The following is a 57282-nucleotide window of genomic DNA, read 5'->3' as shown; positions in this document are numbered from 1 at the left end:
CGAGCCGGGCGTAGTGGCACGTCCGCTGGCCGGCCGCACACCCATGCTCACCACCTATCTGCTGCGTCTGGACGGCGAGCCTTCGCAGCCGCTGGCTCGTTTCATCGAGAGAGTCAGCACTGTCGAATCGTCCGGTGGACAGAAGCCTTCCACACCACCCCAATCTGATCCTTCGGAGGAACCAGAGACATGAACAAGAGCATGCTGTTGATACTCGCCGTCGTGCTGGCCTCCTGCGGCAAGCCCGAGCCAACCGAAACAGTGGAGTCGCTGGTAGCCAATCCCGAAAGACTCAAGGAGCTGCGCGCGCAGTGCAAAACGGATCGTGCCAAGCTAGGCGACGAACTATGCAATCGCGTGGCTGAAGCGACGAACCGCCGCTTCCTGGGGGATGGCAAGACGCCCTACAACCCGCCGAAGGAAGCCCCCAAGTTCTGATTGCCACGGACTCGCACGAAATTTCGCCTTCCTAACGAGATACGTTGCAACACGCCGTTGCTCGCGGAATTTTTCCTCGATTCGCCGCGACGCGAAATCTTGCTTTTTTCTCGACATTTCTTCCGATAACGGTCTTTGACCGCCCCTGACATGACTCCGATCCTCACGTGTGCGGCACGCCTTTGTGCTGCGTGTCAACGAGGAGAAAGCGGAGGCCAGGATGCAAGGTCAAGGCGTGCTGTTCGGGCAAGTCGGCGTCGTGTTCGGCATCGTGATTGCCGGCGTGTGGACCGCCACGCAGTGGACAGCCGCCGCCCTGGGCTATCAGCTACGCCTTGGCTCGCCCTGGTTCGATTTCTTCGGCACGCCGGTCTATCACCCTTGGCGGTTGTTCGAGTGGTGGTTCTCCTACGATGCCTATGCGCCGCGCATTTTCGACACTGGTGGCGCGATCGCGGGCGGCAGCGGCCTGGTCGCCGTCGTGGTCGCCATCGCTATGTCGGTGTGGCGCTCGCGACAGTCGAAGCTGGTCACGACTTACGGCTCTGCACGTTGGGCCGAAGTTGCCGACATTCGCAAAGCCGGCCTCGACAAGCCGGCCGGTGTCTTCCTCGGCCTGCATCGCGGCCAATACCTACGACATGAAGGCCCGGAACACGTCCTGACTTTCGCGCCGACACGCTCCGGCAAGGGTGTCGGCCTGGTGGTGCCGACGCTGTTGAGCTGGCCGGCGTCAGCCGTCATTCACGACATCAAGGGCGAGAACTGGCACATCACGGCCGGCTGGCGCTCGCGCTTCTCGCACTGCCTGTTGTTCAACCCGACCGATCCGAAATCGGCCGCGTACAACCCGCTGCTGGAAGTCCGGCGCGGCGCGCATGAGGTGCGCGATGTGCAGAACATCGCGGACATCCTCGTCGATCCCGAAGGCGCACTCGAACGCCGCAACCATTGGGAGAAGACTTCGCACGCGCTGCTGGTCGGCGCCATCCTGCATGTGCTCTACGCCGGCGAGGACAAGACGCTGCGCGGCGTCGCCAACTTCCTCTCCGACCCGGCTTGCCCGTTCGAGCTGACGCTGCATCGAATGATGACGACGCGCCACCTGGGCGACGTGCCGCATCCCGTTGTCGCATCCGCCGCGCGCGAGGTATTGAACAAGTCGGACAATGAGCGGTCGGGCGTGCTGTCCACCGCCATGTCGTTCCTGGGCCTGTACCGCGATCCCACGGTAGCCGAAGTCACCTCTCGCTGCGACTGGCGTATCGCCGATCTGATCGCCGCCGACCATCCCGTTTCGCTGTACCTGGTCGTGCCGCCTTCGGACATCAGCCGCACCAAGCCGCTGGTGCGCCTGATCCTCAACCAGATCGGCCGACGCCTGACCGAATCGCTCGACGGCAGCGACGGCATCGCACGTCGCCACAAGTTGCTGCTGATGCTCGACGAGTTCCCGGCGCTGGGTCGGCTCGACTTTTTCGAGACGGCGCTGGCGTTCATGGCCGGCTACGGCATCCGCAGCTTCCTCATCGCGCAGTCGCTCAACCAGATCGACAAAGCCTACGGCCAGAACCATTCGATCCTCGACAACTGCCATGTGCGCGTGACGTTCGCCACCAACGACGAACGCACCGCCAAGCGCATCTCCGAAACGCTCGGCACGGCGACCGAGCTGCGCGCACAGCGCAACTATGCCGGCCATCGGCTCGCGCCGTGGTTGGGGCACCTGATGGTGTCGCGCCAAGAGACGGCGCGCCCGCTGCTGACGCCCGGCGAAGTGATGCAGCTTCCACCGGACGATGCCGTGGTGATGGTGTCCAGCGTCGCGCCGATCAGGGCCAAGAAGCTCCGCTACTACGCCGACGCCAACTTCAAGCGCCGCGTGCTGCCGCCGCCCGCGCTCGCGGTCGGGCGCTACGTCGATGCGCCGCCGGTTCGTCCTGACGACTGGAGCGGGCTGGCTATCCCTGTTGTTCCGGTTGCTCCCTCAGCCGTCGGCCTGGCCGGCGGCGACGCCGGCACCACGGACGACGGCGGCCCGCGCCGTCAGCCGGAGCTGTCCGAGGTCGCCGAATACCGCCCCGAACAGGAACTGGTGGCCAACGACTTGGCGCTGCTCGATGACGACGACGCGCCGTTGCCGCTTCCTCGCCAGCTCGACCCGGCCATGCAGCGCACGGCCCGGCTGGCTTCCCTCGACCAACACGACGGGATCGAGCTATGAGCCAGTACCGCCTCAACCTGTTCATTCCGCACGAGCACGCAAAGCGCCTCGACGAGCTGGCCGCCAAGAAAGGCGTGTCCAAGTCATCCATCGTCGCGGCAGCGCTGGCGTCCTGGCTGTCGCCCGACGCGGGCGACCAGCGCGAGGCCGCCATCGCCAAACGGCTCGATCGGCTGACGCGCCAGTTCGAGCGGCTGGAGCGCGACCAGAACATCGAGATCGAGACGCTGGCGCTGTTCGTGCGCTACTTCCTGACCGTCAGTACGCCGGTTCCCGAAGCCCATCAGGAGGCCGCACGCGCGCAAGGCAAAGCGCGGTTCGAGCAGTTCGTCGAGCAGCTCGGCCGCCACCTGATGCGCGGACGCAGCCTTGTGCGTGAAGTGGTGGAGGAACTGAACCCCGATGTGGCACGGCAGGATGGCGCGGCGGAGCTGGGCGAGGACCAGGAGCGCGACTCATGAGCGCGCAGCCGCAGTCCTTCGCCACTACGTCGCTCGACCGGCGCATCCGCATGTTGCGCACGGCGATGGGGCCGCTGATCGCCGCAGCGCTCGAAGACCCTGACGTGGTGGAAATCATGCTCAATCCAGACCACACGCTCTGGATCGATCGCCTGTCGTCGGGCCGTGCACCAATGGGCGCGGAGCTGTCCGAGGAAGACGGCGAGCGCATCATCCGTCTGGTCGCGGCGCATGTTGGCGCAGAGGTGCATCGCGGCCAGCCGCTGCTCACCGCCGAACTGCCGGAAACGGGCGAACGCTTCGAGGGCATCCTGCCGCCTGCGGCGCCGGGGCCGGCCTTCGCACTGCGCAAGCGCGCGGTTGGCGTGATCCCGCTGGATCGCTACGTCACCGACGGGATGATGACCGCCGAGCAGGCCGAGTTCCTGCGCCGCGCAGTGCGCGAGCGGCAGAACATCCTGATCGCCGGCGGCACCAGCACCGGCAAGACAACGCTCGCCAATGCCTTGCTCGCGGAAATCGCCGCAACGGGCGACCGCGTGTTGGTGCTCGAAGACACCATCGAACTGCAATGCACTGTGCGCGATCACGTGCCGCTGCGCACCCGCGCCGGCGTCGTGTCGATGACCGAGCTGGTGCGCGCCACGATGCGCCTGCGTCCCGATCGCGTGATCGTCGGCGAGGTGCGCGGCGGCGAGGCCCTGGATCTCATCAAGGTGTGGGGCACAGGCCATCCGGGCGGCATCGCCACCATCCACGCCGGTTCCGCGCTCGGCGCACTGCTGCGCCTGGAGCAATTGATTCTCGAAGTCGCCGTGAATCCGCCGCGGGCGCTGGTCGCCGAGGCGGTCAATGTCGTCATCCACATCGCCGGCCGCGGCCGGCGCCGTCGTATCGAAAGCATCGCCCGCGTCGTCGGCTTCGACGGCGTGGGCTACCGCTTGGCGGATGCGCTGGAGGCGCCGCTTCCAGAACTGCCGCTGTCTTCCTCATCTCTCAACCCCTCTGGAGAACTGCCATGACGCAGATGCACGCCCCTGCTTTCCGCTTTTCCGTAAATCCGGCTTCGTACCTCGCGCGCCTGCGTCGCCTCGCCGGCCCGGCGCATCACGGCCTGCTGCTGGCCGCCATCTCGCTGATGACGGCGGGCACGGCGAAGGCCGCCGGTTCCTCGATGCCCTGGGAGGCACCGCTGCAATCCATCCTCGAATCCATCCAGGGGCCGGTTGCGCGCATCGTCGCGGTCATCATCATCATCGCCACGGGCCTGGCCCTCGCATTCGGCGACACCAGCGGCGGCTTCCGCAAGCTGATCCAGATCGTCTTCGGTCTGTCGATCGCCTTCGCCGCATCCTCGTTCTTCCTGTCGTTCTTCAGCTTCTCCGGCGGGGCCGTCGTATGAGCACGGCCAGCGACTTGCCGGGCTTCGAGGTGCCGCTGCATCGCTCGCTGACCGAGCCAATCCTGCTGGGCGGCGCACCGCGCACCGTGGCGATCGCCAACGGCACGCTGGCCGCCGCCGTGGGCCTGGGCCTGCAACTCTGGATTCCCGGCGTCGTGCTCTGGATCGTCGGTCATTCGCTGGCGGTGTGGGGCGCGCGCGTCGATCCGCAGTTCATGCAGGTGTTCGCCAAGCACCTCAAGCACAAGCCACTGCTGGACGTGTGACGGAGGACGCCACGATGCTCAACCTCGCCGAATACCGCCAGCGTCCGGCTTTGCTCGCCGATTGGCTGCCGTGGGCCGGGCTGGTCGCGCCCGGCGTCGTGCTGAACAAGGATGGCAGCTTTCAGCGCACTGCACGTTTTCGCGGGCCTGACCTCGATAGCGCGACACAAGGCGAGCTGGTCGCCACGACCGCGCGCTTGAACAATGCACTGCGCCGTCTCGGTGTCGGCTGGGCGCTGTTCGTCGAAGCCGAGCGCCGGCCGGCAGCGGACTATCCGCATTCGGATTTCCCCGAGCCGCTGTCGTGGCTGGTGGACGAGGAACGGCGCGCAACCTTCGAGGAATCCGGCAACCACTTCGAGAGCGGCTATCACCTCACGCTGCAATACCTGCCGCCGGAGGAATCTCGGGCTCGTGCCGCCAAGCTGCTGTACGAGAACACGCCAAGCGCAGGTGTGGATTGGCGCGAACGCCTGACTGCATTCGTCGCGGAAACCGGGCGCATCTTCGACCTGCTCGATGGCGTGATGCCCGAAATCGACTGGCTCGACGACGCCGAAACACTGACTTACCTGCACGCGACTGTCTCGACGCGGCGCTACCGCATCGGCGTGCCGGACGTGCCGTTCCACCTCGACGCATTGCTGGCGGACGCGCCGCTGATCGGCGGCCTCGCGCCGATGCTTGGAGATGCGCACCTGCGCGTCGTGACGGTGCGCGGCTTTCCGACCTCGACCTGGCCGGGGATTCTGGACGACCTCAACCGGCTTGGCTTCGCGTATCGCTGGAGCACGCGCTTTCTCTGCATGGATAAGGCAGAGGCCGAGAAGGAGCTGGTCCGCCTGCGACGCCAGTGGTTCGCCAAGCGCAAGAACGTCCTGGCGCTGCTGCGCGAAACGATCTTCCAGCAAGAGAGCCCGCTGGTCGATACCGACGCGAGCAACAAGGCGGCCGACGCCGATGCGGCCCTGCAGGAGCTGGGCAGCGATCAAGTCGCCTTCGGCTACGTCACGGCGACCGTGACGGTGCTCGATGCCGATGCCGACACGGCCGACGAGAAACTGCGCATGGTGGAGCGCGTGATTCAGGGTCGGGGCTTCGTGACCATTCCCGAAACCCTCAATTCCGTGGAGGCGTGGCTGTCGTCGGTGCCGGGCAATACCTACGCCAACGTGCGCCAGCCCATCGTCTCGACGCTGAACCTCGCGCACCTGATGCCGGTATCAGCGGTGTGGGCTGGACCGGAGAAGAACGACCACCTTGACGGCCCGCCGCTGATCGTCACCCGCACCGAAGGCGCCACGCCGTTTCGGCTGGTGACACACATCGGCGACGTGGGCCACATGCTGGTCGCCGGCCCGACCGGCATGGGCAAGTCCGTCCTGCTCGCCACGCTGGCGATGCAATTCCGCCGCTATCCCGGCTCCCGCATCTTCGCCTTCGACATGGGACGCTCGATGCGGGCGACCGCGCTGGGCCTGGGCGGCGAATACTATGACCTGGGTGCCGATGGCGCGATCGCGTTCCAACCGCTCGCGCGCATCGACCAAGAGAGCTACCGCACCTGGGCCGCCGAATGGGTTGAAGGTCGCCTGCAACATGAAGGCGTCGCCATCGGCCCCGACGAGAAGGCGGCCATTTGGTCGGCGCTCGGCAGCCTTGCCGGCGCGCCGGTCGAACAGCGCACGCTCACGGGCCTGTCGGTACTGTTGCAGTCGAACGCGCTGCGCCAGGCGCTTGCGCCGTATGTGCTCGGCGGTGCGCACGGCAAGCTGCTCGACGCCGATCACGACCGGCTGGGCGCGGCCGACGTGCAGTGCTTCGAGATGGAAGAACTGATGCACAGCAAGGCCGCAGTGCTGGCCGTGCTGGGCTATCTGTTCGCGCGCTTCGAGGAGCGTTTCGACGGCGCACCGACGCTGCTGATCCTCGACGAGTCCTGGCTGTTCCTGGATGACCCGGTGTTTGCAGCGCGCATCCGCCAGTGGCTCAAGACGCTGCGCAAGAAGAACGTCAGCGTCATCTTCGCCACGCAGTCGCTCGCCGACATCAAGGATTCCAGCATCGCGCCCGCGATCATCGAGAGTTGCGCCAGCCGCATCTTCCTCCCGAACCCGCAGGCCACCGAGCCGCAGATTCGCACGATCTACGAAGGCTTCGGCCTCAACAACCGCCAGATCGAGATCGTCGCCACCGCGCAGCCCAAGCGCGACTACTACTACCAATCCCGCGCAGGCAATCGCCTGTTCGACCTCGACCTGGGGCCGGTCGCGCTCGCGTTCGCGGGCGCTTCGACACCCCAAGACCAGCGCGCCATCGACCGCGTGCTGAACGACGCCGGAGCACCGGGCTTCGCCGGCGCCTGGCTGCGCCACCGCGGCCTCGATTGGGCGGCCAACCTGCTGCCGTCCGCGCCATCCGCCGTGTCCTTCCTCGCTTCACAACCACAGGAAATTTCGCCATGAAGATTCGCCTTCTCGCCCTCGCTGTCGCTGCGTTCGTCGGCGTCATGCCTGCTGCGCACGCGCAATGGGCCGTCATCGACGCGACCAACCTCGTGCAGAACACGATGACCGCCGCGCGCACGCTGGAGCAGATCAACAACCAGGTCAGGCAACTCCAGAATCAAGCGCAGTCGCTGATAAATCAAGCGCGCAACCTGGAGAGTCTGCCGTTCAACGTGGTCAGCCAGTTGCGCACGAACCTGGCGACCACCCAGCAGCTCATCGCCCAGGCGCAAGGGTTGGCGTTCCAGGTGCAGAGCATGGATCAACAGTTCGCGCGCCTGTACCCGGAGCAGTACGCCGCCACCGTCAGCGGCAACCAGATGTACCAGGACGCGCATCAGCGTTGGCAGAACACGCTCGAAGGCTTGCAGACCTCGATGCGGATGCAGGCGCAGGTGTCGCAGAACGTAATCGCAGACGAAAGCACGCTGACCGATCTGGTCGGCCAGAGCCAGTCGGCCACGGGCGCCTTGCAGGCCATGCAAGCGACGAATCAGCTTCTCGCCTTGCAGGCCAAGCAGTCCATCCAGACGCAGCAGCTTCAGCTTACGCAGGGGCGCGCCACGTCGCTGGAACTGGCACGCCAGGCCGCCGCCGTCGAGCGCGGCCGCGAGGTGACGCGGCGCTTCCTCGGCACCGGCACGGCGTATACACCGCAGCCCGTGACCTTCTACGGCAACTGACGGGCACAGCCATGAAACGCGCGTCCGTCCTGTTCGCCATCACGTGCCTGCTAGCTGGCTGCGACCGGCCACACGCGCTGTCGGTCGATGCACTGGCCACCGACCCAACACGGCTGCACACGCTGCTTGCGCAGTGCCGGCGTGGCGAGCATGACGGCGCGTTCTGCGCGCAGGTCGCACAAGCCGACCTGCGCCGCTTCCTCTCCGGGCGCGCCGGGCCCGATGAATACCAAACGCTGGCCGACCTGCCGCCGATCCCGGCCAGCTTCGACGGGCCAGACGCGCCGTTGGAGGCAGAGCCATGAACGACGTCTCAATCATCGACCATTTCCTCAACGTCTTTTCCAACTACATCGACTCCGGCTTCGGCCTGCTGCGTGGCGAGGTTGCGTTCCTGACCGCGACGTTGGTGGCGATCGACATGACGCTTGCCGGGCTGTATTGGGCGCTCGGTCACGCCACTGGGCAGGGCGAAGACGTGATGGCGAAGCTCATCCGCAAGGTGCTCTACGTCGGCGCCTTCGCCTACATCATCGGCAACTTCAACATGCTGGCCGGCATCGTGTTCCGCTCGTTCGCCGGCCTGGGCCTGACGGCCACTGGCTCGGCCGTGAGCATGGAGACGTTCCTGCAACCGGGGCATCTCGCCAAGACCGGCATCGACGCGGCGGCGCCGATCCTCGACCAGATCAGCGAGATGGCCGGCTTCCCCGAGGTGTTCATCAACATCACGCCCATCGTCGTGATGTTCCTCGCGTGGTTCACCGTCATCGTCTGCTTCTTCGTGCTGGCGGTGCAGCTTTTCATCACGCTGATCGAGTTCAAGCTGACCACGCTCGCCGGCTTCGTGCTGGTGCCGTTCGCCCTCTGGAACAAGACCGCGTTCCTCGCGGAAAAGGTGCTCGGCAACGTGGTGTCGTCGGGCATCAAGGTATTGGTGCTGGCGGTCATTGTCGGCATTGGCACGGGCTTGTTCGCCGAGTTCCAGGTTACGCCCGACGAACCTTCTATCGACCACGCGCTGGTCGTGATGTTGGCCTCGCTCGCCATGCTGGCGCTCGGCATCTTCGGGCCGGGCATCGCCACAGGGTTGATTTCTGGCGGCCCACAACTCGGCGCTGGTGCGATGGCTGGTGCGGCCTTGGGCGCGGCGGGAACCGCCGTCGCCATCGGTGCGGCGGCCACTGGCGTTGGTGGTGCGGTCGCGGCCGGGGCGCGCATGGCACCCGCCGCCGCTGGCGCGATTGGTAGCGGCGCGCGTGCCGCCGCCTCAACTGCCAGCAGCGCGCGGTCGGCGTTCCAGGCCGGTTCCGCTGCTGCGGGAGGCGGCTTAAAGGGCGCCGCCGCAGGTGTAGGCAACGTCGCAAAGACTGGCGCACAGGCTGCCGGGCAGAAAGTCGCCGCCGGCGCACGCGCATTCGGCGAGCGAGTTGCCGGTGCATTCCGTGGCGAGGGTGGCACGGCTGCTGGCGGGTCTGCCGAAGCGAGCGCATCCGAAACCGGCCCGTCCTCGGCTGCTGCCGATCAAAAGCAACCTGCTTGGGCCAAGCGCCTGCATCGTCGCCAGCAAATCGCCCATGCCGCGACCACCGCCGCGCACACGCTGCGCGGCGGAGACGGCGGTGGCTCGGCGCAAGGCCCAAGCCTGGGCGATTCCGATTCTTGAGGAGAACGACCTATGCGATTCAAGCGACCGCAGGTGCGCTATGCCGATACGCCGCAGCCTGCCACTCCGTATCAATCCGCCGCGCAGGCGTGGGACGAGCGCATCGGCTCGGCCCGTGTGCAGGCGAAGAACTGGCGGCTGATGGCCTTCGGCTGCCTCGTGCTTGCGCTGCTGATGGCCGGCGGTCTGGTGTGGCGTTCGGCGCAATCCATCGTGACGCCCTATGTAGTGGAGGTGGACAAGTCCGGTCAGGTGCGCGCGGTCGGCGAAGCCGCCACGCCGTACCGGCCGGCCGATGCGCAGATCGCCTACCACCTCGCGCACTTCATCACGCTGGTTCGCTCGCTGTCCATCGACCCGATCGTGGTGCGGCAGAACTGGCTCGACGCCTACGACTACACCACCGACCGAGGCGCGGCCGTGCTCAACGACTACGCGCGCACCAATGACCCGTTTGCGCGCGTCGGCAAGGAGTCGGTGACGGTGCAGATCACCAGCGTCGTTCGTGCCAGCGACTCGTCGTTCAATGTGCGCTGGACCGAGCAGCGATTCGTCAACGGCGCGCCGGCCGGTGCCGAACGCTGGAACGCCGTGGTCTCCATCGTCCTGCAAACCCCGCGCACCGAGCAACGCCTGCGCAAGAACCCGCTGGGTATCTACGTCAACGGCCTGTCGTGGAGCCGTGAACTCGATGCGTCCGAAGGAGCCAAGCCATGAACCAGTCTTTCCGCTTTCACGCTTTCGTGCTGACCTTGGCGGCCCTGTCGGGCTGCGCCTCGCAGGGCAAGCCACCACCGCGCATTTCTCTCGACGAGCCGGTGCAGGCACAACCGCTGCCCGAACCGCCGAAGCCTGTTGAAGTGGTGGCGGTGCCGAAGGTGTTGCCGATGCCGGCGCAGATGAAGCCGCTGCCGGAAGTGGATGAGGCCAAGCCAGCGCCGGAACCTGCCGACGAAACCTTGCGCGTATCGCGTGCGAACGCCGAAGCGCGCATGGCACCCACGCGCGAGGGCTATGTCAATGCGATCCAGGTCTGGCCCTTCACCGATGGCGCGCTGTACCAGGTCTATGCGGCGCCGGGGCGCGTCACGGTGATTTCGCTCCAACCCGGCGAGGAGTTGGTGACGGTCGCCGCCGGCGACACGGTACGCTGGATTGTCGGCGACACGTCCAGCGGCGCCGGCAACTCGCTGCGTGTCAGCGTGTTGGTCAAGCCGATCCGCTCGGGCCTCAAGACGAATCTGGTCATCACCACCAGCCGACGCACCTACCTGATCGAGCTGACATCGACTGACAAGGCGTGGATGGCGTCAGTGTCATGGGAGTATCCGAAAGACCAGATGCTTGCCTTGCAGCGTCAGGATCAGGCCGCGCAAGCGGCAGCGCCGGTCGATACTGGCCTATCGCTGGAGAAGATCCGCTTTCGCTACGCGGTCAGCGGCAGCAATCCGCCTTGGAAGCCGCTGCGCGCTTTCGATGACGGCGAGAAGGTCTATATCCAGTTCCCTCCTGGCATCGCGCAAGGCGAGCTGCCTCCGCTGTTCGTCATCGGCGCGCAGGGTGATGGGCAACTGGTGAACTACCGCTTCCGCGCCCCGTACTACATCGTGGACCGGCTGTTCGGCGCAGCCGAACTGCGCCTGGGCGGCGACAAGGGCGACGTGGTGCGCATCGAGCGCACGGACGGTACGAAGGGGAAATGACCATGAGCCAGGACGACACCCCGGACGTGCCCATTCCCGACGCTGCGCCAAAGGTCGCGCCTGAGAACGTGGCGCTGCGTGCGCAGCCGCGCCCGGTAACGCGGCTCAATCGTCGCACGCTGGCGCTGCTGACCGGCGGCCTCGGCGTCGCCGTGCTGGGCGCAACCATGTGGTCGTTGCAGCCGGCGCATCGGCGCGGCGGCAACGAGCCGGCCGAGCTTTACAACGTCGATCGCGTCTCGCGCTCCGAAGGACTGGACCAGCTTCCCGCCGATTACTCCAAGCTACCGCCCAAGGTGCCAGAGCTGGGGCCGCCGTTGCCCGGCGACTTGGGGCCGGCAATCGTGAAGTCACAACCGGCGGTGGCCAGCTACACGCCGCCCGGCCAAGACCCCAGCGCGGCCGAGCGTGACGCACGGCGCAAGGAGGCGGAAGCGGCTGCGGGATCGACAGTGTTCTTCCGCTCCAGCAACCAGCACGCCGCAACCGCGTCGGCGCAGGTGGCTGCTGCCGGTCCGACATCTGGCTTGGCGGGCTTCGATCCGCAGGCTGCGGGGCCGGCCTCGACAGCGGCGCAGCCTACTGACCCAACTGCCGTGCAGAACCGGCAAGACCAGAAAGAGGCGTTCCAGAAAGCCGGAACCACGGAAACCCGTAATTCCGGCAACCTGCAAATGCCGACCTCGCCGTATGAGGTGATGGCGGGGACAGTGATCGCGGCGGCGCTGGTGACAGGCATCAAGTCGGACTTGCCGGGCGACGTGATAGGCACAGTGACGGAGCCGGTGTACGACACCGCGACCGGCCGCTATCTACTGATCCCGCAGGGGTCGCGCATCTTTGGCAAATACAACAGCCAGGTCGCCTACGGGCAAAGCCGCGTGCAGGTGGTGTGGAATCGCATCATCCTTCCGGACACGTCTTCCCTGACGCTGGACAACCTTGCTGGCACCGACCCGGCCGGCTACGCCGGCCTGGAGGATGGCGTCGATTGGCATTGGGATCGCATCGTTGCCGGCGCGGCGCTGACGACGCTGCTGGGCGTCGGCGCCGAGCTGGCCGCGCCGGAGAACCGCAACGGTGATCGCGTCATCATCGCCGGACGCGACAGCTTGCAGGACAGCGTGAACCAGGCCGGCCAGGAGATGACCCGGCGCAACCTCAACATCCAGCCTACCTTGACCGAGCGGCCGGGCCTGCCGGTGCGCATCATCGTCAACCGCGACCTGGTGCTGCGGCCGTACCAGCCGCTGTTCTTCAACCGGGGGACTTCTCGATGAGCACGACCAAGAAGCTGCGGCTGGGGCCGCTGCCCAAAACCGAAAGCATCAAGCTGACCTTCGCGTGCCCGGCCAGCCTCAAGGCCGATCTCGACCGCTACGCGGCGCTACACGCGCAGACCTATGGCGAAGCGGTCGATGCCACGACACTGATCCCGCACATGCTGGAGGCGTTCATCGCGGGGGATCGTGGTTTCAAGAGGGGAGGGCAGGTGGCTCCCAAGCTCTCGATGAAGTGATGATTGGAAGAGGACCGCTGGGCTTGTATGCGGTATCCTAGATGGCGATTGACTATGGTGTCGCAAGAGTTGTCGCCCCTCAAGTTCTTCCATCTAGCGCGTCAAACGAAGCTCTTGTCGGATGACGGTAAAAGCGACGGTAATGGCCCATGTCGATCATCGCAAATCCCTTTAACCACGCGGGCTTGCGAGACCTGTTGATGATCGAGTGGGAGTGAGTCCCCTAGGGATACTCTGATTTTGATCGTCATCCCAGCGAAAGCTGGGATCCCGAGTCTGTAAACGCTTAAAGGCAAAGGCACTGGATTCCTGCTTTCGCAGGAATGACGAGCAAAATGTCGTTCAATCAGACCTTCCCTAGCTGCCTGATCCGGCCCGAACTTCAACAAGGTTCCTCAACCTATTGAAGTTCGGGCTTTTTCTTTCGGGCTTTTACCAAGGCACGGTGTCGCCCCGGTAATCGAGGAAGCGGAGGCCGTGCTGGCCCTCGTGGGCAGTGATCACATCGACCACGCGCGGGATGCTCTCCTCCACTGACAGCACGGCTTCTGGCCCGCCCATGTCGGTGCGCACCCAACCCGGGGCAATCAGGAACAACGAGCGGGTGTCGCCGGCATGGCGGGCCGCAAAGCAGCGCATCAAGGTGTTCAGCGCCGCCTTGCTGGCGCGATAGACCTCCCAGCCGCCGTCCACGTTGCCGCTGACACTGGCCAGCCCGGAGGACATGGCGACGATGCTTCCGGTGGCCGATACCAGGGGCGCCAGTGCCTCGATGACGCGCATGGGGCTGAGCGCGTTGGTCACCATGGTGTCCACGAAGGCATCGGTGCTGACCTCGCCTATGTGCTTCTCGGCCTCGATGGCCACGCCGGCATTGACGAACAGCAGGTCGACGCGGCGGCCCTCCAGGCGCTGCTGCAACAGCTCCAGCTGGGCGGGTGAGTTAATGTCCAGCGACTCGATCTCCAGCCGGCCGCCCGCCGTGGCCAGTCGCTCGTGCAGGGCGCCGGGCTTGTCGCCGCGCACCGTGGCGATCACGTGCCAGCCGCGCCGCAGGTACTCCTGCACGAGGCCCAGCCCCAGGCCGCGGGAGGCGCCGATGATCATGGCGGTGGGGGCGGGCATGGGTGACATGGCAGGCGCTTCCATCGGGAGTGGGAAGGCTATTGCACTCCAGGCCGTGCACGTGGCGGGTGAACGCGGCACGGGCGGCGCTCGGACGATAGAATGGCGCGCCGTGCACGCCGCCCTTGATCCCGATGACTGACGAACTCTCGCCCGCTACGCCGTTCACCGCCGAGGACGAGGCCTATATGCGTCGCGCCCTGCAACTGGCGGCGCATGCGCGCGATGCCGAGAACGAGGTGCCGGTGGGTGCCGTGCTGGTGCAGGGCGAGGACATCATCGGGCTGGGCTGGAACCGCAACATCACGCTCAATGACCCCAGTGCGCACGCCGAAATCATGGCGCTGCGCGCTGCCGGCGAAAAGCTGAGCAACTACCGCATGCCGGGCGCCACCTTGTACGTCACGCTGGAGCCTTGCGCGATGTGCGCCATGGCGCTGGTGCATGCCCGCATCGGGCGCGTGGTGTATGCGGCGACCGACCCCAAGACCGGCGCGGCGGGTAGTGTGTTCGACACTCTGGTGTCCGAACGTCACAACCATCGCATTGCGGTAGAAGGTGGCCTGCTGGCGGAAGAGTCGTCCGTGATGCTCCGGGAATTCTTTCGCGCGCGCCGCTGAAGATGCTTTGATCCAGGTCGTCATTCCAACAAATGCTGGAGCCGCCTTTTGACAGCCAAAGGGCTGGTCATCCAGCGCCTGCACTTCCTAGAGCGCGGAGGCCCGGAATACCGGCTCTCCGGCTGAAGGTCAGGTCTTTGGTTGTTGAAAGGTGTCTCCCGCTCTTGCCCCTCTTTTAGGGTTCACAGGAGTGACCAGCAGCATGTCGCCTGACCAGACCTTCCCCAGGTCGCGCCAATCAATGTGCGCGATGACGCCAATACGGGCTTAGTTCGTCCAGTTTGGCGAGCGAGTGCATCGCCTGTTCGGCGGCCTGGTAGCCGGTGCGTTTGCTCCAGCGCCGGAAGGGTTTGCGGACCGCGTCGCCGTGCTCGGTGTCGACGAGTTCGCCGAAAAGCTGGCGCCCCATCATGCGGTCGTGGGCCTCGCCCAGGTGGGTTTGAAGATCCGCCAGTTGTTTGAGCCACGCCGCAGTGGCGTGCTTGGGGAACGCGTGCTGATACAGCTCGATGCTATACCGCAGCTTCTTGGCCGCTGCGCGCAGGCGATGCAGGCGTTTCTGGCCACCATCGAGTTTCGCCATGCGTTTCTTGAGCGTCACAAAACGTCGCTCGATGGCCACTGCTGCAGCCTTTTGCATGGTGCGATCCGTGGGCGGCTCCAGTGCGTCGGCCCAGTGCCTCCACGCGCGAACGGGGGCTGCAAGGCTGAATTTATGTAGCGCCGCCATGGCCTGGCGACGCGTCTCTTGCTGGCGTTTCAACAGATGAGCTTGCACCGCGCTCAGCTTGGCCTGCTTGCCGCTTTCTTCCGCGGCAAAGCCGGGCAGGGTTTCCTGCACAAGGATGTCTAGATCGCGGCAGGCGCCGGTGGCTTCACGGCATTGACGCAGATAGGCGAGCACATCGCTCAGATTGTCGTCGGACAGCTTGGCTAGGTCGCTCAGTGTGGCGGTGACGCGTCGCAGGCTGACGCGCCATGCATGCAGCAGCTTGGGGTCGTAGGAACCTTCGAGCAATCGCTTGCGTGCATCGCTCGCCTTGGCGAGGTGGCCATCCACGGCCTGTCGAATCTGCTCGAATACCGAAGGGCTGGCCGCTCGCGGTTTTCGCTTGGTCTCGGTGACGCGGGGTTGCGCAACCTGATGCTGCAGCCTGGCACGCATGGGGTGGTTACCAAATGTCCGGGACGTCTACTTTGCATCAAATTGTCATATGGCGCGAGTGACGCGCTGTCGCGCCATCAGGCGATAAACGCTAGCGCTGCCGCACAGGGCTGTTCCACCTTCAGCGTGAGCAACGGGTCGCCGCGGGTGCGGCCCAGGTTTACCGCGGCAATCGGCTTGCCTTCACGCGCGGCCGCCGCCACGAACCGGTAGCCGGAAAACACCATCAGCGAGGAACCCACCACCAGCACGCCGTCCGCGGCGTTCAGCGATGTGATAGCGGCGTCAACGCGATCGCGTGGCACGTTTTCCCCAAAGAACACCACGTCGGGTTTCATCACGCCGCCACAGGCGGGGCATGGCGGCACCATGAACTGCGCGAAATCGTGGCCTTCCAGATCCGCATCGCCATCGGGCGCGTCGCCAGCATCCAGTGCGGCCCATGCGGGGTTGCGAGCCAGCAGTTGTTGCTGAAAGCTGTCTCGCGGCAGGCGCAGTGCGCACGACATGCAACGCACCTCGTCGAGCCTGCCGTGTAAGTCGATCACGTGACGCTGGCCGGCCGCCTGGTGCAGGCCATCCACGTTCTGCGTGAGCAGGGTCACCACATGGCCTTGCTGTTCCAGACGCGCCAGGGCGTGATGGGTGGCGTTGGGGCGGGCACGACCGAAGCGGCGCCAGCCCACCAGGCTACGCGCCCAGTAACGTTGCCGCGTGTGCGTGTCGCCCATGAAGGCCTGATAGGTAACCGGCTGCGCGCGCTTCCAGCCGCCGTCCACGTCGCGGTAATCGGGGATGCCCGAGTCGGTGCTGCAACCCGCGCCGGTGAGCACGAACAGGCGAGGGTGTGCCTGGATGAAGGCGCGCAGGCGTGCCTGATCCTCAGCGAGGTGCGAAGCGGGTGCTTCGCTGACCACGGGTGTGCCCGCGTTGAGCTCAGGCGATGGCACGGCTTTGCAGCTCGGCGAGCGCGCGGGCGATGCCGGCAGGGGCTTCCACCTGCACGACGCGCGATTCCTGGTCGGTGAAATCGGTGTCTGTCTCGTGCGCCCAGGTCACGTGGTAAGGCATGTACACGCCCCAGCCACCCAGCTGCACCACCGGCGCGATATCCGAGCGTAGCGAGTTGCCCACCATGGCGAACTGCTGCGGCGTGAGGTCGAACTCTTCGAGCACATTGCGGTAGGCGCGCTCGTCCTTCTCGGAGACGATCTCGATGCGATGGAACAGATCGGCAAGCCCACTGCTGGCCACCTTCTGCTCCTGGTGGAACAGGTCGCCCTTGGTGATCAGCACCACGCGATGCTGCGCAGCCACCGCCTCGACGGCTTCGCGAATGCCCGGCAGCAGCTCCACCGGATGCGCAAGCACCTGCTTGCCCAGTTCGATGATGCGATGCAGGTCGCTGGCACTGATGCGCGACTGGGTCATCTCGATGGCCGACTCCAGCATCGACAGCGTCATGCCCTTGGCGCCGTATCCGAACAGCTTGATGTTGCGGCGTTCGGTGGCGAGCAACTGGTCATGCAGTTGCAGGTTGGCGAGGTCGACGTACGCGCCGATGATCTTCTCGAACTCGGCGTGGGCCGACTGGTAATAGCCCTCGCTGTGCCACAGCGTGTCGTCGCCGTCAAAACCCACCAGCTCAATCGTTTTGCTCATTCGCGTCACTGTCCAGACGTGGCGCGCCAACAGGGCGGCGCCGGCTGGCTATTTTCCCAGAAAACCCGGCGGCCCGCCCGTGACGTGCGCTCCGCCGGGGCGCGACTCAGCCAGACACGATGTGCAAGGAGCCAAGCACACGCGACGGATGCTGGAGGGAGAGCCGACCTTGGCCGAGCCCCATGCTCAGACCTTGCGCCACCCGCTCGGCGGCGCCGATGAACAGCTCGGCCGTGGGTGCGTCGAACACTTCACGCGCGGTGTCGCGCCACAGCGTGAGCCAGCGATGGAATAGTGCCTGTGGGAAGGGCGACAAGGCTCGGTGCATGCGCATGGGATTGCCCTGGTAGCGCCCGGTGCGCAGGATCATGGAGGACCAGAAGTCGCGCAGCACCACCTTGTGCGCGGGCCAGTCGTGCACCGCCTGATCGAACACCGGGCCCAGGTGCTCATCGGCGCGCACCTTGTCATAGAAGCGATCCACCAAGGTGGCGATACCAACTTCGTTGGGTTGCGGGAACAAGGCCATGAAGGGATTCCAATGGGCATGCATTACCGCCCATCATGATGAACCCTTCGACGCCAGGAAAGCGACGGGTGCGACATCGTTTCGCAACGCGTGACCCGATCATTTAGCGCGCGGCGCTGATCGATGCCTGGTTGCGAGCGGCCGCAGCGGCGGGGCGCCAGCACCGGCTACCGTGGCGCACGGGGCACCATTCGGGCAAGGCGGCAGGCGGTGGCGTATCGAGTTCGCGGAAGGGGCCGTCGGCATAAACCACGCGCCCATCCATCACGGTGAGTTCGGCCACAGTGTGCGGTATCGCCGCGGGCTCGATCTCGAAATAGTCCTGGGAAAGCAGGGCGAAGTCCGCCAGTTGCCCGATGTCCAGCTGGCCCTTGCCGCCGGATTCCTCGGTGAACCACGTATTGGCGCGCGTAAGGAGCGCGAGCGCGCTTGCACGGTCCACGCATTGTTCGGGCGGGCGCAGCACACGTCCGCTGCAACTCTGGCCGGTGCATAGCCAATGGAGTGTCACCCACGGGTCGTAGCTGGCCAGATGCGGTCCGCCGGTGCCCACGCCCACGGGCAAGCCGAGCTCCAGCATGCGTCGCAACGGCGGTGCGCTTGCCGCCGCACGTGGTCCGTAGCGTTCGGCGAAGATTTCGCCTTGATAGGCCAGATGCGACTGGATGCACACACCGCCGCCAAGGCTGGCGATGCGCTGCAGATTGCGATCGGACACGAGTTCGGCGCGATCGATCCACCACGGCACGTGCGGGGCTTGTTCGGCATGCAGGCGCTCGACCAGGTCGAGCACGCGGTCGATGGTTTCGTCATAGCTTGCCGACAGGCGCCACGGCCAATGGCGCGCCATCAAGGGGCGCAGCACCGAGGCAAGGGCGTTTTCCATCTGCGGTGACATATCCGGGCGTGGCTGGGCAAAGTTGCCCACATCGTCGGTGGCGTGGGCGAGCAGTGTGCCGGCGCCGTTGCAGCGAAAGCTCTCGTCACCTTCGCCAAGGCGAACCAAGGTCGCCAGGTGTTCAAAGTCGTGGGCTTCATCGCCTGTGTGGGACGCGCTCAGGTGATAGGCCACGCGCACGGTCAGCAGGTGGTGTTGGCTGAGTTCTTCCAGCGCTTGGTAATCGTCTGGATAACGCAGCCCCGCGCCACCCGCATCGATCACGCTGGTCACGCCGAGTCGATTGAGGTCTCGCAGGCATTGCCGCGTGGCGTTGGTGCGGTATTCCAGCGGAAGGTTCGGCGCGTGGGCAAGCGCTTCGTAGAGCGCCTGGGCGTCGGGGGCGGCGATCAGGAGGCCGGTGGGCGAGCCAGACTGATCCCACTCCAGGTGGGCGCCCGGCGGGTCACGCGTGAGTTGCGAAAAGCCGCAGGCCTGCAAGGCCGCGCGATTGAGCAGGGCGCGCTCCTGCATGTGCAGCAGAAACACTGGCGTATGCGGCGCCAGCGCGTTGAGTTCGTCCAGCGAGGGCAGCTTTCGTTCGGCGAACTGCTGACGGCTGAAGCCACCCGCCACCTGCACCCAGTGAGGTGCCGGCGTGCGCGCTATCTGCGCCTGCAACAGGGCCATCGCTTCAGCGAGGGTGGGGACGCTGTCCCAGCGTAACGAGAGGTTGTAGTCCTGGCTCATGCGCACCAGGTGCAGCTGAGCGTCGATCAACCCGGGGATGATGCGTCGTCTGTCGGCGTCGATCACCAAGGTGGCCGGTCCGGCGAGCGAGCGAATCTGACCATTGGTGCCGACAGCGGCGATACGACGGCCGCTAACCGCCAGCGCTTGCACCTCGGGACGGTGTGCAGCGCCGGTGTGGATGCGTGCGTTGTGCACGATGAGGGTGGGATAGGTGGTCATGCATGCCGCTCGGAAACCTTCGCGTGCAACGTTCCATGCAAGCGTACTGCACCCATTGATCTGCTCGGAAGCCTGCAGCCTCGGGGCCTTTACGGACCGGAGTGCTGCAGGCACCGGCCATCAGCCGTGGGCTTTACTCATTTGGCGTTCGCTTGCGGGCTGATCGACGCAACGTTTCGCCTGACGGGCTCGCCCGGGTGCGCATCGAGAATCAACTCGCCCCCGGAAATAACGGGGACACCGCTGACCAATACGTACTTCATGCCGACGGAGGGCAGGTAAGGCTCCGTGAACGTCGCCTTGTCTTCAACGGTGCGCGGGTCGAAAACGATGACGTCCGCGTCCATGCCTTGTTGCAGGCGACCCTTTTTGCCCATTTGCGAAACGGATTTCTCGAGAATCTGCGCGGGAATCAGCGATGATTTGCGGATGGCTTCCGTCAGCGTCATCACATGGCGCTCGCGTACCCACTGCGCTAGCAATCGTGTGAACGTGCCGGCGCTGCGCGGGTGCGCAAACGCATTGTGACTCAGGGGCCATTGTTCGGGGTCGACGAGATCGCCTGTGGTTTTGTCGATCCACGGCATGGCGTCACTCGCGATGGCGCCACCGGGCATCATCACCGATTGATCCAGCAGGGATTGTTCCGCAGGTAGGTCGAGGAAATGCCAGACCACGACTGATCCTGGCGCCTTGGAGCGCAGGTCGGTGAACGTCTGATCGTTCAGCGCCTTGCCGTTGAACTCGATGTCCTGAGTGCGCACGCCCTTTCGACGGCGTGCTTCCTCACTGTATAGCGCCGCACCGATCGTGGTGCTCGATGCCCCATAGGTGTAAGCCTCGACCGTGATCGGCAGGCCGCGCTTTTCCGCCGCGAGCACCATCCCGCGCGTGGTCGCGATGTCCTTGAGGCTGCTGCTGTTGAAGTGACAGATATGATCCTGGCTGCCGGTGGCCGCCGAGAACGAGATGATCTGGCCGACGCTTTCGGCGGCGCTCATCGGGTCATTCGGATAGTCGCCACTGATATGCGTGAACGTGGGTACGCCGTACTTGGCAGCAAGCTGGTGCAACGCAAGTACTTCTTTGTATCCGCCGCCAGGCGCATAGCCGGCGTTGATGCCGATGCCTATCGAGCCTTCCTTGATGCCTTGCTCGACGAGGCCGGTGATGGCGCTGACCTGTTCCGGGCTGGCGGGATCGTTCACCCAATGGTTGAGCGAAAATGCGGCCTGGAACCACTTGAGGTTGGGCTGGGCCGCCTTCTTCTCAAGCACCTCGATGCGCGCGAACGTCCAGGCTGCGGAGGCGCCGTAGTTGAGTACCCGCTTTGACTTTGCCTGCTCCGCATACCACTCGGCGATGGGCAGCGTACCCGACTCCAACTCCAGGGCAGTCGTCACACCATCGAACGCCTGCATGCGATCGGCGGCCGTGGACTGGCCGTGGGAGTGCAGGTCGATGAAGCCGGGTGCGACCACCAGCCCATGCGCATCGATGGTTTGCTTGCCGGTGAGTTTGTCGGTGGTCACCGCGACAATACGGCCACCTTTGATGCCTACATTGCGCACAGCATCCAGTTTTGTTTCCGGATCGATGACTCGCCCGCCGATGATGGCGATGTCGACCGATGTATTTGCCGGTGCCGGGGACGATGGTTCGGCGATCGAGGCGGGCGAGCCAAAGGCAAGGCAAGCCCCCACTAATAGCGTTACCTTGACGGTGCGATAGATGTCGCGGTGTTTGCAGCGATACATAGGTGTCTCCAATAACCGATCAGACCGGCTTCGCGTTGAACACACACCGTGCCCCCCGTATGTCTGTCGCCCTTCCTACCTCAGCCCAATTAGAGGCTTTACGTGTATCCAATGTGAGCGGATTTTCGTGAAAAGTAAGTGATGTAGCACAGCTGTGTCACCGGCCCAGGTGCATGAAAATATTTGACTTTTTATGTCGGTCATCGCCTTCGTCCTGTGGGGCCGCTGGAAGAGATTGGCGACGCGTGCCAAGTGTGGGCTTGCCGCGTGATGGAGCGAATGTCTTTGGCTAGGCGCCAGTGCAGGGCTGCCTTTCGTCGCATGGCAACGGCCCGTCACAAGGCATCGCAGCATCCCCTACAAGATGTCGCGGCAATCAGTGACTTGGCGGCCAATGCGTGAGCGGACGCGCTTGGTTATGCGGCAGTGATTCGTTGCGGCCGCGTTGCACCCAGCCCCATCAAATGCCTGAATGTACCGGTATCGTGTGAGACACCTTTCCACCCTTATTGGGTGAACTGATTGTGGGCAAAACCCTGGTCATGTCCAAGGAGTGGGCTGTCATGAAGTGGTCGCCACGCCTACCGCAACTATGACGGACGATTATGGATCGGCCGGTTGAAAGCGGTGCCCGTCAGCAGCTGTGACCAGGTTTGCCAGCCTGTGGTCTAGCAGCAAACGCAAGCTCGTTGAATGTCACGTGCCCTACGCTGGATGCTCATGCGTCCGGCGCGTGCATGTGCATATGCACAAAGGTCATTTCCGGAGTCGAGGAGCGTTGGAGAGGATGTGCGCTATATCCGCGGGGAGGGGACTCATGAGTTCAACGCATGCGTTTCGGTGCATGGGCCGGGTGAGCTTGGGGCTCGCCATTGCGGCGTTGCCCGTGGCATGCGCGGCGGAAGGCTATGACTTCTACAGCAACTGGCCCACGCACGTGACGACTGGCGACGGCACCGACATGGGTCTGGCCGTGCTCTATCAGTACGACCTCAACCAGTTCAGCAACGACGGCGGCCGCTTCGACGATGCCGCCACGAATCGCCGCAAGTACCTGGGCGTGTATCTGCGCAAGCCGGGTGTCTACGACGCCATCGCGCAGTACGACTACCAGTCCAAGCAGTGGGCCGACGCGTTCGTGCGTTTTCGCAGCAGCGGAGTGATCGGGCAGGACCTGGGCAACTTCCGCTTTGGCTACTCCAAGACGCCGGTGGGTTTCGAGGGCGTCACCAGTAGCTCGGCTACCACTTTCATCGAAACGGCCCTGCCGACCCAGGCGATCTGGGAAGGGCGTCGCGCCGGTGTGGATTGGGCATGGGTGGGGCCGCATCTGGTGATCAATATCGGCGACTACTTCTGGCGCAAGGATCTGCATGGCAACAACCCGGGCCACACCTGGGCCGGACGCGTGGCCTGGGTGCCGTTGAATGCGCCGGGCGAGGTGCTGCACCTGGGCGTATCCGCTTCGCGCGAAGACCTGGACTGGGCCGATCAAGGCAGCGTGCCGCCGGTGGCGCGCCTGCGCGCGCGGCCGGAGGACGGCTTGTCGCCAGTGCGTCTGGTGGACACGGGCAATCTCTCCCACAGCAAGCGGGTGGACCGGCAGGGCCTGGAGGCGTTGTGGATCGAAGGGCCCTGGTCGCTGCAGGGTGAATACCTGAGGGCGCAGGTGGATCGCTACCACGACAAGCCCGAGGTCGACAGCAGCGGCTATTACGTGTTCGCCACCTGGACCCTCACGGGTGAAGCTCGCTACTACAGCGATGGCAACGTGGCTGACCGTCGCTACAACGGGCGCGACCTCCAGGCCATTCGCCCCACGCATGCGTGGGGCGCGGTAGAGCTGGCCGTGCGTTACAGCGAGGTGGATCTGAACGATGGCGCGGTGACCGGTGGCAAGGAGCACGATTGGACCGTGGGCGCCAACTGGTACATCGGCGAACATTTGAAGGTGCAGGCCAACTACGTCTGGGCCTTCAGCGATCGCGGCAATCTGCAAGTGAATCCGCGCATCGTGGAGATGCGGGCGCAGGTGTATTTCTGATTGAGCGGCTGCCGCATGGGCGATGGCAACGCGTGCCACCGCCCATGCGACGTGAAGTGTGGTGCCATTTTAAAGGTGCGCCGAGGTTGATCGTCACCTCAATGCCCCCCAAGAAGGGGCAAGAGCTGGGGTCCAGCGTCTGCAAATCGTTGAACGTAAATGGCACTGGATGACCAGCCCTTCGGCTGTTGAAAAGCACCTCCTGCATGCGCAGGAATGACGAGCATTAAGCAGACCGTGCTTAGAGCAGCTTGAGCAGCGCCTGCGCCGTGGCCTCGGACGAAGCGGGGTTCTGGCCGGTGATCAGCAAGCCATCGACCACGGCATGGCTTTGCCAATTGTCGGTGCGGCTGTAGTGGCCGCCGTTGGCCTTGAGCATGTCTTCCACCAGAAACGGCACCACGTCGGTGAGGCCTACGGCGGCTTCTTCGCTGTTGCTGAAGCCGGTGACCTGCTTGCCCTTCACCAGCGGCTCGCCCGTGGACGACTTCACATGACGCAGCACGGCCGGCGCGTGGCATACGGCCGCCACCGGCTTGCCGGCCGCGATAGCGCTTTCGATCAGTGCCTGGGAGTGGCGATCTTCCGCCAGATCCCACAAGGGGCCGTGCCCGCCGGGGTAGAACACGGCGTCGTAGTCCGCGATGGAGACCTCCGACAGCTTGCGCGTGTGCGCCAGCGCTGCCTGGGTCTGTGCGTCGGCCTGGAAACGGTGGGTGGCTTCGGTCTGGGCGCTCGGGTCGTCGCTCTTGGGGTCGATCGGCGGCTGGCCGCCCTTGGGCGAGGCAAGGGTGATGTTGGCACCGGCATCCTTCAGTGCGTAATACGGCGCGGCAAATTCTTCCAGCCAAAAGCCGGTCTTGTGGCCGGTGTTGCCGAGCTGGTCGTGCGAGGTGAGTACCATCAATACGTTGGACATGGGGTGTTCCTTGGGGATGCGGAGGTGGGACGCAGTCGTTCGAGCGCGGCGCTGGGTTACGGCGAAACGCCAACCAGGGGCTGGCCTTCGGGGGCGCCCCGCTGGAGTCGGTCGGGCAGCTCCTCGCCGTTGGCCACGAACTGCAGCGATACGGAGTTGATGCAGTACCGCTGGTGGCTGGGCGGCGGGCCGTCGTCGAACACGTGGCCCTGATGGCTGCCGCAGCGCGCGCAGCGAATCTCGGTGCGCACCATGCCGTAGCTGGCGTCGCGCACGTATTGCAGGTGCTGATCGTCGAACGGCGCGGTGAAGCTGGGCCAGCCGGTGCGGCTGTCGAACTTGCTGCCGCCCTGAAACAGCGGCAGGCCACACAGGCGGCAGCAGTACACGCCCGGTCGCTTTTCGCTCAGCAGTACGCCGCAGAACGGCGACTCGGTGCCATGGTGCAGCAGCACCTGGCGTTCCTCGCCGGTGAGGTGGGTAGCCAGCTCGTCGAACTGGAGCGGCGAGGGCGGGGACAGATCGAACGCGGGTACATGGCTCACGGCCTGGACTCCTGCTGGTGGCGATGCCGGGCCGGCGACAGGGGTGTGCCGGCGAGGGTCCCTAGGTCGTGGCACGCGTGCCAGATTCAAGGGCTGTCATCGCGCGCGTTCGCGCCTGGCCTCTTCGTCGATGGTGAGGATGGCTTCGGGCGTGGCTTCCAGGCGTGCCTGGGGAATGGGCTGGCCGCTCAGGTCGGAATAGCCGTAAGTGCCTTCGGTGATCTTGTTCAATGCACGCTCGATGTCGCCGATGCGTCGTGCGTCGGCATCACGCTGGTCCTGGCGCACTTCTTCGATGGCGCTGTCCTGTGCCTCGTCTTCGTATTCGGCGGCTTCGTCGCCGTGCAAGGCGGTTTGCTCGCGGCGCTGCGCGGTGACACCCAGTTCACCGCCCAGCACCTGCCGCCGCAGCGCTTCCAGTCGCTGGCGCTGTTGTTCGATGAACAAGGGGCTCAGATGGGCCGAATGGTTGGGCATGGCGCGGCTCCGGGAGGCTTGGCAAGGATGGGTCGCCAGCTATCGCACAGCCTTCGTTTGGGTGCAGTGAAGGGTGCCCGGAAAACAGGGCGGCGACGCACCCGTTCCATGCGCCGCCGCCCTGTGCCGTTATGCCGGTGATTACCAGCGGTAGGCCACCTTGCCGTAGACGTACGCACCGTTGAACCCGAACGGCGAGAACACCGAGTAAGGCAGCGCGCCGTTGTTGTCGTTGGCGGCAATGACCTTGTTCGGGTAGGTGTTGAACACGTTGTCGCCGCCAATGGTGAAGGTCCAGCGATCCAGCTTGTAGCTCACGGCCAGGTCAAGCAGCCACTTGGGGCTGAACACCTGGTCGTAGGCGGGGTTGGTGGAGTTGTACGACACCCAGCGGCCGTAACGGGTGAGCGTGCCGTTGAAGCTCCAGTTGTCGAGGTTGTAGGCCTCGTTGAGGATCAGCTTGCTGCGTGGCGTGGTATCGGCCAGCAGGCCGTACTGGTCGCGGCGGTCGATGCGCTTGAGGTTGACGCCCAGCGCGTTGAGTACGGCCGGGTTGGCTTTGATGTCGGTGACCTTGTTCTTGTTGTAGTTGTAGCTGAGCGTGGACTGCAGCGAGCCGGCATTGCCGAAGTCGCTGAGGTAGCTCGCCACCAGGTCGATGCCCTGCGTGCGCGTGTTCACCGCGTTGGTGAAGTAGGAGATGCCGCTGTAGTTGGTGTTGGTCACGCCGTTGGCGGCAAGGTACGCCTGCACCGTGGGCGAGGTGGTGGCCAGGTTGCTCGACAGGGTGACGCGGTTGTCGATGTCGATCTGGTACACGTCCACGCTCAGGTTGAGCGCATCGAGCGGGTTCCATACCGCGCCCAGCGTGTAGCTGTGCGACTTCTCCGGCTCCAGCGGCTGTGCACCGAGCAATTGGCCCACCTGGCTGCCCACCGACACCAGGCCGGTGTTGTAGATGCCCGCGGGCAGGCCGAGCGAGTTGCCCGAGCCGTAGTACAGCGAAGAGGTGTAGGAGTAGTGCTGCTGGGCCAGCGACGGCGCACGGAAGCCGGTGGAGACGCTGCCGCGCAGGGCGAAGCGATCATTGAAGTCGAAACGCCCCGCCAGCGAGCCGGAGGTGGTGTTGCCGAAGTCGCTGTAAACCTCGTGGCGCAGGGCCGCCGATGCGCTGAAGCGGTCGGTGAGGTTGGTTTCCAGGCTCACGTACTCGGCGACGTCATGGCGGCTGAAAGAGCCCGCGTTGATCGGCTGGAAGCCGCCAAAACCCTGCGCGCCACCGGAAACGCCCGAGGTGCCGGTGTACCAGGAGGGCAGGTCGCCCGCGTCGATCTGGTAGGTCTGGCGCAGGTACTCCGCGCCAAACGCCAGCGTGACCGGGTTGGGCAGCCAGGACGGGGTGAATTCCTTGGCGATATCCACGTCGAACGACTGCTGCGTGGCGCGCAGGATGCCGTCGTGGAACGTCGTGGGGCTGTAGCCAAAATCGTGCAGGAAGGCGCGGTTGACGCTGTTCTCGGTGCCATAGGAGACGCGATTGCCGCCGTAGTTGCCGCTGATGTCCCAGCGCCAGCCGCCACTGGTCTTGCCGCGCAGGCCAATCACCAGCGATTGATCGGTGGAGTCGGCGTGCTCAAGCGGCAGGTAGCCGCTGGGGTACAGCGAGGGCACCGAGTTGCTGCTCGCCACGTTGCGGAAGAACGCCGGCGAGGTGGTGTCGCGGTTGCCGTAGTGGCCAAAGGCGTAGAGCTGCACGTCCGGCGTCAGGTCGAACTGCGCGTTGACGAACAGGTTGTGATCCTTCACCGCCGGGTCGCCGAAGCGCTGGGTCACGCCTTCCCAGGCGCGCGTGCGGTTGGGCTCGGAGCGGTTGCTGTAATCCTGGTTGCCGTCCTGCAGGGTGAAGCGAATCCAGCCGCGATCGTTGTCCAGCGGAATGCCGAAGTTGGCCGAACCCTGCCATTGGCGCCCATCGCCGGCCGAATACTGGCCGCCGGTGACGTCCACCTCGCCACCCTGCGCTCCCTTTTTCAGCACGATGTTGATCACGCCGGCGATGGCGTCGGAGCCGTATTGGGCGGACGCGCCATCGCGCAGCACTTCGATATGGTCGATGGCGCCGATGGGGATGGTGTTGAGATCCACCGCCTGCGAGCCACGACCCAACACGCCGTTGGTGAGCAGGATGGCGCCGGGGTGCCAGCGCTTGCCGTCCACCAGTACCAGTACCTGGTCCGGCGACAGGCCGCGCAACTGTGCGGGGCGCTGCGAGTCGGCCGTGTCGGAGGCCGCAGGGCGGGCGAAGGTGAGCGACGGAATCAGCCGCGACAGGGCGGTGGTGAGCTCCGTGGTGCCGGTCTGCTTGAGCGTATCGGCGGATACCACGTCGATCGGCGTGAGCGAGCTGCTCTCCGTGCGGTTGTCCGCACGCGTGCCGGTGACGATGACCGTTTCCAGCTTCTTGGCGTTATCCGTCGCGGCGGGCGGGGTGTCTTGCGCATGGGCCGGGGAGAGGGATGCGAACAAGGCAAGGGCGAGCAAGGTGGGCGCAGTACCCGTGCCGCGGTGAAGCGTCAGCATGTTTTGTGAGTCCCTGGAATGAGGTGGTGCATTGCAACAAATCGAGGCTAACTGATTGGTTATAAAGGGGTCAACACCTGTTTGGATGGCCAAATAAGTCCAATGATCATTGGTTGTCTGCTTATGCCGTCTGGTTATGAGTGATGGCTTGCAGACAGCCTGGCGACAGGCTTGGGCTGCGTGCAGCCGGGTGGCTCCGGACTACCCGATCGGGGGTGGGGCAAGCGATGATCTTCACGCACTATTGATCGGGCGCTACACGACCCTATGTGGCGGGAGGGTTGGCCGGGTGTGCGCCGTCTGAGAGGCGGCGTGGGGCCCGGCCGAGGTTTCGGTCCAGAGGAAGCGTGCTACATGGCAAGGCAAAAACCGCTGCAGCAGTACCGCAACATTGGCATCATTGCGCACATCGATGCCGGCAAGACCACCACCACGGAGCGCGTGCTCTATTACACCGGCAAGAAGCACCAGATCATCGACGTGCACGACACCAAGGAAGGCAAGGGGTCGACCACCACCGATTACCTGGAGCAGGAGCGCAAGCGCGGCATCACCATCCAGTCCGCTGCCGTATCCACCGAGTGGCATGGCTACCAGATCAACCTGATCGACACCCCGGGCCACGTCGATTTCACCATCGAGGTGAATCGAAGCCTGCGCGTGCTCGATGGCGCGGTGGTGGTATTCGACGGTGTGGCGGGCGTGGAGCCGCAGACCGAAACCAACTGGCGCCTGGCCGACCAGTACAACGTGCCGCGCCTGTGCTACGTCAACAAGATGGATCGCATCGGCGCCAATTTCGCCCACTGCGTGAAGGGCATTCGCGAGCGTCTGGGTGCGAACGCGCTGCTCTGCCAGATCCCGCTGGGCAGCCATGACGAGTTCATCGGCATGGCCGACCTGGTGGCCGGCGTGGGCTACCTGTGGAAGGGCGACGACAAGGACAGCCCGTGGGATACCGTGCCGCTGGAGGAGATTGCCGGCCGCGTGTCATTCACCTCGGCGGCGGACCGCGCCTGGGTGGAGCAACTGCCCACGCTTCGGCAGGAAACCATCGAGCAGGCGTTGTCGATGGACGATACCGCGTTCGAAAAGCTGATCGAAACGGGTGAGTTCGATCTCGCCACGCTCAAGCAGTGCATTCGCAAGGGCTGCGTCTCCGGCCAGTTGGTGCCGGTGTTCTGCGGCTCGTCCTATCGCAACAAGGGCGTGCAGCAGTTGCTCGATGCCGTGGTGGACTACCTGCCTTATCCGGGCGAGAACGGCGGCATCGCGCTGGTGGACCAGGATGGCCATGTCGTGGGTTACCAGGGCGTGGTGGACGATGCACCGGCGCGAGCGCTGGCCTTCAAGGTCATCAACGACCAGTTCGGCACGCTGACCTTCTGCCGCATCTATTCCGGCGTGATCAAGAAGGGCGATTCGCTGCTCAACGTAACGCGCAACAAGCGCGAGCGCGTGGGACGCATCGTGGAAGTGCAGGCCAACGCCACCCGCGAGATCGACGAGGTGCGCGCTGGCGACATCTGCGCCTTCGTGTCCATGAAGGAAACCGAGACCGGCGATTCGCTGACCGACCCCGCGCATCCGGCGTTGCTTGAGCGCATGCGCTTCCCCGATCCGGTGATCAGCGTGTCGGTGGAACCCAAGCACCGCAATGACGTGGACAAGCTCTCCACCGCGCTCTACAAGATGGTGAAGGCCGACCCTTCGCTGCGGCTGGAGGTGGACAGGGAAACCGGCGAGACCGTGCTCAAGGGCATGGGCGAGCTGCACCTGGAAGTCACCATCGATCGCATGCGCACCGAGCTGGGCGTGGAAGCGAACATGGGCAAGCCGCGCGTGAGCTTCCGCGAAGCGTTCGGGCAGCGCGTGGAGCACACCTATACGCATAAGAAGCAGTCCGGCGGCTCCGGCCAGTTCGCGGAAGTGACCATGGTGTTCGAGCCCGGCGAGTCGGGCAGTGGCGTGGTGTTCTCCGATGAAATCGTCGGTGGCCGCGTGCCGCGCGAATATATTCCGGCGGTGGAGCATGCGGTGCGCGTGGAGTCACGCGAAGGCCAGGTGGCCGGCTACGAAGTGGTGGATTTCAAGGCCCGCCTGATCGACGGCAAGTTCCACGATGTGGACTCCTCCGCACTCGCCTTCGAAATCGCCTCGCGGCAGTGCTTCCGCGAAGCGCAGCGCCTCAGCAAGCCCAAGCTGCTGGAGCCGGTGATGCGCCTGGAAGTGGTCACCGAGCCCGATTACCTGGGTGACGTTATCGGTGACATCAATCGCCGGCGCGGCACGGTGAGCGATCAGGGGCAGCGTGGCGCGCAGGCCTTTGTGCAGGGCTATGTGCCGCTGGCGGAAATGTTCGGTTACATCAACTTCCTGCGCTCGGCCACGCGCGGACGCGGCACCTTCACCATGGAGTTCGACCACTACGAGGATGTGCCCGCCCACCTGGTGGATTCGCTGATGAAGAAGGAAGCCAAGTAAGGCGCGACTAGCGCCATAGTCCAGCTCAATCGTCGCGACGTTCCGGGCGATAGGCGCTGCGGCAGGGCACTTCCAATACGCAGGAGGTGCCCTGCGGGCTGGTGCGACGAAGGCTCAGCCTGCCCCCAAGGCGCGCGGCGCGCTCGCGCATGCCGATAATGCCCCAATGCCCGGCGTCGGCCGCGCCCTTGATGGCACTGTCGTCGATGCCAATGCCGTCATCGCTGACCCGTACACGCAGCGTGTGCTTTTCATAAGCCACGTGCACGGTCACCTGGCTTGCCTGCGCGTGCAGGAAAGCGTTGCGCATGGCCTCGCGCACGATATCCAGCACTTCGTCGCAGGCCGTGGGCAGGAGCAGTCGCGGCTGCCCCTCGGTCGTGATGAGGAAGCGTGTCGCCGGAAACTGGGCGGTGAGATTCTCGCCGTCTGCGCGAATGGCTTCGACCAGCTCCGCATAGCTGGAGCCATCGCCGCGCAGTGCGATGATCTTGTCCCGGCCCTCGATCACCATCGCGCGGGCTTGGTCGATCGCGGCCTGCAACTCGCTGCTGCGCTGTTCGTCAGCGGGCGGTTTGGCCAGCATCGCCTGCAGTCGAAGCAGCAGCCCTTGCACGCCTTGCAGCAAGGTGTCGTGGATGTCGCGGGCGATGCGCTCGCGCTCGCTCATGCGCTCCATCAACTGAAGGTGCACGCGCTCGCTCGCCAGTCGCATGCGCCAGAAGAAGAACAAGGTGGCGAGCGCCAGCACCAGCAAGCCGCACAGCAGGTAGAACCAGCGTGTCTGGAAAAACCAGGGGGCGATGGTGATGCTGGTGGTGGCGCCCTGGGTATTCCATACGCCATCGTCATTGGCGGCGATCACCCGAAAGCGGTAATGGCCGGGCGCAAGGTTGGAATAGAACGCTTCGCGGCGCGGCCCGGCGTCCTGCCAGTCGCGGTCCACACCATCGAGTCGATAGCGGAATCGCACGCGATCGGGTACCGCAAGGCTGGCCGCGGTATAGCTCAGCTCCAGATTGCTGGTGCCGCGGGGCAGGTGGACCGGGCGATCGGCGGGGTAGTGTTTGCCGCCGGCCATGACATCAAGGATCGACACCGGCGGCGGGCGGGGGTTACTGTCGATCCGTTGCGGATCGGTCCATGCAGGGCCCTGATTAGTGAGGAACCACAGGTGGTGCCCTGCGTCCTCCATCGCGGTGGGGGTCAACGATGCCTGCACCGCAATGCCCGGCAAGCCGTCGCGATAGTCAAACAGTCGATACGCCGGGCGATGGTTGGCCTCGCCGAAGCTGCGCTCGACCTCCGCGGCCTCCATGCGGACGACGCCTTTGGCTCCATTGATCCACAAGTCGCGCGAGGGTCCCCTCAGCATGCCACTGATGCCGTTGAAGGCTTCGCTATCGGCCACGGACATGGAGTCGATGTGACCGGCGCGCCAGCGCGCCAATCCTTGTTCGCCGCCGATCAGCAGTTCGCCGTTATCCGCATGGAGCGCGGTGATGTTGCCCACATTCAGGCCATCGCGCGTCGTATAAAGCACGGTCTTGCCTTCGCCTAACCGCGCGAGGCGATTGCCTCCGTAGCCGATCCAAAGCGCACCGCTGCGGTCCAGGGCAAGGGCGTTGGCATCCTGATTGGTCAGCCCGGGCAAAGGCGTGACCGATTGCCAGCGCCCGTCCGTCCATTTGAACAAGCCATGCGCGGAAATGCTCAGCCAGGGCACGTCGGCCGCATCCAGCGCGAACGCGCGCGGGCCGCCCCTGACGGGATAGGGCGTGCTGTCCAGATGCCCATCACGCAGCCAGTACATGCGGTTGTCACCGACAAGCCAGAGCGTGCCCTGTCGGTCGAACAGCATGGCGCCGATGGTGGGAAGGTCGTTGCGCACGACTTTGGTGTCCTCGCGGGTGATCCGTAGCAGTCGGCCCTGGTCGGCGATCCAGATCGAACCGTTGCCGTCAGCCGTCATGGCGTAATTGCTGGCCGTGCCCTGCGTGATTCCGTCCGGCGTGTAGAAGCTGTTGCGATGAAAGCTGATCAGGCCGAGGTTGGTGCCAACCCAGACAGTGCCTTCGGCATCTTGCAGCAGCGGCACGGCGCGATCGGACGGGAGCCCCTTCGAGCGATCGATGGCTTCGGTGATATCGCTGGGTCTGAGCGAACGACCGTCGACATGCTGCTCGATGCCGGCTACACGGAACACTCCGCCTTTGTCCGCGCGAGTGCCCCACAGGTCGCCGTAGCGATCGAACAACAAGCGGACCGATGGCGCAAAGCTCGTGACATCCGCGGGTGCGGTGAGCATGGTGGCGGGATGATTCGCGCTTAGTCCGGGCAGGGCGCGGGTCCCGTGCACGCGATCGGAGATCCATAACGTGCCATCCATTGCCTGCGCGAGGGTGGCAAATCGATCGGCCAGCTGATCGGTGTTCTGAAAGCGATGGCTGCCGGGGTGCAGGAACACCAATGATTCGCCGGTGGTGACCCAGAGCGTGCCGTCGCGGCCGGTCAGCAGCCAGTCGGCGTGTCGGGTGGGATAGTTCCAATCGTTACCCACGATGGTCCAGCGCTTGCCATCGAAGCGCGCGAGGCCGCCCTCGCTGGCCGCCCAATGCGACCCATCCGGCGTGCTGGCGAGGGCGATCACCATGCCTGGCGGAAAGCCTTGCTCGGCACCGTAGTGTTGCAGGTGACCTGCGCGCAGTACGGAAACACCGCCGTAGTAGAAGCCGATCCATAGCGAGCCATCCGGCTCCATGGTCAGGGCCGTGATGTCGTTGGAGGGAAAGCGTTCCCCCTGCGGCGGGGTGAAGCGCTCGAAGCGCACGCCGTCAAAGCGATAGAGCCCATTGCCGGTGCCGAGCCACAGATAACCGTCGCGCCCCTGTGCCAGCGCCCAGATGTCGGCAGGGGTGCCTGTCTCGGTGGTCCATAGCCGGCGGCGAAAGCCTGGTTGTTGTTGCGCCAGCGCGACCGTGCATAGCCCCAGCAGCAGGCATAAAGTACCCAGGCTGCGGGCATGGCGGCCAAGGCGGGCGGGCCATCCAAACGTCATCGATGCGTTCCGTGAAAGGGTCGTGGCGAGCGATTGCCGCCGCGGAAGGCATCAGCATAGTGGTTCGCCCGCTGCATCCATAGTTGCCCTGCGCGAACGAAGAATCACCCATATGGGCATTGATCGCGCTGTCAGTCCCCGCGATAGTGAGAGCGCTGCCCAGGGCGCGGCAATCGTGTCAGATTGCTCCAGCCATGCCGCGTGGGCCGAGGAGCAGGAGATGGGATCGTGACAGATGGCGACGAGCGCATTCGGGTATTGATTGCCGACGATCATCCCATCATGCGCGACGGCATCGTGGCGGCGATCGAGAGCGACAGCGGCATGCTGGTCGCAGGGCAGGCCGCCGATGGCGCCGAGGCCATCGTTCGTTACCGGGAGTTGCGGCCCGACGTGGCCCTGGTCGATCTGCAGATGCCGGGCGTGGATGGCCTGCAGGCCATCGCGACCATCAATGGGGAAAGCCCCTCCGCGCGCATCATCGTGCTCACGTCGTATCCGGGCGATGCCCGCGTCAAGCGGGCGCTCAACCTGGGTGCCTGCGCCTATCTGCTCAAGACCGCCACGCGCGAGGAGATCCTCGCCGCCATTCGCATGGTCATGAATGGACGTCGCGTGATGGCGACTGAGGTGGCGGGCGAAATCGCCATGCACGCCTGGGCCGACATGTTGAGCGACCGCGAACTCAGCGTGCTTCGCCTGGTGGCGACGGGGCATACCAATAAACGCATCGCGGACATCCTTTGCGTGTCCGAGGACACGGTCAAGGCGCGCCTCAAGAATGTCATGTCCAAGCTGGGCGCATTGGACCGCACGCACGCGGTGACCCTGGCGCGTGATCGCGGTTTTCTCGACACGTGAATGACTCCGCGCCGGGCCGCTTGTTACGCGCCTGAAACAAAGCGCACCCACGTCGTCGCGCCTTACCCGATCGGGTAGCAAAGATATGCCTCGATTGGGCTTCGCACTTTCACCGGGTCGATGAAAATAGGCCGTGTGATTCGGCTATCGATTACCGGGGCCGATTCACCTCACTACGACTGCCACGCATGCATCGTTCACCGACGCGTGCCAGGGAAGGCGTCGTCTCAAAGGTGCCCAAGCGTGCTGGCCCACAAGGAGCGTTGAGCATGTCGACCGAAGACCGCAGTAGCGACATCGATGCCGGTAGGCGCGCGTTTCTGGGCGGCATGGCTGCAGCGTCAGCCGCGTTGGCCTTGCCCATGGCCGGTTTGTCCACCTCGTCGTTCGCTCTTGGCGCAGGCGCGCCAAGCCATCCCTCCCAAGGATCATCCCCTATGAGCACCATCACCACCAGAGACGGTACCCACATCTTTTACAAGGATTGGGGGCAGGGCCAGCCGGTCGTGTTTTCGCATGGTTGGCCGTTGACCGCCGATGCATGGGACGCCCAGATGCTGTTCCTCAGCTCGCACGGCTATCGCACCATTGCGCATGATCGTCGAGGCCATGGCCGCTCGGGCCAGCCGTGGAATGGCAACGACATGGACACCTATGCCGATGATCTGGCCGAGCTGATCGAGAAGCTGGACCTGAAGAACGCCGTGCTGGTCGGCCACTCCACCGGTGGCGGCGAAGTGGCCCATTACATCGGCCGCCATGGCAATGCGCGTGTGGCCAAGGCCGTGCTGATCGGCGCGGTGCCGCCGATCATGGTGAAGACGGCCAACAATCCCGGCGGCCTGCCCATCGACGTGTTCAACGACATCCGCGCCAAGACGCTGGCGGATCGCTCACAGTTCTTCAAGGATCTCTCCGGCCCGTTCTACGGTGCCAACCGCGAAGGCTCCAAGGCCACGCAGGGCATGCGCGACTCGTTCTGGTTGCAGGGCATGCTCGGAGGCCTCAAGGGTCAGTACGACTGCATCAAGCAGTTCTCCGAGGTCGATTACACGCCCGACCTGAAGAAGATCGAAGTGCCCACCTTGGTGATCCACGGTGACGACGACCAGATCGTGCCGATCGACGACGCCGGCCGCCTCTCGGCCAAGATCGTCAAGCACGCCACGCTCAAGGTGTACCCGGGCGCGCCGCACGGCCTCACCGCCACGCATCAGGAACAGGTCAACAAGGATCTGCTCGATTTCATCCGCTCCTGATCCATGCGGCGACCACGCAGCGCGTGACGAGACGCGCCGCGTGGTCGCCCGCCATCCCCCTGGAGATTCACATGTCCCTTACCGCTACTCCGACCCCCGGCAAGCTGCTGCTGACCCCCAAGGATCATGCGCTGATCTTGATCGACTTCCAGTCGCAGATGGCATTCGCCACGCATTCCATCGACGCTGTTTCACTGCGCAACAACGCGGGACTCGTCGCCAGTGCGGCGGCCAGCTTCAAGGTGCCGACCATCCTGACCACGGTGGCGGAGAAGAGCTTTTCGGGTCCGATGTTCAGCGAGGTGACCGAGCCGTTTCCGGGCCAGGCCCTGCTGGACCGAACTTCCATGAACACCTGGGAGGATGCCGCTGTCATCAAGCAGGTGAATGCGCTGGGCAAGAGCCGCCTGGTGTTCGCTGGCCTGTGGACCTCGGTGTGCATTGTCGGTCCGACCTTGTCGGCACTTGATCAGGGCTTTGAGGTGTATGTGATTGCCGATGCTTGCGGTGACGTATCGAGCGAGGCCCACCATCGCGCGATGGATCGCATGGTGCAGGCTGGCGTGCGGCCGATGACCTCGCTCCAGTACCTGCTCGAGTTGCAACGTGACTGGGCGCGTACCGAGAGTTACGAGAGCACCACGGGCGTGGCTCGGCGCTTTGGTGGTGCCTATGGGCTGGGCATCACCTATGCCAAGACCATGTTCGGCGCGCACGAAGGCTGAGCGATCAGCCGTACAGGAGCGTGCCCATGAAAGTCTATGTGCTGTCACTCGCGGCCGGCGTGCTGGTTGGCGTGATCTATAGCTTGCTGCACGTACGCTCGCCCGCGCCACCTTTGGTGGCGTTGGTGGGCTTGCTCGGCATCCTCGTCGGCGAGCAACTGCCGCCACTGGTCAAGCAGCTCTGGTCGCGGGAGGCGGTATCCGCGTCCTCTAACTCCTGGCTACGTGATCAGGTGAAGCCGCACATGTGCGGGCAGCTTCCGACGGCGCAACCCGCGGCCTCGGCCAAGCAATCGAAGGGAGAGGCATCATGAGCAGCGCGGTGGGTACGCCCGATCTGATCCTCCATGGCGGACGCATCACCACGCTCGATCGTGGCCGCCCCGAAGCCGACGCGGTGGCCATCGCCGACGGGCGCTTCATTGCCGTAGGTCCGGCGGCCGAGGTGCTGCCGCTGGCGGCGTCGCACACGCGGGTGATCGACCTGAAGGGCCGTCGCGTGTTGCCGGGCCTGATCGACAACCACCTGCACATCATCCGCGGCGGTCTCAACTACAACTTGGAGTTGCGCTGGGATGGCGTGCGCTCGCTGGCCGATGCGATGGCCATGCTCAAGCAGCAGGTGGCGGTGACGCCGGCGCCGCAATGGGTGCGCGTGGTGGGTGGCTTTACGGAGCATCAGTTCCAGGAAAAGCGCCTGCCCACCATCGACGAGCTCAATGCCGTGGCGCCGGATACGCCGGTGTTCCTGCTGCACCTGTACGACCGCGCCCTGCTCAACGGCGCCGCCTTGCGCGCCGTGGGCTACACGAGGGATACGCCGGAGCCGCCCGGCGGCGAGATCGTGCGCGATGGCGCGGGCAACCCGGTGGGTTTGCTGCTCGCCAAGCCCAATGCGAGCATTCTCTACGCCACGCTGGCCAAGGGCCCCAAGCTGCCCTTCGATTACCAGCTCAACTCCACGCGGCATTTCATGCGCGAGTTGAACCGGCTGGGCGTCACCGGTGCGATCGATGCGGGCGGCGGCTTCCAGAACTATCCGGAAGACTATGCGGTGATCGAGCGCCTCGCGGCGGACGATCAACTCACCATTCGGCTGGCCTACAACCTGTTCACGCAGAAGCCCAAGCAGGAAAAGGACGACTTTCTCAACTGGACGCGCACCTCCACGTACAAGCAGGGTGATGATTACTTCCGCCACAACGGTGCGGGCGAGATGCTGGTGTTCTCGGCGGCTGACTTCGAGGATTTCCGTCAGCCGCGTCCCGATATGCCGTCAAATATGGAAAGCGACCTGGAAGAGGTCGTGCGCATCCTTGCGGAGAATCGCTGGCCCTGGCGCATGCACGCGACTTACGACGAAACCATCAGTCGCGCGCTGGATGTGTTCGAGAAGGTCAATCGCGATATTCCGCTGCAAGGCCTGAACTGGTTCTTCGATCACGCGGAGACCATTTCCGAGCATTCGATCGATCGCATCGCCGCGCTGGGTGGCGGCGTGGCGGTACAGCATCGCATGGCGTATCAGGGTGAGTACTTCGTCGAGCGCTACGGAGCTGCCGCCGCGCAGGCAACGCCGCCGGTGGCGCGTATCCTGGAGAAGGGCGTAAAGACCTCGGCGGGCACGGATGCCACCCGCGTGGCGTCCTACAACCCCTGGGTTTCGCTGGCGTGGCTGGTGACCGGCAAGACCGTGGGTGGCTTGTCGCTCTATCCGCGCCGCAACTGCCTGGATCGCGAAACAGCCCTGCGCATGTGGACGGAGTACGTCACCTGGTTCTCCAACGAGGAGGGCAAGAAGGGGCGTATCGCCGTGGGGCAGCTGGCCGACCTGATCGTGCCGGATCGCGACTACTTTGGCTGCCCGGAAGACGATATCGCCGATATCACCTCGCTGCTTACCGTGGTGGGCGGTCGCGTGGTTTATGGCGTGGGTGACTTCGATGCCTACAACGACGTGAACGTGCCACCGGCCATGCCGGAATGGTCGCCGGTTCGCACCTACGGCGGCTATGGCGCCTGGGCCCAATCGCGCACCACGGCGGCACCTGCCATGGCGGCGCAGTGCGGCTGCTCCCATGGCTGCGGCATTCACGGACACGATCATGCAACGGCATGGTCCAGCCAACTTCCGGTGGGCGACCTGCGCTCGTTCTGGGGTGCGCTGGGTTGCTCGTGCTGGGCCGTATGAATACGTCCTCCGGCACCGGAAAGCGTACGCCGGCGTGGATCGTCTCGCCGGTGGTGCGCTGGTTCGCGCTGTTGGGCCTTTGTGCGGCGTACCTGCAGGGCGGGCTGCAAAAGGCGCTGGATTTTCCGGGTGCCGTGGCGGAGGCCGCGCATTTTGGATTGCAGCCCCCGGCCACGGTGGCGCTGGCGACCATTGCGCTGGAGCTTGGCGCTTCGGTGCTGGTGCTGACCGGTCGCTGGCGTTGGCTGGGGGCGTTGGTACTTGCCGCTTTTACCCTGGCGGCGACGTTCGTGGCCAATCGATTCTGGTCGGCGCCCGTGGCGGATCGTTTCGCGCTCACCAATGCCTTTTTCGAGCACCTGGGCCTGGTGGGTGGTTTTCTGTTGGTGGCCTGGTTGGATGCGAAAGAGCGCTTCGGCGGCACCGCGTAACGTCACGACTATTTGATTCCCGGTGCGCGTGTCGTGCCGGTACGTTCCCAAGGAGTTCTCCATGCGTAGTGCATTCCCCCTGAAAACAACCCTGCTTGGCGTGCTGCTGTCCGGTTTGGCCATGTTTGGCCCGTCGGGCGTTGCGCAGGCTCGCGAGGCGGCGAGCAGCGCCCCGGTGGTGGCGGTCGGTGCCCAGTACGACACGACTCATGTGTATGTGGCGCCGGCCGACGTGGATCGTTTCGTGGCGAGCTTCCTCGGCACGTTTGGCGGACAGAGCACCAAGCAAGTCGTGGCCACGGTGACACCCACGCCCAGCAGCACCACCTCGCAGTTGTTGCAGACCCCGGTGGGCACCGTGTCGCTGTTCGGTTTCAAGACGCCGGTTCCGTTTCCCTTCGGTGCCGAGCGCACCGGGTATCTGGTGACGGATCTGGACAAGGCCGTGGCGTCGGCGCGTGCGTCGGGTGCGGATGTGCTGGTGTCGATCTTCCCCGACCCGATCGGGCGTGACGCGGTGATCCAGTGGCCCGGTGGCGTCAATATGCAGCTCTACTGGCACACCACGCCGCCGTCGTATGCACCGTTTCAGACCATTCCGGAGAACCGGGTCTATGTGTCACCCGACCGTGCGGACGCCTTTGTGCGCAGCTTCATCAAGTTCTCGCATGGCAAGGTGGTGTCTGACCAGGCCCATGCGCCAGGCGTGGAAATCGGTCGCCCCAACGACACGTATCGTCGCATCCGCATCGAATCGACTTTCGGCAAGATGACTGTGCATGTCACGGATGGTCACCTGCCGTATCCCTATGGCCGCGAGCTGACCGGTTACGAGGTGTCGAACCTGGCCGACACGCTGGACAAGGCCAAGGCGCATGACGTGAAAGTGCTGGTGGCGCCGTTTCGCAGTGAAGGGCGTGAATCGGCCGTCGTGGAGTTTCCTGGTGGTTACGTGGCGGAGTTGCACGCCAACGCCGGCCCTTGACGCATGCGACGAGGTAAGGTCGCCCAAAGCGCTCGCCCGGGTCACCCTTGGGCGAGCCTGCGTGGCGGCGGCATGCTGGTCTTGGCGTGGCTGGGGTTGAGCTGCCAAAGGCTGCAGGCCCAAGATGCCGCCGCCGAAGCGACCACGACGGCATCCACCCGTAGTGCCACGCAACGGCCAATGTTGCGCAGCAATCGCTGGCAGGAAGACTGGTCCGCGCTGGCGGACCCGGCGCTCCGTGCGCAATGGGGCGATGCGCTGAAGTACATCGCCTTATCTTCGGGCGATCCGCACGCCTATCTGTCGCTGGGGGCGAACCTGCGCGAGCGCGTAGAGGTTTCCGACGCGCCCAGCTTCGGTGTCGGCGGTGCACGCAACAACACCTATCTTCTGCAGCGATTCCAGCTGCATGCAGATCTGCGTTTTGCTACGTACTGGCAAGCCTTCGTGCAGATGGAGGATGCGCGCACCGTCAACAAACAAGTGGTGGGTGGCGCCGATCGAAACCCATGGGATCTTCGACTAGCTTTTGTTGCTTATGTGCGCGGTTTCGATGCGGGCACCTTCAAGGCGCGCGTAGGCAGGCAGGATTTCGCGTTCGACTTGCAGCGCTTCGTTTCTTTGCGCGACGGCCCGAACGTGCGGCAGTCCTTCGATGCGATCTGGGCCGATTGGGAAACTGGGGCTTGGCGCTTCATCGGTTTTGTCAGCCAACCGGTGCAGTACGGGGACGCTCATCCTTTCGACGACACCTCCAATCGTCATTTCCGCTTCGACACGTTACGCGTGGAGCGATTGGTGCTGGGCGATGATGAACTCTCGGCCTACTACTCGCGCTACGCCCGCGATCAGGCGCGCTATCTCGATGCGGTGGGTAGAGAGCGTCGCGATGTCTACGACATGCGTTTCGCGGGGCGGGGCGGTGGCATGGACTGGGACCTTGAGGCCATGGCCCAGCGTGGGCAGGTTGGCACATCGCGCATCAAGGCCTGGGGCGCCGGCGCGCGCGCCGGATACACCTGGGCCACCTGGTCGTGGACGCCTCGCCTGGGCCTGCAACTGGATGCCGCGTCCGGCGATCGTCGTTCACACGACGGCACGCTGGGCACGTTCAATCCGCTGTTTCCCAACGGCTACTACTTCACGCTGGCCGGGTTCACTGGGTACACCAACCTGAGGCATATCAAGCCCAGCCTAACGATAACGCCGGTGCATGGGCTGACCCTGATGGGTGCGGTGGGCTTTCAGTGGCGCGAAAGCACCGCTGACGCGGTTTACGTGCAGCCCAATATTCCATTGCCTGGCACGGCCGGGCAGGGAGGCCATTGGACGGGCGTGTATGGCCAGCTTCGTGCGGATTACGCCTTCAACGCCAACTTCACCGGCGCAGTGGAAGCTGTGCATTTCGATGCGGGGCGCGCCATTCGCGCGGCCGGCGGGCGCGATGGCGACTATCTGGGCGTCGAGCTGAAATACATGTGGTAGTACCGCGAGGCTGCCAAGGACAACGCACGCATGACCGACAAACCTATTCTGCCTGCCGTACTAAGCCTCAATGCCGGTTACGTCGACACGGCCGGCTTTCTTGCGCTGCATGGCTTGTTCACGGCGCATGTCACGGGGAACTTCGTGACCATTGGCGCCGCCTTGGTGATGGGCACCTCGGGCATCGTCGCCAAGTTGTTGGCGTTGCCGGTGTTCTGCCTGGCGGTGCTGGGCGCGCGCTTGCTTCGCTATCGACTGATGGCGCGAGGGCAGTCGGTGGTGCGCAACCTGCTGCTGATCAAGCTCGTCTTGTTCGTCGTGGCGGCCGTCTTGGCGCTATATCACGGTCCGTTCGGGCAGGGCGATAGCTGGATGGCCACGATTACCGGCATGACCCTGGTGACCGCCATGGCGATACAGAACGCGGTGCATCGCGTGCATCTGGGTAGCTGGCCGCCATCCACCCTGATGACAGGAACGACGACCCAGATCATGTTGGACGTGGCAGACCGCATTCATGGCGTGGACGCCGAACAGCGGGTGGTCGTGAACACCCGTCTGTGGCGCATGAGCATGGCGGTGCTGACCTTTGCCATCGGCTGCGCCCTGGGCGCGCTGCTGTATGCCTTTGCGGGTACATGGTGTTTTGTGGTGCCGCCGTTCTTTGCACTGATCGCATTCTGGCGACATAAAGAGGCGGAGCCTTCCGCGGCACCGGCCTGATGCAGTCATTCACTTTCCCCCCGAGCCATCGAAGGAGTTGCCCGATGAGTGACGCAAGCAAAACCAAAGCCCGCCGTAAGGCGGCCCTTCATACGCCTTCGCCGCTGGGTGCCGAGGCGACGCGGGATATCTCTGCGGAACTCAATGCACTGTTGGCCGACGTTCTTGCGCTTTACCTCAAGACCAAGAACTTCCACTGGCACATGTCCGGCCCGTACTTCCGCGATTACCACCTGCTGCTGGACGAACAATCCGATGAGATCTACGCCACGGTAGACCCCATCGCCGAGCGTGTGCGCAAGCTCGGTGGCACCACCATTCGTTCATTGGGGCATGCGGCGGGCTTGCGCCGCCTGCTGGACAACGATGCGGATTTCGTGACGCCCGACGATATGCTCGCCGAACTGCGCGAGGACAACATGCAGCTTGCCGGCTACATGCGAGCCACCCACGCGTTGTGCGACGAGCATGGCGATGTCGCTACCGCCAGTCTGTTGGAAAACTGGATCGACGAGGCCGAGCGGCGCGTGTGGTTCCTGTTTGAGACCAGCCGGCGCACGTAACCCGTCGCTGTAACACATGGAGCCGGGGCACCCGTCAGCGCGGGTGCCCCGGCTTTTTTTGTGCCAGTCGCTGGCCGGGCTTTCAGGCTCGGTGCACCGGGGTGCCGAGTGAGCGGAGGTGGCGCTGCGAGGGTTGGGCGTTCGCAAACGGTCGGATAACCCGCCATCGATGGGCAGGAAAGACGCTTTAGCGACTGTATTTCCTGCGGATTTTGCTTGACATTTATTGTGACGTCACTTAAATTAAAGCGTACCCGTCGGAGGATGCGCCATGGTCGACCCCCTTGATCCCGGAACTCTCGCTTTGCCGCTGGCTTTTCGGCGTGGTCGCGGCCGACCGCGCAAGGCGGATGCCCTGAGTGCGGCGGAGCGCGCCCGTCGTTATCGCGCACGCAAAAAGGCCATGACGTCGCAGGCAGTGCCAATGACCCTCTACGCACAAGTGGCGCAGGAGCGCGATGCCGCAGTGGCGGAAGTGGATCGCCTCCGCCTGGAGTTGACGCAGTTGCTAGCTCAGCTTCAGGGCTGACGCTCTCGGGTCGGTGGGGTGACGGCATGCGTCGTTTGTCCTACGGACCAATTGCACTGCCGTGCGCCATGTGCAGGGCGTAACCTGATTCGCATGGGTGGGCGACCTGCGTGGGGTGGGTTGCCCGCAACGCTTGCGGGGTTGCATGAAACACCGATTCATCGTGGCCGCATTCTGTGCGGCGTTTTGGTCTGTAAATGTCCCGGCGCAGGTTGCCGGCTATCGCTTTGTAGAGCCCGTGCGGGACGCTTCCGGTCACGCACTGGAACAGACGGATGCGCAAGGGCGCACGTGGCCAGTCGTGCGCCCATTGGTCGACAAGGCATGGGAATCACGCTTGCGCACCGCCTTGTCGCAAGGCGTGCCGGCCTTGTTGCCGGCGCTGGATGCGCAGGCGCGCGCTGCCAGCCGCTATCGCCCTCGCTGCGAAGCGTGGCAAGGCGGCATTACGATCTATCTTTCCGATGAAGATGGCGGATACGCCCGTCAGGGGTTCATCGTGGAAATCGCGTCAGGTGCACGGCAGACCTGTGACGACGCCTTTATCGACCTGACCGTCGATGACGCGTCACTCGCCAGCGGTGAATTCGAGGAAGTGCTGGCCCACGAATATGGGCATGTGCTCTTGCGTCGCCTGCTTGGCCCCATTCCCGCCACGCCATCCCGTCACGCACATGGCGTGTTTTCCGTGACGGATGATGTCACTGCCTTCGACGAGGGTTTCGGCGAGCACTGGCAGCCGGTGGTGGCGCGCTTCACCGCGACGCCGGGGTTTCGTGCGCGCCTGGAGGGCACGACGGCGCCGTCGGCAGCCCAGTTGTGGTTGAGTCGTCGCGATACATGGTGGCGCGAGCACGGTGTGCCCGACAATGCGTTCGTGTTCTCGCCGGCGACGCCTGCCGGCTCGCCGAGCGACGCTCAGCGGTGGCGGACCGAGGACACCTCGCCGCCGAGCGACGCGTGTCACCTTAAGAATGGCAACGCCATGATGGCTTCGGAAGGCGTGGCGGCAAGTTTCTTCTATCGCTTGCTGGGCGGTGGCGAGGATGTATCGGCATTGGGACGGCGTTATGCGCAATTGGTGCCGGTGTTGGCGAGCATGGGGCATTGGCCCGACCGCGCGCCGTTGGTTTCGCTGGTGCAGGCGTGGGGCAGGCAATATCCCGAGGAGCGCGAGGCGGTCACGCGAACCTTTTTGGTGACCACGTACGGCGCGACGGCATTGGTGGGCATGCATGATCAGGCGGAGCAGCTTTCCTGCGCGGGCGCGGGCGGCGACCTGGCGGCGTTCGTGTCAGCGCTCAAGGCTTACCGGCACGCTACCGATGAATTGCTTGCACATGTGCTGGACGGCAGGCAGGCGCTCGATGCGGCGCTGGCTCCGCCGCTGTGGTTGGCCAGCAAGGAGCCGCGTATCAGTGATCGGGTCGGCTCACTGGAAGCCAATCAAGCCTTGGTGATCGATCTGAATACGGCGGACGAGCCCGCGCTTACGTGGTTGCTTGGTGACGGGGCACTCGCCATGCGGTTGCTGGATGCGCGTCGTCGAGGCGGTTTTGCGAGCCTTGCGGATGCCGCCACCCGGGCGTCGCTGTCGGCAGCGGAGCAGTTGCAACTCGAGCGTGCGGCCGCTGCCTATCGCGATCTTTCGCCCTACGTTCGGAAATAAAGAAGCCCCGCAGGCGTTTCGCGCCTGCGGGGCTCAAACACGTTCGATCAGGCAGCAGCGCTTTCCTTCTCGCTCTGTTCCACCGGCAGGCGAATCAGGTAATCGAAGGCGCTTAGCGAGGCCTTGGAGCCTTCGCCCATGGCGATCACGATCTGCTTGTACGGCACCGTGGTGACGTCGCCGGCCGCGAACACGCCGGGAACCGAGGTTTCGCCGCGTGCATCCACTTCGATCTCACCGCGGGGCGACAGCTTGATCGTGCCCTTGAGCCAGTCGCTGTTGGGCAGCAGGCCGATCTGCACGAACACGCCTTCCAGCGGAACCTGGCGGCTCTCGCCGCTCACGCGGTCGGTGTATGCCAGGCCGGTGACCTTTTGGCCGTCACCCTGCACCTCGGTGGTCTGGGCGCTGACGATCACGTCCACGTTGGGCAGGCTGCGCAGTTTGCGCTGAAGCACTTCGTCGGCGCGCAGCTTGCTGTCGAACTCAAGCAGCGTCACGTGACCCACGATGCCGGCCAGGTCGATGGCGGCTTCCACGCCGGAGTTGCCGCCACCGATCACCGCCACGCGCTTGCCCTTGAACAGCGGGCCGTCGCAATGCGGGCAATAGGTGACACCCTTGTTGCGGTACTCCTGCTCGCCCGGCACGTTCATGTTGCGCCAGCGGGCGCCGGTGGAGAGGATCACCGTCTTGGCCTTGAGGGAGGCGCCGCTCGCCAGGCGCACTTCGTGCAGGCCGCCTTCGGTGCTGGCTGGAATGAGCTGCTCGGCGCGCTGCAGGTTCATTACATCCACGTCGTACTCGTGCACGTGCTGTTCCAGCGCGGCAGCCAGCTTGGGGCCTTCCGTGTAGGGCACGGAGATGAAGTTTTCGATGGCCATGGTGTCCAGCACCTGGCCGCCGAAACGCTCGGCCGCCACGCCGGTGCGAATGCCCTTGCGCGCCGCGTAGATGGCCGCGGCGGCGCCCGCCGGGCCGCCACCCACCACCAGTACATCAAATGGCGCCTTGGCCTTGATGCGCTCGGCAGCACGCTCGGCTGCGTTGGTGTCCAGGCGCGCGGCAATCTGCTCGATCGACATGCGGCCGGTGTCGAACAGCTCGCCGTTGAGGTAGACGGTGGGTACCGACATCACCTGGCGCTCGTTCACTTCGTCCTGGAACAGTGCACCGTCGATCGCCACGTGGGTGATGTTGGGGTTGAGCACGCTCATCAGGTTCAGTGCCTGCACGGTGTCCGGGCAGCTATGGCAGGACAGCGACATGAAGGTCTCGAAGCGGAACTCGCCGTCGAGGTTGCGCACCTGGTCGATCACGTCTTGCGTGGCCTTGGAGGGGTGGCCGCCGACTTGCAGCAGGGCCAGCACCAGCGAGGTGAATTCGTGGCCAAGCGGAATGCCGGCGAAACGCACGCCGATGTCGGTGCCGGTGCGGTTGATGGCGAACGAAGGCTTGCGCGCGTCGGTGCCGTCCAGGCGCAGCGATACCTTGTCCGATAGCGAGGCGATGTCCTGCAGCAGCGCCTTGAGCTCCTGCGACTTCTCGCCCTGGTCGAGGGAGGCCACCAGCTCGATCGGGTACACGACCTTCTCAAGGTAGGCCTGCAACTGGGTCTTCAGATCGGCATCCAACATAAGGGGCTCCATCGATGCTTCGGGTTAAGCGCCGCCACCACCCGGGCGAGCCGGGCGTTGCGAGCACCTGAAATTCGGAAAGCGGACCCGGCGGACGCCGGGTCCTGGGCGGCCCGATGCAGCGGGCCGCAAGACAGGTAAAGCGGTGACTTAGATCTTGCCAACCAGGTCGAGCGACGGCTTGAGCGTCTTCTCGCCTTCCTTCCACTTGGCCGGGCACACTTCACCCGGGTGGGAGGCAACGTACTGCGCGGCCTTGACCTTGCGCAGCAGCTCGGAGGCGTCGCGGCCGATGCCGTTGTCGTGGATCTCGCACAGCTTGATCTGGCCTTCCGGGTTGATCAGGAAGGTGCCGCGCAGCGCCAGGCCCTCTTCTTCGATCATCACGTCGAAGTTGCGGGTGATGGTGCCGGTCGGGTCTCCGACCATCGGGTACTGCACCTTCTTGATGGCGTCGGAGGTGTCGTGCCATGCCTTGTGCGAGAAGTGGGTGTCGGTGGAGACCGCATAGACCTCCACGCCCAGCTTCTGGAACTCGGCGTAATGGTCGGCCAGGTCTTCCAGCTCCGTCGGGCAGACGAAGGTGAAGTCGGCGGGGTAGAACACCACCACGGACCACTTGCCCTTCAGCGAGGCATCGGTCACATCGACAAACTGGCCATTCTTGTATGCGGTGGCCTTGAACGGTTTGATTTCGGTATTGATCAACGACATCGTTGTTTTTCCGTAGGTTGTGGTTGGTGGAAGTAGAAGGTTACGGCTTTTGTGACGATTGATCCAATTGATTGTTGAGATAGCCGCCATTGGTGCTGGCTATGGATCTTCCGGTTGGCCTACAAGCGCGCCGGGACCCACTCGAGCCTCACCGTAGGTATGGGTGCGGGTCGCAACCACGACAAGGCCGCCCAGGGGCGCTCTCTAGGTTGATCGAAGTGGCGTAATGACGCAGTGATGCCCGGCCCGCTATCGCCACGTGAGCACGCCGCGCGGACGGATTACGGCGGTCTTTGGCGTCGGAGAGAAAAGCGCCGGGCCTCTCGCGTTCGCCGGTTCGGCGAGCGAGAGCCCGGCGTTGAAGGGGGCGGCGTCGCTGGTCGGGGTCAGGCGGCCTTGTCGGTGACGCGCCCCATCAGTGAGGACAGGTTGAGCAGCATCAGGCTTTGGTGGTCCGGCAACTCCACCACTTCCTTCATGTCGTGCTGGAGCGATGTGCCGGTCTGGTCGAGCAACACGCGGGGCACGGGAATTTTGTCCACGGCATCGACCGTGACGATGTTTTCCACCGAATCCACCACGAGGCCGCATTTTTCGCCGTCGTGTTCGATGATCAGGATGCGCGTGCTGGCCAGGTCCTCGTACGACGGCATGCCATAGAGTGCGCGCAGATCCATGATGGGGATGAGCTTCTTGCGCAGGTTGAGCACACCGCAGACATGGCCGGGCGCGCCGGGCGGGCGAATCAGATCGGCGGGGAACTCGATCACCTCGCGTAGCTGGTGAATCGGTGCGCCGATCAGGTGCTTGAGGCGGAAGGTGACATAGGTTTCGCGTGAACGCCCACGACGCGAGGCGGCATCGGCATCCAGGGTGGCAATGTCCTGGTAAAGCTCGCGATGGCCCTGGGTCAGCTCGTCGATCACGTTGTCGCAGAGCAGGGCGTTGGCATCGAGCAGGATCATGTGCTGCCCACCTTCCACCCGAATGCAACCACGAAACAGACTGGCGTGCTCGCGATCGAAGCTGGGCATGGCGAGTAGCTCTTCGTCCGAGTGGGCGACGATGCTGTCCACGGCGTCCACCAGCAGGCCAAAGTGCATGTCGCTTTGCTTGAGCACGATGATGCGGCGCTCGTCTTCCTCCGCGACCGCGGCACCGCTCGTCGCGGCGTCCTTGGGCGGCAGCGCGAGGAAACGGCCGAAATCGATCACCGGCACCGTGTTGCCGCGCAGGTTGAGAATGCCCAGGCAAAGGTCGCTCGCCAGCACCGACTTCTGCAGCTGCGGCACGCGGATGATTTCGTGAATGGCGCTCATCGGCAGTGCCAGCTTGGCGCCACCCACGCGGAAAGAGACGCACTGGGTTCGGTGGCTCTGCGCCGCTCGCGCCCGCGCGGCCTCTTGTTCCCGTTGCATGGTGTGGTTCAGGCGGGGCAGGTCCTGCAATTGGGCCAGCGCTTCGTGCGAAAGGATCTGCAGGATGCGATGGCCCTGATCCAGCTTCAGCACGCCGCCGATCAGTTCCTTGGATTCGGGCGAGCGACCAAAGTCGATCTTCAACTCGCCAGGTACGCGGAGGATTTCGCCCGTGCTGTCGAACAGCAAGCCGACCTTGGTGTGGCAGGCATCGATGACGGCGATCTTGGCGCCCTCCGGGACATCGGCGTGCCCGAGCTGCAACAACTCGCGCAGGCGAACAATGGGGATCAACGTGCCACGCAGGTTGAACAGGCCCACCAGAAACGACGGCGCCAGCGGAACCGTGGTGATGTCGGCGGGGTAGCTCACCACCTCTTGCAGGGATGCCACCGACAACACCAGTTCGGTATCGGCCAGGTGGAACGATCCGAACAATTCGGTGGCTTCGTGCTTGGCTGCAGGCGAGCTGTGTTCCATGGCGAAGGTCCTGTCAAAGAGAGCGGGCGATGGTCTTGACCAGATAACGGTGCTGAGAGCAATCGATATGCAGTTGACGGCCGGCGAGGCCGCCGACATCCACGTGGATCACGCGAATGCCGGTGGCGGCAACCAGTCGCTGAGCGACTTCGGCATTCTGTTCGCCGATCATTCCGTGGCGCGGCACCTGCCGGTGCTGAACCATGCAGGCACCGCCGGCGATGACGGCCTCGATCTGCGGCACGTCCGGTTCGCGAATGCGCATCAGGGCCATGAGCGAGGGGACGGCATCGGTGACGTACTTGGCGCCAATGCCCTGGCGCGGGCCCGGTGCCTCGGGCAGCAGGCAGTGGGCCAGTCCGTATAGGCCTTTCTCGCGCCACAGAAAGCCGATGCCAACGCACGAGCCCAAGGTGGAGCGCAGCACGTCGCCCGCGCGGCCAACGGCCACCTGGCACATGTGCACCAACACTTCGCGGCCGTCAGGCATGAGCCACCGCCTTGTTGCGATAAATCAGCGGCTGCATGAACTCGAAACCGGTTTTGAGGCGGGTGAGCGATTCCGACTCCCCGATGATCAGCACCCCGCCAGGCGCCATGGCGCGGCGCACTTGGGCGAGCACGGCTTCCTGGCCGGCTTCGTCGAAATAGATCAGCACGTTGCGCAACAGCACCAGGTCCATGCGCACCGGCTCCAGCAATGGCTTGAACAGATTGTGCTGACGAAAGCTCACCGCCGTGCGCAGCGTGGGCACGATCTCGGCGCGCTCGCCCTGTGGGCGAAGGTAGCGCTCGTACATGGCCGGATGCGCGCGGCGCAATCCTTCCAGGTTGCGGCCTTGATAGACGCCGGCACTGGCCTCGCGCAATATCTGGGCGGAAATGTCCGTGCCAAGAATGCGGTAACGGAAAGCGGGGTGCGTGAGTCGGAACTCCTCGAACAACATGGCGCAGGAGTAGCCCTCTTCGCCACTGGACGCAGCAGCCGACCACACCTGGAGCGTGCTGCCGCGATGCTTGTTCCCCCATTCGGGCAGGAAGCTCTGGCGCAGGTAGTCCCAGATGCGCGGCGTGCGGAAGAACGTGGTTTCGTTGGTGGTCACCAGGTCGATGAAGTGACCCACTTCCTCCGCCTGGTTCTCCAGTATGACCAGGTAGTCGCGGTAGTCGGCCAGCGCCAGCGTCTGTAGACGCCGGCGCAGCCGACCATGGAGCAGGGCCCATTTGCGGTCAGTCATCACGATCCCGGTGTACCGGTGCACCCGCTCGAACAAGGCTTGCTGGGTGCTGCGGTCGACCTCGACATCAATGTCCATGGGCACGCTCATGTTTACACCACGAAACGGTCAACGGTGGTCTTGAGTACACCCGCGCCCTGCATCAGCTTGGAGGTGGCCTGGGCGATGGTGTCGCAGGCGGCGGCCGACTTCTCGGTTTCCTCGGCGACTTGCTGGATGGCCGCGGAAACTTCGCGGGCGGCGATGAGTTGTTCGTCGGCGCCGCAGGAGATCTCGGAGATCGCCTGGGTGGTGCGGCTCACCCCGCCGAGGATCTTTTCGAACGCTTCGCCGGCCTGCTTGGAGATTTCGCTGCCGTGCGCCACGCGCTTGACCGATTCATTGATCAGCTTGGAGATTTCCTTGGTCGCCTGCGACGAGCGCTCGGCGAGCTTGCGCACCTCGTCCGCCACTACCGAGAAGCCCAAGCCGTGTTCGCCAGCGCGTGCGGCCTCGATCGCCGCGTTGAAGGCCAGCAGGTTGGTCTGGCTGGCGATCTCGCCGATCACCTTGATGATCTCGCTGATGTCTTCGGACGACTTGTTGATCAGTTCCATCGACTCGATCGACTTGGTGATCGCCTTGGAGCCGCGTTCGGCTTCCTGCTGGGTGTCCTTGGCGAGCTGGTCGGCGCTGCGCGAGTTGTTGGCGATGGAGTTGATGGAGGCGGTGAGCTCCTCGATCGAGGCGTTCATCTCTTCCACCGTGGCTCCCAGCAACTGAGCGCCGCTGGCCACGCTGTTGGCGCGATTGGCGATGTCCTCGGAGGAACCGGAGAAACCGCTGGCGGAATCCACCACCTTGCCGATCACGCCGGCCAGGTCCGCCATCATCTGCTTGATGCCGCGTGCAAGTTGGTCAATGGGATCATCGCCAGTCACCTCGATGTCCGCGGTGAGGTCGCCGCCCGCCGCGCGTTTGACCACGTCGAGCAGGGCGGCCACCTTGTGCTGGTCTTCTTCGGCGCGGCGCTTGACCGACTCTTCCAGCTCCACCTGGGCGGTTACGTCGCTGGCGAATTTCACTACCTTGGATACGCGACCGTTGACGTCGTAGATCGGGTTGTAGGTGGCCTGAATCCAGATGACCTTGCCACCCTTGCCAATGCGCTTGTAGCGGCCGCCGTCGAACTCGCCCCGATTGAGCTTGGCCCAGAAATCCGCGTATTCCTGGCTGGCCGCGTAGCTGTCTTCGCAGAACATGCGGTGGTGCTTGCCTTGGATTTCCTCCAGGCGATAGCCCAAGGTTTGCAGGAAGTTGTCGTTCGCCTTGAGCACGTGTCCGGCCAGGTCGAATTCGATCACGGCCTGCGCCTTGTCCATGGCATCGACCTTGCCCTGGTACTCGGCATTCTGCTGGCGCGAAGCGGTGACGTCGGTGGCAAACTTGATGACCTTGTACGGCTTGCCGTGGTCATCCATCACTGGGTTGTAGGAGGCGTTGATCCATATTTCGCGGCCGTCGCGCCCCAGGCGCTTGTATTCGCCGTGATCGAACTGCCCGCTGGCGAGCTTCTCCCAGAACTTCTTGTAGGCGGTGCTTGCCGCGTACTGGGGCTCGCAGAACATGCGATGGTGCTGGCCCTGGACTTCGTCCAGCGAGTAACCCATGGCCTTCAGGAAGTTTTCGTTGGCGTTGAGAATCTTGCCCTTCAGGTCGAACTCGATCACTGCCTGAACGCGATTGAGCGCCGCGCTCACGGCCTGCAGTTCCTCATGATTGAGGACTGCTTCGGAAATCGCTTCATTGCCCATGTGACTAGCCTCAGTTTCCAGATCGCGCAGAATGGCCGCGCACCATTGATGATGGTTGTCTCTGGAGTGGTAACGGCCTGCCCGGATGCTGCCAGCTGCGTCGTTCCCCGGTCATTCCCCTATCGAGTAGGCGCGGTTCATGGCAGATTCCTTGCGCGTTCCTTACGCAACGACCTGCTTTTTACCGCTGGCTACAACCCCCGTGTCGGAGGCTTCGGCATTCCCGGGTAGAACTTGATAGAGGGCGCCTGGCAAGTGCCTTGGCTGACATTGGAGTGTGATGTTCGTCACGAATTCGCGGTTTTAGCGTACTGTTTGGTACATATAAGGCGGGCATGTGTCAGTTGGCACGCTTCGGCGCGTCGTGCGTGATGGAGCGGTGAAAGCACGCGCGCGCGTGTCGGTTTGCGTGATAGTCGCGTGCAAGATTCCTGGGTTCAGAACGTTCCCAGGAGCATGCCTAGCGCAATGATCGCCAGTAGCGCGATCACGGCGGGCAGGATGCCCGTGGCCACGATGCTGCCGTAGCTGTCGCGATGGCTGCAGCCGCACAGCCCGAGAAGGGTAACGATGGCGCCATTGTGGGGAAGGATATCCAGCGTGCCCGAGCCCACGGCAGCCACACGATGCAACAAGGCAGGGTCGATGCCCGCTAGTTGCGCCGCCTGCATGTACGTGTGACCCATCGCGTCCAGCGCAATGCTGAGGCCACCGGAGGCGGAGCCGGTAAGGCCGGCCAGTACGTTGGTGGCCACGGCCAGGGACACCACGGGGCCGCCAGGCACGGCCAGCATCTGCTCGCGCACCAGATGAAACGCGGGCAGGGCCGCGATGACACTGCCGAAACCTGCAAGGCAAGCCACGCTTAAGGCTGGTAACACCGCGGCGTGCGCGCCGGCATCCACACTGTCACGAACGCGCTGCAAGCGCTTTCGGTGCAGCGCCAACAACAACAGGATAGCTGCCGCAAGGGCCACGATGACCGACCACACTCCGGCGACGGATGCCACGGACGTGCTTCCCCATTGGGGCAAAGCGAGATAGGACAACGCCAGGCGGGGAAGCACGAGCAAAGACATGGTCAGGTTCACGGCGGTGACCGTGGCGAGCGGCAGAAAGGCTGCGAATGCCGTGGGTGCTGAGTGGCTGGCTGGTGCCGTGTCTGCTTCGGCCAGATCGAATTCATCCGCCAGCGCTGCCTGCGGCCGCAGTGGCGGTATGTCCACCGTGCCGGGGATGACATGGCTATCGAAGCCTTCACCTTTCCGACGCAAGCGTCGATGTTCAAGTGATAGCCACAGCATGCCCAAGGCGAGCATGATCGCCGCCGCGACGCATCCCAGGCCTGGCGCAGCGAAGGGCGTCGTGCCGAAGAAGGGCATGGGTATGGCGTTCTGGATCGCAGGTGTGCCCGGTAGCGCCGTCATGGTAAAGGTGCTGGTGCCCAGTACGATGGCGGCGGGCATCAGGCGGCGGGGTATGTCGGCTGCGCGAAACACCTCGCGCGCCATCGGCACCAGCACGAAGAAAGCCACGAACAGGCTCACGCCCCCATAAGTGACCAGCGCGCCGGCCAGCACCACGGCCAGCATCGCGCGCTCCTTGCCGAGCCATCGGATCATGCTTTGGGCGATGACGCGCACCGATCCGCTGTCATTCATCAATTTGCCGAAGATGGCGCCAAGCAGGAACAAGGGGAAAAAACGCGCGAGAAAATCGGCGGTGCCGACCATGAAAAGCTGGGTCCAACTCGCCAATAGAGGGAAGCCGGCAAACGCTGCAGCGACCAGTGCGCAAAGCGGGGCCAGCACCAGCACGCTCCAGCCGCGAAAGGCCAGCGCGATCAGCAGCGTCAGCGCCACCAGCAGGCCAAGCAAGCCCAGGGCGTCAGATGTCATAGGAAAAGGCGTCGATGTCGAGCGTGGGGTGGTGACCCAATTGTTCCCCGTGCTGCGCAAGGAACTGCTCGGCCGCTGTGCGTCCTGCATCGCGCAGCATGATCAGGAATGGCCACTCGGCATTGAGCTTGGAGGAGTCGCTCAGATCCAGCGCCATGTCGCGAGCGATGCGATGCATGCGCATATTTGCCCAGCGCGCGCCTTCGCCGCTGCCTGGGTCGCCAGCTTGGCGTAACAGGGCGAGCATGCGCAGCTCCTTGAGCAACACGGCATTGAAAGACACCTCGTTCACTCGGTTGAGGATGTCGCGCGCCGATCGCGGCAGGTCGGCACGTGCCACCGGGTTCACCTGGATCAGGATGGTGTCCTGGGAGGCGCATTCACGCACCAGCGGCGTAATGGTCGGGTTGCCGGAGTAGCCGCCATCCCAGTACGACTCGCCGTCGATCACCACGGCATGAAACAACGTGGGCAGGCACGCTGATGCCAGCAAGACATCCGGTGTAATGTCCGCGTTGCGAAAGACACGCCCTTGACCGGTGCGCACATTGGTGGCCGTCACGAACAGTTTGATCGGCCCCTGTCGCAGGTGTTCGAACTCGATGCTCGATGCCAGGATCTCGCGCAGTGGATTGACCCCGCTTGGGTTGAGGTCGTAGGGGGAGAAGGTGCGCGACGCCATGTCCAGCCACTGGAAGAGTGGCGAGTGATCCAGGGTCCAGCGTCCCAGCAACATATCCAGGGGCGTGCGGCGGAAAGGGCTGAGTAGCGCCGTGTCCGAAACTTTGCGCCAGAACCGCTCCAGGGCGTGCCGCGCGCCATCGGCGCCGTCTTTCGCGTAGCCATGCACGAGCACGGCGGCGTTCATGGCGCCGGCTGAGGTGCCGGAGATTCCCTCAATGCGCAGCCAGGGTTCTTCGAGCAAGCGATCGAGCGCCCCCCAGGTGAAGGCGCCATGTGCACCGCCGCCCTGCAGTGCGAGGTCGATCATCAGTGGATCTCGGCGCATCAGGTACGTGCCCGGACGTGCGGGCTGCATCGGCCAGGCGGTCGATACGCGAGCTGCGCGGCTGGGTTCGTCATGGCACCTCCTTGATCGGCGGAGTCACTGTGCCCGCCCGAAGGTCAAGGCAATGTGTTGCGTTGCAGCACGTGAAATGAGAAGGCACTGGACGCGCCCGATGACGGTTAACGCATACCGGCAGCAAGCGCGCGCACGGATATCGCGCACGCGGAGATTGATGCCGATCAGTACGAGGTGGCGCCGTGCGGGTTGAGATCGACATGTCGCTGGGCCATGCCGCACGGGGCCCGGTCTTCCATCACGAGTTCGACTGGGGGCCAGTATGCGCAAGGTCAACGTTGGGGCGTGGATGTACTTTCTGGGGCTTGGATTGGCCCTGGCGGCGATGACATCGACCGTGCGCGCGGTGCCTGCCTACGCGCGGCAGACAGGGCAGGCATGCGTGGCCTGCCACTTGAGCTTTCCCGAGCTGACGCCTTACGGGCGCATGTTCAAGCTCAGCGGCTACACCTTCGGTAAGCGGCAAGATCTGCCGGTGGCCATGATGGCTCAGTTCGGCGTCACCACCGTGCGCAATAACCGTGACGACCAGGGACAGCAGATCGTGCCCAAGACCAACCAAGTGGCGTTCTCCGGCGCGAGTCTTTTCGTGGCCGGCAAAATCAACGATCACGTGGGTGGCTGGGTGCAGTGGACTTACAACAACCTGTTCGTCAACAGCAGTGGCCAGACCGTGGGGCACAGCGGCATCGACAACACCGACCTGCGGGTAACCGGTAGTTCGGCCAACCCGGAAAGCACCGATCTTCGTTGGTTGTATGGTCTAACCGTCAACAACAACCCGACCTTGCAGGACGTGTGGAACAGCACACCGGCCTTCGGCTTTCCATTCACCCTGCCGCCCAATGGCATCTCGCAGATCGCCAGCACCATGCTCGATGGCGGGCTGGCTCAGCAGGTGGCGGGTGTTGGTGGTTACGTGTTCTGGAATCGGCAGGTCTATGTGGAGTTGTCCGATTACCAGACCGCGGACGGTTTCTTCTCGCCGCTGCGCAAGGGGCAGGATATCCACACGCCCGGCGGCGTAACTCGACTGGAGGGCTTCAACCCCTATTGGCGCATCGCTTACAACCGCGAATGGGGCGCCAATTCCTGGATGATCGGCACGTACGGGGCAGTGTTCCACGTGTACCCGGACAACACGATGCCCTATACGCCCACGGATCGCTATCGCGATATTGCGTTCGACACCCAGTGGCAGCACATCAGCGATCCGCACACCTACAGCCTGCAATACACGCACATCCATGAGTCGCAGGACTATCGTGCCAGCTACCCGGCCGCGTTGGCGGGTGCGCCGATCGGCGTGGGTCCAACGCCCGCCAATCGCGGCGATACCTTGGTGACCGACAAACTCAAGCTCACCTATTACTACGAGCGAAAGTATGGCGCCACGCTTGCCTTGAATCGCACACATGGCACGGCTGACATGGGTTTGTATGGCCCGGGCTCGGTGTCGGGCAGCCTCAATGGCAAACCCGATACCACCTATTGGGTGGCGGAACTGGATTACCTGCCACTGCCCAACGTGCGCCTGATGTTGCAGTACTACGACTACGTCAAGTTCAACGGTGCGGGTAGCAACTATGACGGCTCGGGGCGTCACGCCTCGGATAACAACACCTTGTTCGCCAATGTCTGGCTGGTGTACTGACATGAACATTCGATGCGCAAGCGTGCTGAAGTGGGCGACGTTGGCCGTGGCGGCCTCGTTCATGGCAACGACGGCGGTGGCGCAGCAAGGTGATGCCGCCGAGCAGGCAGCGACGAAACTAGCCACCCAGGTGTGCATCAGTTGCCATGGGCCGGCGGGCCGAAGTACGTCGCCTCTGTTTCCGCGATTGGCCGGGCAGCAGCAAGCCTACCTGGTCGCCCAGATCAATGCCTTCAAGCAGGGGAGTCGCGGCGAGAAGGAG

Annotated in this window: 53 protein-coding genes (2 of these 53 cut by a window edge); 33 read left to right on the top strand and 20 right to left on the bottom strand. The window is 64.3% G+C overall.

Annotation, left to right across the window (positions count from 1 at the left end; all coding sequences use genetic code 11):
• From AC3G2C_RS10835 to AC3G2C_RS10765, 15 genes are all read left to right on the top strand, one after another.
• Positions 1-193, top strand: partial view of a LysR family transcriptional regulator gene (locus tag AC3G2C_RS10835; protein ID WP_488384628.1) — the 3' end only. 752 nt of this gene lie to the left of the window's left edge; the window shows 193 of its 945 coding nt (coding positions 753-945); the start codon falls outside the window, past its left edge; the stop codon is at positions 191-193.
• Positions 190-438 carry an EexN family lipoprotein gene (locus AC3G2C_RS10830; RefSeq protein ID WP_035882067.1) on the top strand — a complete coding sequence of 83 codons (249 nt, stop codon included), beginning with the start codon at positions 190-192 and terminating at the stop codon, positions 436-438. The genes AC3G2C_RS10835 and AC3G2C_RS10830 overlap by 4 nt, the downstream gene beginning before the upstream one ends.
• A 220-nt stretch (positions 439-658) precedes the next feature.
• Positions 659-2662, top strand: coding sequence for a conjugal transfer protein TraG (locus tag AC3G2C_RS10825; protein ID WP_035882068.1), 2004 nt, complete (start codon positions 659-661; stop codon positions 2660-2662).
• Positions 2659-3123, top strand: a complete 465-nt coding sequence (locus AC3G2C_RS10820) for a CopG family transcriptional regulator (protein ID WP_488384627.1) — start codon at positions 2659-2661, stop codon at positions 3121-3123. The genes AC3G2C_RS10825 and AC3G2C_RS10820 overlap by 4 nt, the downstream gene beginning before the upstream one ends.
• Positions 3124-3173: 50 nt before the next feature.
• A complete protein-coding gene (gene trbB / locus AC3G2C_RS10815; protein ID WP_488384732.1) occupies positions 3174-4145 on the top strand; it encodes a P-type conjugative transfer ATPase TrbB in 972 nt (323 codons plus the stop codon).
• On the top strand, positions 4142-4525 hold the full coding sequence (locus tag AC3G2C_RS10810; protein WP_017515337.1) for a TrbC/VirB2 family type IV secretion system protein: 384 nt from the start codon (positions 4142-4144) through the stop codon (positions 4523-4525). Before trbB ends, AC3G2C_RS10810 begins: the two co-directional genes overlap by 4 nt.
• Positions 4522-4791, top strand: a complete 270-nt coding sequence (locus AC3G2C_RS10805) for a VirB3 family type IV secretion system protein (protein WP_024569782.1) — start codon at positions 4522-4524, stop codon at positions 4789-4791. The genes AC3G2C_RS10810 and AC3G2C_RS10805 overlap by 4 nt, the downstream gene beginning before the upstream one ends.
• A 14-nt stretch (positions 4792-4805) precedes the next feature.
• Complete coding sequence (trbE, locus tag AC3G2C_RS10800; RefSeq protein ID WP_488384626.1) at positions 4806-7256, top strand: conjugal transfer protein TrbE; 2451 nt, start codon at positions 4806-4808, stop codon at positions 7254-7256.
• On the top strand, positions 7253-7981 hold the full coding sequence (gene trbJ / locus AC3G2C_RS10795; RefSeq protein WP_060121223.1) for a P-type conjugative transfer protein TrbJ: 729 nt from the start codon (positions 7253-7255) through the stop codon (positions 7979-7981). The genes trbE and trbJ overlap by 4 nt, the downstream gene beginning before the upstream one ends.
• A gap of 11 nt (positions 7982-7992) precedes the next feature.
• Positions 7993-8286 carry a hypothetical protein gene (locus AC3G2C_RS10790; protein WP_488384625.1) on the top strand — a complete coding sequence of 98 codons (294 nt, stop codon included), beginning with the start codon at positions 7993-7995 and terminating at the stop codon, positions 8284-8286.
• A complete protein-coding gene (trbL, locus tag AC3G2C_RS10785) occupies positions 8283-9647 on the top strand; it encodes a P-type conjugative transfer protein TrbL (protein ID WP_488384624.1) in 1365 nt (454 codons plus the stop codon). Before AC3G2C_RS10790 ends, trbL begins: the two co-directional genes overlap by 4 nt.
• Before the next feature lie 12 nt (positions 9648-9659).
• Complete coding sequence (gene trbF, locus AC3G2C_RS10780; RefSeq protein ID WP_005413072.1) at positions 9660-10364, top strand: conjugal transfer protein TrbF; 705 nt, start codon at positions 9660-9662, stop codon at positions 10362-10364.
• Complete coding sequence (gene trbG, locus AC3G2C_RS10775; RefSeq protein WP_488384623.1) at positions 10361-11350, top strand: P-type conjugative transfer protein TrbG; 990 nt, start codon at positions 10361-10363, stop codon at positions 11348-11350. The genes trbF and trbG overlap by 4 nt, the downstream gene beginning before the upstream one ends.
• A 2-nt stretch (positions 11351-11352) precedes the next feature.
• Positions 11353-12630, top strand: a complete 1278-nt coding sequence (locus AC3G2C_RS10770) for a TraB/TrbI/VirB10 family type IV secretion system protein (protein ID WP_488384622.1) — start codon at positions 11353-11355, stop codon at positions 12628-12630.
• Positions 12627-12869 carry a DUF2274 domain-containing protein gene (locus tag AC3G2C_RS10765; RefSeq protein WP_035882079.1) on the top strand — a complete coding sequence of 81 codons (243 nt, stop codon included), beginning with the start codon at positions 12627-12629 and terminating at the stop codon, positions 12867-12869. The genes AC3G2C_RS10770 and AC3G2C_RS10765 overlap by 4 nt, the downstream gene beginning before the upstream one ends.
• 432 nt (positions 12870-13301) lie before the next feature.
• On the opposite strand, the gene AC3G2C_RS10760 is transcribed toward AC3G2C_RS10765, so the two are convergent.
• On the bottom strand, positions 13302-14003 hold the full coding sequence (locus tag AC3G2C_RS10760) for an SDR family NAD(P)-dependent oxidoreductase (protein WP_488384621.1): 702 nt from the start codon (positions 14001-14003) through the stop codon (positions 13302-13304).
• Positions 14004-14128: 125 nt separating this feature from the next.
• Here AC3G2C_RS10760 and tadA point away from each other — a divergent pair, with 125 nt between their 5' ends.
• The gene (gene tadA, locus AC3G2C_RS10755; RefSeq protein WP_488384620.1) at positions 14129-14614 is read left to right on the top strand and encodes a tRNA adenosine(34) deaminase TadA; all 486 of its coding nucleotides are present in this window, start codon (positions 14129-14131) and stop codon (positions 14612-14614) included.
• A gap of 238 nt (positions 14615-14852) precedes the next feature.
• On the opposite strand, the gene AC3G2C_RS10750 is transcribed toward tadA, so the two are convergent.
• The 6 genes from AC3G2C_RS10750 to AC3G2C_RS10725 form a co-directional block, all read right to left on the bottom strand.
• Positions 14853-15779, bottom strand: coding sequence for a CHAD domain-containing protein (locus AC3G2C_RS10750; RefSeq protein WP_488384619.1), 927 nt, complete (start codon positions 15777-15779; stop codon positions 14853-14855).
• Positions 15780-15856: 77 nt separating this feature from the next.
• Entirely contained in the window at positions 15857-16696 is an 840-nt protein-coding gene (locus AC3G2C_RS10745) for an NAD-dependent protein deacetylase (protein WP_488384731.1), read from the bottom strand.
• 19 nt (positions 16697-16715) lie between these two features.
• The gene (locus tag AC3G2C_RS10740) at positions 16716-17441 is read right to left on the bottom strand and encodes an HAD family hydrolase (protein ID WP_488384618.1); all 726 of its coding nucleotides are present in this window, start codon (positions 17439-17441) and stop codon (positions 16716-16718) included.
• A 106-nt stretch (positions 17442-17547) separates the two neighbouring features.
• On the bottom strand, positions 17548-17970 hold the full coding sequence (locus tag AC3G2C_RS10735; RefSeq protein ID WP_488384617.1) for a group III truncated hemoglobin: 423 nt from the start codon (positions 17968-17970) through the stop codon (positions 17548-17550).
• Positions 17971-18073: 103 nt separating this feature from the next.
• Positions 18074-19819, bottom strand: coding sequence for an amidohydrolase (locus AC3G2C_RS10730; protein WP_488384616.1), 1746 nt, complete (start codon positions 19817-19819; stop codon positions 18074-18076).
• Positions 19820-19956: 137 nt separating this feature from the next.
• Complete coding sequence (locus AC3G2C_RS10725) at positions 19957-21399, bottom strand: amidohydrolase family protein (protein WP_488384730.1); 1443 nt, start codon at positions 21397-21399, stop codon at positions 19957-19959.
• On the opposite strand from AC3G2C_RS10725, the gene AC3G2C_RS10720 reads away from it, so the two are divergent.
• A complete protein-coding gene (locus AC3G2C_RS10720; protein WP_488384733.1) occupies positions 21307-21525 on the top strand; it encodes a hypothetical protein in 219 nt (72 codons plus the stop codon). The genes AC3G2C_RS10725 and AC3G2C_RS10720 overlap by 93 nt on opposite strands.
• Positions 21526-22393: 868 nt before the next feature.
• Positions 22394-23620 carry an OprO/OprP family phosphate-selective porin gene (locus tag AC3G2C_RS10715; protein WP_488384615.1) on the top strand — a complete coding sequence of 409 codons (1227 nt, stop codon included), beginning with the start codon at positions 22394-22396 and terminating at the stop codon, positions 23618-23620.
• Positions 23621-23861: 241 nt separating this feature from the next.
• Here the strand turns inward: AC3G2C_RS10715 and AC3G2C_RS10710 are convergent, their stop codons facing one another.
• The 4 genes from AC3G2C_RS10710 to AC3G2C_RS10695 all read right to left on the bottom strand — a co-directional run bounded on the left by AC3G2C_RS10710 (position 23862) and on the right by AC3G2C_RS10695 (position 28141).
• Positions 23862-24539: a type 1 glutamine amidotransferase domain-containing protein gene (locus AC3G2C_RS10710; protein WP_488384614.1), complete on the bottom strand. Its 678-nt coding sequence runs from the start codon at positions 24537-24539 to the stop codon at positions 23862-23864.
• A gap of 56 nt (positions 24540-24595) precedes the next feature.
• Complete coding sequence (msrB, locus tag AC3G2C_RS10705; RefSeq protein ID WP_488384613.1) at positions 24596-25084, bottom strand: peptide-methionine (R)-S-oxide reductase MsrB; 489 nt, start codon at positions 25082-25084, stop codon at positions 24596-24598.
• 96 nt (positions 25085-25180) lie between these two features.
• A complete protein-coding gene (locus AC3G2C_RS10700; RefSeq protein ID WP_488384612.1) occupies positions 25181-25561 on the bottom strand; it encodes a TraR/DksA family transcriptional regulator in 381 nt (126 codons plus the stop codon).
• A gap of 141 nt (positions 25562-25702) precedes the next feature.
• A complete protein-coding gene (locus tag AC3G2C_RS10695; protein ID WP_488384611.1) occupies positions 25703-28141 on the bottom strand; it encodes a TonB-dependent receptor plug domain-containing protein in 2439 nt (812 codons plus the stop codon).
• Positions 28142-28495: 354 nt separating this feature from the next.
• On the opposite strand from AC3G2C_RS10695, the gene fusA reads away from it, so the two are divergent.
• Positions 28496-30625, top strand: coding sequence for an elongation factor G (gene fusA / locus AC3G2C_RS10690; RefSeq protein ID WP_488384610.1), 2130 nt, complete (start codon positions 28496-28498; stop codon positions 30623-30625).
• 25 nt (positions 30626-30650) lie between these two features.
• On the opposite strand, the gene AC3G2C_RS10685 is transcribed toward fusA, so the two are convergent.
• Positions 30651-33683: a sensor histidine kinase gene (locus AC3G2C_RS10685; protein WP_488384609.1), complete on the bottom strand. Its 3033-nt coding sequence runs from the start codon at positions 33681-33683 to the stop codon at positions 30651-30653.
• A gap of 228 nt (positions 33684-33911) precedes the next feature.
• Here AC3G2C_RS10685 and AC3G2C_RS10680 point away from each other — a divergent pair, with 228 nt between their 5' ends.
• From AC3G2C_RS10680 to AC3G2C_RS10625, 12 genes are all read left to right on the top strand, one after another.
• On the top strand, positions 33912-34544 hold the full coding sequence (locus tag AC3G2C_RS10680) for a response regulator transcription factor (RefSeq protein ID WP_488384608.1): 633 nt from the start codon (positions 33912-33914) through the stop codon (positions 34542-34544).
• A 437-nt stretch (positions 34545-34981) separates the two neighbouring features.
• Positions 34982-35803, top strand: a complete 822-nt coding sequence (locus AC3G2C_RS10675; protein WP_488384607.1) for an alpha/beta fold hydrolase — start codon at positions 34982-34984, stop codon at positions 35801-35803.
• Positions 35804-35874: 71 nt separating this feature from the next.
• A complete protein-coding gene (locus AC3G2C_RS10670; RefSeq protein ID WP_488384606.1) occupies positions 35875-36528 on the top strand; it encodes a hydrolase in 654 nt (217 codons plus the stop codon).
• 26 nt (positions 36529-36554) lie between these two features.
• Entirely contained in the window at positions 36555-36842 is a 288-nt protein-coding gene (locus tag AC3G2C_RS10665; protein ID WP_488384605.1) for a XapX domain-containing protein, read from the top strand.
• Complete coding sequence (locus tag AC3G2C_RS10660) at positions 36839-38719, top strand: amidohydrolase (protein WP_488384604.1); 1881 nt, start codon at positions 36839-36841, stop codon at positions 38717-38719. The genes AC3G2C_RS10665 and AC3G2C_RS10660 overlap by 4 nt, the downstream gene beginning before the upstream one ends.
• The gene (locus AC3G2C_RS10655) at positions 38716-39150 is read left to right on the top strand and encodes a DoxX family protein (RefSeq protein WP_488384603.1); all 435 of its coding nucleotides are present in this window, start codon (positions 38716-38718) and stop codon (positions 39148-39150) included. Before AC3G2C_RS10660 ends, AC3G2C_RS10655 begins: the two co-directional genes overlap by 4 nt.
• 61 nt (positions 39151-39211) lie before the next feature.
• Positions 39212-40135: a glyoxalase gene (locus AC3G2C_RS10650; protein WP_488384602.1), complete on the top strand. Its 924-nt coding sequence runs from the start codon at positions 39212-39214 to the stop codon at positions 40133-40135.
• A 180-nt stretch (positions 40136-40315) separates the two neighbouring features.
• Positions 40316-41620 carry an alginate export family protein gene (locus AC3G2C_RS10645; protein ID WP_488384601.1) on the top strand — a complete coding sequence of 435 codons (1305 nt, stop codon included), beginning with the start codon at positions 40316-40318 and terminating at the stop codon, positions 41618-41620.
• Positions 41621-41650: 30 nt separating this feature from the next.
• Positions 41651-42343 carry a YoaK family protein gene (locus tag AC3G2C_RS10640; protein WP_488384600.1) on the top strand — a complete coding sequence of 231 codons (693 nt, stop codon included), beginning with the start codon at positions 41651-41653 and terminating at the stop codon, positions 42341-42343.
• Between the two features lie 44 nt (positions 42344-42387).
• Positions 42388-42906, top strand: a complete 519-nt coding sequence (locus AC3G2C_RS10635) for a Dps family protein (RefSeq protein WP_488384599.1) — start codon at positions 42388-42390, stop codon at positions 42904-42906.
• Positions 42907-43177: 271 nt separating this feature from the next.
• Entirely contained in the window at positions 43178-43435 is a 258-nt protein-coding gene (locus tag AC3G2C_RS10630; protein WP_488384598.1) for a hypothetical protein, read from the top strand.
• A gap of 337 nt (positions 43436-43772) precedes the next feature.
• Positions 43773-45104 (top strand): ComEA family DNA-binding protein, encoded by a 1332-nt coding sequence (locus AC3G2C_RS10625; protein ID WP_488384597.1) that lies wholly within the window; start codon positions 43773-43775, stop codon positions 45102-45104.
• A gap of 47 nt (positions 45105-45151) precedes the next feature.
• Here the strand turns inward: AC3G2C_RS10625 and ahpF are convergent, their stop codons facing one another.
• The 8 genes from ahpF to AC3G2C_RS10585 form a co-directional block, all read right to left on the bottom strand.
• Entirely contained in the window at positions 45152-46741 is a 1590-nt protein-coding gene (gene ahpF, locus AC3G2C_RS10620; protein WP_488384596.1) for an alkyl hydroperoxide reductase subunit F, read from the bottom strand.
• Positions 46742-46891: 150 nt separating this feature from the next.
• The gene (ahpC, locus tag AC3G2C_RS10615) at positions 46892-47455 is read right to left on the bottom strand and encodes an alkyl hydroperoxide reductase subunit C (RefSeq protein WP_488384595.1); all 564 of its coding nucleotides are present in this window, start codon (positions 47453-47455) and stop codon (positions 46892-46894) included.
• A 386-nt stretch (positions 47456-47841) separates the two neighbouring features.
• Positions 47842-49353 carry a chemotaxis protein CheW gene (locus tag AC3G2C_RS10610; RefSeq protein ID WP_488384594.1) on the bottom strand — a complete coding sequence of 504 codons (1512 nt, stop codon included), beginning with the start codon at positions 49351-49353 and terminating at the stop codon, positions 47842-47844.
• A 13-nt stretch (positions 49354-49366) separates the two neighbouring features.
• On the bottom strand, positions 49367-49843 hold the full coding sequence (locus AC3G2C_RS10605) for a chemotaxis protein CheD (protein WP_488384593.1): 477 nt from the start codon (positions 49841-49843) through the stop codon (positions 49367-49369).
• Positions 49836-50681 (bottom strand): CheR family methyltransferase, encoded by an 846-nt coding sequence (locus AC3G2C_RS10600; protein WP_488384592.1) that lies wholly within the window; start codon positions 50679-50681, stop codon positions 49836-49838. The genes AC3G2C_RS10605 and AC3G2C_RS10600 overlap by 8 nt, the downstream gene beginning before the upstream one ends.
• A 2-nt stretch (positions 50682-50683) precedes the next feature.
• A complete protein-coding gene (locus AC3G2C_RS10595) occupies positions 50684-52384 on the bottom strand; it encodes a methyl-accepting chemotaxis protein (protein ID WP_488384591.1) in 1701 nt (566 codons plus the stop codon).
• 437 nt (positions 52385-52821) lie between these two features.
• Positions 52822-54282 (bottom strand): GntP family permease, encoded by a 1461-nt coding sequence (locus tag AC3G2C_RS10590; protein ID WP_488384590.1) that lies wholly within the window; start codon positions 54280-54282, stop codon positions 52822-52824.
• Positions 54272-55273: a patatin-like phospholipase family protein gene (locus tag AC3G2C_RS10585; protein WP_488384589.1), complete on the bottom strand. Its 1002-nt coding sequence runs from the start codon at positions 55271-55273 to the stop codon at positions 54272-54274. Before AC3G2C_RS10585 ends, AC3G2C_RS10590 begins: the two co-directional genes overlap by 11 nt.
• Positions 55274-55628: 355 nt before the next feature.
• On the opposite strand from AC3G2C_RS10585, the gene AC3G2C_RS10580 reads away from it, so the two are divergent.
• Both AC3G2C_RS10580 and AC3G2C_RS10575 read left to right on the top strand, forming a co-directional pair.
• Positions 55629-57020, top strand: coding sequence for a hypothetical protein (locus AC3G2C_RS10580; RefSeq protein ID WP_488384588.1), 1392 nt, complete (start codon positions 55629-55631; stop codon positions 57018-57020).
• A 1-nt stretch (position 57021) separates the two neighbouring features.
• Positions 57022-57282: the 5' portion of a c-type cytochrome gene (locus tag AC3G2C_RS10575; protein ID WP_488384587.1), read on the top strand. Its footprint extends 372 nt past the window's final position; only the first 261 of its 633 coding nucleotides appear in the window; it begins with the start codon at positions 57022-57024; the stop codon falls past the right edge of the window.

It is taken from the genome of Frateuria sp. sgz306004 (assembly GCF_057750885.1).
Note: the sequence above shows the minus strand (reverse complement) of the source record. Positions and strands in the feature narration are given on the sequence as shown.

Coding starts and splice junctions, on each gene's coding strand:
- AC3G2C_RS10830 (WP_035882067.1), top strand. CDS start 190: ATGAACAAGAGCATGCTGTTGATACTCGCCGTCGTGCTGGCCTCCTGC.
- AC3G2C_RS10825 (WP_035882068.1), top strand. CDS start 659: ATGCAAGGTCAAGGCGTGCTGTTCGGGCAAGTCGGCGTCGTGTTCGGC.
- AC3G2C_RS10820 (WP_488384627.1), top strand. CDS start 2,659: ATGAGCCAGTACCGCCTCAACCTGTTCATTCCGCACGAGCACGCAAAG.
- trbB (WP_488384732.1), top strand. CDS start 3,174: ATGTTGCGCACGGCGATGGGGCCGCTGATCGCCGCAGCGCTCGAAGAC.
- AC3G2C_RS10810 (WP_017515337.1), top strand. CDS start 4,142: ATGACGCAGATGCACGCCCCTGCTTTCCGCTTTTCCGTAAATCCGGCT.
- AC3G2C_RS10805 (WP_024569782.1), top strand. CDS start 4,522: ATGAGCACGGCCAGCGACTTGCCGGGCTTCGAGGTGCCGCTGCATCGC.
- trbE (WP_488384626.1), top strand. CDS start 4,806: ATGCTCAACCTCGCCGAATACCGCCAGCGTCCGGCTTTGCTCGCCGAT.
- trbJ (WP_060121223.1), top strand. CDS start 7,253: ATGAAGATTCGCCTTCTCGCCCTCGCTGTCGCTGCGTTCGTCGGCGTC.
- AC3G2C_RS10790 (WP_488384625.1), top strand. CDS start 7,993: ATGAAACGCGCGTCCGTCCTGTTCGCCATCACGTGCCTGCTAGCTGGC.
- trbL (WP_488384624.1), top strand. CDS start 8,283: ATGAACGACGTCTCAATCATCGACCATTTCCTCAACGTCTTTTCCAAC.
- trbF (WP_005413072.1), top strand. CDS start 9,660: ATGCGATTCAAGCGACCGCAGGTGCGCTATGCCGATACGCCGCAGCCT.
- trbG (WP_488384623.1), top strand. CDS start 10,361: ATGAACCAGTCTTTCCGCTTTCACGCTTTCGTGCTGACCTTGGCGGCC.
- AC3G2C_RS10770 (WP_488384622.1), top strand. CDS start 11,353: ATGAGCCAGGACGACACCCCGGACGTGCCCATTCCCGACGCTGCGCCA.
- AC3G2C_RS10765 (WP_035882079.1), top strand. CDS start 12,627: ATGAGCACGACCAAGAAGCTGCGGCTGGGGCCGCTGCCCAAAACCGAA.
- AC3G2C_RS10760 (WP_488384621.1), bottom strand. CDS start 14,003: ATGTCACCCATGCCCGCCCCCACCGCCATGATCATCGGCGCCTCCCGC.
- tadA (WP_488384620.1), top strand. CDS start 14,129: ATGACTGACGAACTCTCGCCCGCTACGCCGTTCACCGCCGAGGACGAG.
- AC3G2C_RS10750 (WP_488384619.1), bottom strand. CDS start 15,779: ATGCGTGCCAGGCTGCAGCATCAGGTTGCGCAACCCCGCGTCACCGAG.
- AC3G2C_RS10740 (WP_488384618.1), bottom strand. CDS start 17,441: ATGAGCAAAACGATTGAGCTGGTGGGTTTTGACGGCGACGACACGCTG.
- AC3G2C_RS10735 (WP_488384617.1), bottom strand. CDS start 17,970: ATGGCCTTGTTCCCGCAACCCAACGAAGTTGGTATCGCCACCTTGGTG.
- AC3G2C_RS10730 (WP_488384616.1), bottom strand. CDS start 19,819: ATGACCACCTATCCCACCCTCATCGTGCACAACGCACGCATCCACACC.
- AC3G2C_RS10720 (WP_488384733.1), top strand. CDS start 21,307: ATGCGCATCGATGGTTTGCTTGCCGGTGAGTTTGTCGGTGGTCACCGC.
- AC3G2C_RS10715 (WP_488384615.1), top strand. CDS start 22,394: ATGAGTTCAACGCATGCGTTTCGGTGCATGGGCCGGGTGAGCTTGGGG.
- AC3G2C_RS10710 (WP_488384614.1), bottom strand. CDS start 24,539: ATGTCCAACGTATTGATGGTACTCACCTCGCACGACCAGCTCGGCAAC.
- AC3G2C_RS10700 (WP_488384612.1), bottom strand. CDS start 25,561: ATGCCCAACCATTCGGCCCATCTGAGCCCCTTGTTCATCGAACAACAG.
- AC3G2C_RS10695 (WP_488384611.1), bottom strand. CDS start 28,141: ATGCTGACGCTTCACCGCGGCACGGGTACTGCGCCCACCTTGCTCGCC.
- fusA (WP_488384610.1), top strand. CDS start 28,496: ATGGCAAGGCAAAAACCGCTGCAGCAGTACCGCAACATTGGCATCATT.
- AC3G2C_RS10685 (WP_488384609.1), bottom strand. CDS start 33,683: ATGACGTTTGGATGGCCCGCCCGCCTTGGCCGCCATGCCCGCAGCCTG.
- AC3G2C_RS10675 (WP_488384607.1), top strand. CDS start 34,982: ATGAGCACCATCACCACCAGAGACGGTACCCACATCTTTTACAAGGAT.
- AC3G2C_RS10670 (WP_488384606.1), top strand. CDS start 35,875: ATGTCCCTTACCGCTACTCCGACCCCCGGCAAGCTGCTGCTGACCCCC.
- AC3G2C_RS10665 (WP_488384605.1), top strand. CDS start 36,555: ATGAAAGTCTATGTGCTGTCACTCGCGGCCGGCGTGCTGGTTGGCGTG.
- AC3G2C_RS10660 (WP_488384604.1), top strand. CDS start 36,839: ATGAGCAGCGCGGTGGGTACGCCCGATCTGATCCTCCATGGCGGACGC.
- AC3G2C_RS10655 (WP_488384603.1), top strand. CDS start 38,716: ATGAATACGTCCTCCGGCACCGGAAAGCGTACGCCGGCGTGGATCGTC.
- AC3G2C_RS10650 (WP_488384602.1), top strand. CDS start 39,212: ATGCGTAGTGCATTCCCCCTGAAAACAACCCTGCTTGGCGTGCTGCTG.
- AC3G2C_RS10645 (WP_488384601.1), top strand. CDS start 40,316: ATGTTGCGCAGCAATCGCTGGCAGGAAGACTGGTCCGCGCTGGCGGAC.
- AC3G2C_RS10640 (WP_488384600.1), top strand. CDS start 41,651: ATGACCGACAAACCTATTCTGCCTGCCGTACTAAGCCTCAATGCCGGT.
- AC3G2C_RS10635 (WP_488384599.1), top strand. CDS start 42,388: ATGAGTGACGCAAGCAAAACCAAAGCCCGCCGTAAGGCGGCCCTTCAT.
- AC3G2C_RS10630 (WP_488384598.1), top strand. CDS start 43,178: ATGGTCGACCCCCTTGATCCCGGAACTCTCGCTTTGCCGCTGGCTTTT.
- ahpF (WP_488384596.1), bottom strand. CDS start 46,741: ATGTTGGATGCCGATCTGAAGACCCAGTTGCAGGCCTACCTTGAGAAG.
- ahpC (WP_488384595.1), bottom strand. CDS start 47,455: ATGTCGTTGATCAATACCGAAATCAAACCGTTCAAGGCCACCGCATAC.
- AC3G2C_RS10610 (WP_488384594.1), bottom strand. CDS start 49,353: ATGGAACACAGCTCGCCTGCAGCCAAGCACGAAGCCACCGAATTGTTC.
- AC3G2C_RS10605 (WP_488384593.1), bottom strand. CDS start 49,843: ATGCCTGACGGCCGCGAAGTGTTGGTGCACATGTGCCAGGTGGCCGTT.
- AC3G2C_RS10600 (WP_488384592.1), bottom strand. CDS start 50,681: ATGAGCGTGCCCATGGACATTGATGTCGAGGTCGACCGCAGCACCCAG.
- AC3G2C_RS10595 (WP_488384591.1), bottom strand. CDS start 52,384: ATGGGCAATGAAGCGATTTCCGAAGCAGTCCTCAATCATGAGGAACTG.
- AC3G2C_RS10590 (WP_488384590.1), bottom strand. CDS start 54,282: ATGACATCTGACGCCCTGGGCTTGCTTGGCCTGCTGGTGGCGCTGACG.
- AC3G2C_RS10585 (WP_488384589.1), bottom strand. CDS start 55,273: ATGATCGACCTCGCACTGCAGGGCGGCGGTGCACATGGCGCCTTCACC.
- AC3G2C_RS10580 (WP_488384588.1), top strand. CDS start 55,629: ATGCGCAAGGTCAACGTTGGGGCGTGGATGTACTTTCTGGGGCTTGGA.